This window comes from Mycobacterium sp. 852014-52450_SCH5900713 (assembly GCF_001667075.1).
Lineage (GTDB): Bacteria > Actinomycetota > Actinomycetes > Mycobacteriales > Mycobacteriaceae > Mycobacterium.
This window is the reverse complement of sequence record NZ_LZIL01000053.1, coordinates 1-55,661: the sequence shown is the minus strand read 5'-3', so window position 1 is coordinate 55,661 and position 55,661 is coordinate 1. Positions and strand designations below refer to the sequence as shown.

At 68.5% G+C, this 55,661-nt stretch carries 60 protein-coding genes (1 of these 60 running past the window's edge); 19 read left to right on the top strand and 41 right to left on the bottom strand.

Annotated features, from left to right (window positions below):
- A protein-coding gene (locus A5773_RS16700; RefSeq protein WP_082939211.1) for an SDR family oxidoreductase crosses the window boundary here: on the top strand, positions 1-22 show its 3' portion. Its footprint begins 746 nt before the window's first position; only the last 22 of its 768 coding nucleotides appear in the window; its start codon lies beyond the left edge, outside the window; it ends in the stop codon at positions 20-22.
- A 41-nt stretch (positions 23-63) separates the two neighbouring features.
- Here the strand turns inward: A5773_RS16700 and A5773_RS16695 are convergent, their stop codons facing one another.
- The 3 genes from A5773_RS16695 to A5773_RS16685 are packed head-to-tail and all read right to left on the bottom strand — an operon-like array spanning position 64 to position 3,137.
- Positions 64-1,032 carry an aldo/keto reductase gene (locus A5773_RS16695; RefSeq protein WP_067791643.1) on the bottom strand — a complete coding sequence of 323 codons (969 nt, stop codon included), beginning with the start codon at positions 1,030-1,032 and terminating at the stop codon, positions 64-66.
- A 9-nt stretch (positions 1,033-1,041) separates the two neighbouring features.
- Entirely contained in the window at positions 1,042-2,040 is a 999-nt protein-coding gene (locus A5773_RS16690) for a sensor domain-containing protein (RefSeq protein ID WP_067791641.1), read from the bottom strand.
- Between the two features lie 59 nt (positions 2,041-2,099).
- The gene (locus tag A5773_RS16685) at positions 2,100-3,137 is read right to left on the bottom strand and encodes a hypothetical protein (RefSeq protein WP_067791639.1); all 1,038 of its coding nucleotides are present in this window, start codon (positions 3,135-3,137) and stop codon (positions 2,100-2,102) included.
- 139 nt (positions 3,138-3,276) lie between these two features.
- Between A5773_RS16685 and A5773_RS16680 the strand changes: the two genes are divergently transcribed.
- Together A5773_RS16680 and A5773_RS16675 are read left to right on the top strand one after the other, a co-directional pair.
- Positions 3,277-3,837, top strand: coding sequence for a hemerythrin domain-containing protein (locus tag A5773_RS16680; protein WP_067791638.1), 561 nt, complete (start codon positions 3,277-3,279; stop codon positions 3,835-3,837).
- A gap of 67 nt (positions 3,838-3,904) precedes the next feature.
- Positions 3,905-4,561 carry a UdgX family uracil-DNA binding protein gene (locus tag A5773_RS16675; protein ID WP_067791636.1) on the top strand — a complete coding sequence of 219 codons (657 nt, stop codon included), beginning with the start codon at positions 3,905-3,907 and terminating at the stop codon, positions 4,559-4,561.
- A gap of 12 nt (positions 4,562-4,573) precedes the next feature.
- On the opposite strand, the gene A5773_RS16670 is transcribed toward A5773_RS16675, so the two are convergent.
- The 4 genes from A5773_RS16670 to A5773_RS16655 form a co-directional block, all read right to left on the bottom strand.
- Complete coding sequence (locus tag A5773_RS16670; RefSeq protein ID WP_067791634.1) at positions 4,574-6,367, bottom strand: thiamine pyrophosphate-requiring protein; 1,794 nt, start codon at positions 6,365-6,367, stop codon at positions 4,574-4,576.
- A 300-nt stretch (positions 6,368-6,667) separates the two neighbouring features.
- Positions 6,668-7,723 carry a DNA topoisomerase IB gene (locus A5773_RS16665; RefSeq protein ID WP_067791796.1) on the bottom strand — a complete coding sequence of 352 codons (1,056 nt, stop codon included), beginning with the start codon at positions 7,721-7,723 and terminating at the stop codon, positions 6,668-6,670.
- Positions 7,724-7,844: 121 nt separating this feature from the next.
- Positions 7,845-8,243, bottom strand: coding sequence for a heme-binding protein (locus A5773_RS16660; protein ID WP_066946731.1), 399 nt, complete (start codon positions 8,241-8,243; stop codon positions 7,845-7,847).
- A 270-nt stretch (positions 8,244-8,513) separates the two neighbouring features.
- Positions 8,514-9,353, bottom strand: coding sequence for an SDR family oxidoreductase (locus A5773_RS16655; protein WP_067791632.1), 840 nt, complete (start codon positions 9,351-9,353; stop codon positions 8,514-8,516).
- A gap of 171 nt (positions 9,354-9,524) precedes the next feature.
- On the opposite strand from A5773_RS16655, the gene A5773_RS16650 reads away from it, so the two are divergent.
- Both A5773_RS16650 and A5773_RS16645 read left to right on the top strand, forming a co-directional pair.
- Positions 9,525-9,761 carry a general stress protein CsbD gene (locus tag A5773_RS16650; RefSeq protein WP_066946725.1) on the top strand — a complete coding sequence of 79 codons (237 nt, stop codon included), beginning with the start codon at positions 9,525-9,527 and terminating at the stop codon, positions 9,759-9,761.
- Positions 9,762-9,894: 133 nt separating this feature from the next.
- Positions 9,895-10,191, top strand: a complete 297-nt coding sequence (locus A5773_RS16645; RefSeq protein WP_066946720.1) for a DUF3349 domain-containing protein — start codon at positions 9,895-9,897, stop codon at positions 10,189-10,191.
- Between the two features lie 12 nt (positions 10,192-10,203).
- Here the strand turns inward: A5773_RS16645 and A5773_RS16640 are convergent, their stop codons facing one another.
- The 3 genes from A5773_RS16640 to A5773_RS16630 are packed head-to-tail and all read right to left on the bottom strand — an operon-like array spanning position 10,204 to position 12,743.
- A complete protein-coding gene (locus tag A5773_RS16640) occupies positions 10,204-10,968 on the bottom strand; it encodes an endonuclease/exonuclease/phosphatase family protein (RefSeq protein WP_067791630.1) in 765 nt (254 codons plus the stop codon).
- Between the two features lie 52 nt (positions 10,969-11,020).
- Complete coding sequence (locus A5773_RS16635; RefSeq protein WP_067791628.1) at positions 11,021-11,794, bottom strand: PIG-L deacetylase family protein; 774 nt, start codon at positions 11,792-11,794, stop codon at positions 11,021-11,023.
- A gap of 7 nt (positions 11,795-11,801) precedes the next feature.
- Positions 11,802-12,743: an acyl-CoA dehydrogenase gene (locus tag A5773_RS16630; protein WP_067791626.1), complete on the bottom strand. Its 942-nt coding sequence runs from the start codon at positions 12,741-12,743 to the stop codon at positions 11,802-11,804.
- A gap of 279 nt (positions 12,744-13,022) precedes the next feature.
- Here A5773_RS16630 and A5773_RS16625 point away from each other — a divergent pair, with 279 nt between their 5' ends.
- Entirely contained in the window at positions 13,023-13,601 is a 579-nt protein-coding gene (locus A5773_RS16625) for a nucleotidyltransferase family protein (protein WP_067791623.1), read from the top strand.
- On the opposite strand, the gene A5773_RS16620 is transcribed toward A5773_RS16625, so the two are convergent.
- Positions 13,595-13,852, bottom strand: a complete 258-nt coding sequence (locus A5773_RS16620) for a hypothetical protein (protein WP_007168278.1) — start codon at positions 13,850-13,852, stop codon at positions 13,595-13,597. The two genes, A5773_RS16625 and A5773_RS16620, sit on opposite strands and share 7 nt — an antisense overlap.
- A 223-nt stretch (positions 13,853-14,075) precedes the next feature.
- Here A5773_RS16620 and A5773_RS26660 point away from each other — a divergent pair, with 223 nt between their 5' ends.
- From A5773_RS26660 to A5773_RS16600, 5 genes are all read left to right on the top strand, one after another.
- On the top strand, positions 14,076-14,198 hold the full coding sequence (locus tag A5773_RS26660; RefSeq protein WP_255377654.1) for a hypothetical protein: 123 nt from the start codon (positions 14,076-14,078) through the stop codon (positions 14,196-14,198).
- Positions 14,191-14,955: an STAS domain-containing protein gene (locus tag A5773_RS16615; protein ID WP_067791793.1), complete on the top strand. Its 765-nt coding sequence runs from the start codon at positions 14,191-14,193 to the stop codon at positions 14,953-14,955. The genes A5773_RS26660 and A5773_RS16615 overlap by 8 nt, the downstream gene beginning before the upstream one ends.
- Positions 14,956-15,290: 335 nt before the next feature.
- Positions 15,291-16,457, top strand: a complete 1,167-nt coding sequence (locus A5773_RS16610) for a glycosyltransferase (RefSeq protein WP_067791621.1) — start codon at positions 15,291-15,293, stop codon at positions 16,455-16,457.
- Between the two features lie 38 nt (positions 16,458-16,495).
- Positions 16,496-17,575: a helix-turn-helix transcriptional regulator gene (locus tag A5773_RS16605; RefSeq protein WP_067791619.1), complete on the top strand. Its 1,080-nt coding sequence runs from the start codon at positions 16,496-16,498 to the stop codon at positions 17,573-17,575.
- Between the two features lie 307 nt (positions 17,576-17,882).
- Positions 17,883-18,398: an STAS domain-containing protein gene (locus tag A5773_RS16600; RefSeq protein ID WP_082948288.1), complete on the top strand. Its 516-nt coding sequence runs from the start codon at positions 17,883-17,885 to the stop codon at positions 18,396-18,398.
- Here A5773_RS16600 and A5773_RS16595 read toward each other — a convergent pair.
- Complete coding sequence (locus tag A5773_RS16595) at positions 18,395-19,756, bottom strand: NAD(P)/FAD-dependent oxidoreductase (RefSeq protein ID WP_067791617.1); 1,362 nt, start codon at positions 19,754-19,756, stop codon at positions 18,395-18,397. The two genes, A5773_RS16600 and A5773_RS16595, sit on opposite strands and share 4 nt — an antisense overlap.
- Positions 19,757-19,887: 131 nt before the next feature.
- On the opposite strand from A5773_RS16595, the gene A5773_RS16590 reads away from it, so the two are divergent.
- Complete coding sequence (locus A5773_RS16590) at positions 19,888-20,844, top strand: alpha/beta fold hydrolase (protein WP_067265711.1); 957 nt, start codon at positions 19,888-19,890, stop codon at positions 20,842-20,844.
- Here A5773_RS16590 and A5773_RS16585 read toward each other — a convergent pair.
- The 3 genes from A5773_RS16585 to A5773_RS16575 form a co-directional block, all read right to left on the bottom strand.
- Positions 20,839-22,185 (bottom strand): flavin monoamine oxidase family protein, encoded by a 1,347-nt coding sequence (locus tag A5773_RS16585; protein ID WP_067266192.1) that lies wholly within the window; start codon positions 22,183-22,185, stop codon positions 20,839-20,841. The two genes, A5773_RS16590 and A5773_RS16585, sit on opposite strands and share 6 nt — an antisense overlap.
- A gap of 120 nt (positions 22,186-22,305) precedes the next feature.
- Positions 22,306-23,421 (bottom strand): hypothetical protein, encoded by a 1,116-nt coding sequence (locus A5773_RS16580; protein ID WP_067265712.1) that lies wholly within the window; start codon positions 23,419-23,421, stop codon positions 22,306-22,308.
- Entirely contained in the window at positions 23,421-24,557 is a 1,137-nt protein-coding gene (locus tag A5773_RS16575; protein ID WP_067265715.1) for a phosphotransferase family protein, read from the bottom strand. Before A5773_RS16575 ends, A5773_RS16580 begins: the two co-directional genes overlap by 1 nt.
- 75 nt (positions 24,558-24,632) lie before the next feature.
- Here A5773_RS16575 and A5773_RS16570 point away from each other — a divergent pair, with 75 nt between their 5' ends.
- Positions 24,633-25,235: a TetR/AcrR family transcriptional regulator gene (locus A5773_RS16570; protein ID WP_066946671.1), complete on the top strand. Its 603-nt coding sequence runs from the start codon at positions 24,633-24,635 to the stop codon at positions 25,233-25,235.
- Positions 25,232-26,104: an SDR family NAD(P)-dependent oxidoreductase gene (locus A5773_RS16565; protein ID WP_067265719.1), complete on the top strand. Its 873-nt coding sequence runs from the start codon at positions 25,232-25,234 to the stop codon at positions 26,102-26,104. Before A5773_RS16570 ends, A5773_RS16565 begins: the two co-directional genes overlap by 4 nt.
- Here A5773_RS16565 and A5773_RS16560 read toward each other — a convergent pair.
- The gene (locus A5773_RS16560; RefSeq protein WP_066946664.1) at positions 26,101-26,706 is read right to left on the bottom strand and encodes a class I SAM-dependent methyltransferase; all 606 of its coding nucleotides are present in this window, start codon (positions 26,704-26,706) and stop codon (positions 26,101-26,103) included. The genes A5773_RS16565 and A5773_RS16560 overlap by 4 nt on opposite strands.
- 492 nt (positions 26,707-27,198) lie before the next feature.
- On the opposite strand from A5773_RS16560, the gene A5773_RS16555 reads away from it, so the two are divergent.
- The 5 genes from A5773_RS16555 to A5773_RS16535 all read left to right on the top strand — a co-directional run bounded on the left by A5773_RS16555 (position 27,199) and on the right by A5773_RS16535 (position 31,309).
- The gene (locus A5773_RS16555; RefSeq protein ID WP_067791615.1) at positions 27,199-28,146 is read left to right on the top strand and encodes a DUF4129 domain-containing protein; all 948 of its coding nucleotides are present in this window, start codon (positions 27,199-27,201) and stop codon (positions 28,144-28,146) included.
- On the top strand, positions 28,143-28,625 hold the full coding sequence (locus A5773_RS16550) for a hypothetical protein (RefSeq protein ID WP_066946654.1): 483 nt from the start codon (positions 28,143-28,145) through the stop codon (positions 28,623-28,625). The genes A5773_RS16555 and A5773_RS16550 overlap by 4 nt, the downstream gene beginning before the upstream one ends.
- Positions 28,622-29,590, top strand: coding sequence for a MoxR family ATPase (locus A5773_RS16545; RefSeq protein WP_066946650.1), 969 nt, complete (start codon positions 28,622-28,624; stop codon positions 29,588-29,590). The genes A5773_RS16550 and A5773_RS16545 overlap by 4 nt, the downstream gene beginning before the upstream one ends.
- Before the next feature lie 50 nt (positions 29,591-29,640).
- Complete coding sequence (locus A5773_RS16540; RefSeq protein WP_156664399.1) at positions 29,641-30,852, top strand: DUF58 domain-containing protein; 1,212 nt, start codon at positions 29,641-29,643, stop codon at positions 30,850-30,852.
- A gap of 64 nt (positions 30,853-30,916) precedes the next feature.
- On the top strand, positions 30,917-31,309 hold the full coding sequence (locus tag A5773_RS16535; RefSeq protein ID WP_232001874.1) for a hypothetical protein: 393 nt from the start codon (positions 30,917-30,919) through the stop codon (positions 31,307-31,309).
- Positions 31,310-31,311: 2 nt separating this feature from the next.
- Here the strand turns inward: A5773_RS16535 and nuoN are convergent, their stop codons facing one another.
- The 25 genes from nuoN to A5773_RS16410 form a co-directional block, all read right to left on the bottom strand.
- A complete protein-coding gene (nuoN, locus tag A5773_RS16530) occupies positions 31,312-32,901 on the bottom strand; it encodes an NADH-quinone oxidoreductase subunit NuoN (RefSeq protein ID WP_067791610.1) in 1,590 nt (529 codons plus the stop codon).
- Positions 32,901-34,475 carry an NADH-quinone oxidoreductase subunit M gene (locus tag A5773_RS16525; protein ID WP_197507885.1) on the bottom strand — a complete coding sequence of 525 codons (1,575 nt, stop codon included), beginning with the start codon at positions 34,473-34,475 and terminating at the stop codon, positions 32,901-32,903. Before A5773_RS16525 ends, nuoN begins: the two co-directional genes overlap by 1 nt.
- Positions 34,472-36,358, bottom strand: a complete 1,887-nt coding sequence (gene nuoL / locus A5773_RS16520; RefSeq protein ID WP_066946632.1) for an NADH-quinone oxidoreductase subunit L — start codon at positions 36,356-36,358, stop codon at positions 34,472-34,474. Before nuoL ends, A5773_RS16525 begins: the two co-directional genes overlap by 4 nt.
- Before the next feature lie 10 nt (positions 36,359-36,368).
- Positions 36,369-36,668 (bottom strand): NADH-quinone oxidoreductase subunit NuoK, encoded by a 300-nt coding sequence (gene nuoK, locus A5773_RS16515; protein ID WP_007168303.1) that lies wholly within the window; start codon positions 36,666-36,668, stop codon positions 36,369-36,371.
- Positions 36,665-37,453, bottom strand: coding sequence for an NADH-quinone oxidoreductase subunit J (locus A5773_RS16510; protein WP_066946799.1), 789 nt, complete (start codon positions 37,451-37,453; stop codon positions 36,665-36,667). The genes nuoK and A5773_RS16510 overlap by 4 nt, the downstream gene beginning before the upstream one ends.
- 20 nt (positions 37,454-37,473) lie before the next feature.
- Positions 37,474-38,031: an NADH-quinone oxidoreductase subunit NuoI gene (gene nuoI / locus A5773_RS16505; protein WP_255360737.1), complete on the bottom strand. Its 558-nt coding sequence runs from the start codon at positions 38,029-38,031 to the stop codon at positions 37,474-37,476.
- Positions 38,024-39,286: an NADH-quinone oxidoreductase subunit NuoH gene (gene nuoH / locus A5773_RS16500; RefSeq protein WP_066946791.1), complete on the bottom strand. Its 1,263-nt coding sequence runs from the start codon at positions 39,284-39,286 to the stop codon at positions 38,024-38,026. The genes nuoI and nuoH overlap by 8 nt, the downstream gene beginning before the upstream one ends.
- Before the next feature lie 11 nt (positions 39,287-39,297).
- Positions 39,298-41,712, bottom strand: coding sequence for an NADH-quinone oxidoreductase subunit G (locus A5773_RS16495; protein ID WP_066946629.1), 2,415 nt, complete (start codon positions 41,710-41,712; stop codon positions 39,298-39,300).
- A gap of 3 nt (positions 41,713-41,715) precedes the next feature.
- Positions 41,716-43,038: an NADH-quinone oxidoreductase subunit NuoF gene (nuoF, locus tag A5773_RS16490; RefSeq protein WP_066946626.1), complete on the bottom strand. Its 1,323-nt coding sequence runs from the start codon at positions 43,036-43,038 to the stop codon at positions 41,716-41,718.
- A complete protein-coding gene (gene nuoE / locus A5773_RS16485) occupies positions 43,035-43,793 on the bottom strand; it encodes an NADH-quinone oxidoreductase subunit NuoE (RefSeq protein ID WP_066946622.1) in 759 nt (252 codons plus the stop codon). The genes nuoF and nuoE overlap by 4 nt, the downstream gene beginning before the upstream one ends.
- Positions 43,790-45,118, bottom strand: coding sequence for an NADH dehydrogenase (quinone) subunit D (nuoD, locus tag A5773_RS16480; RefSeq protein WP_066946618.1), 1,329 nt, complete (start codon positions 45,116-45,118; stop codon positions 43,790-43,792). Before nuoD ends, nuoE begins: the two co-directional genes overlap by 4 nt.
- Positions 45,118-45,825, bottom strand: coding sequence for an NADH-quinone oxidoreductase subunit C (locus A5773_RS16475; RefSeq protein ID WP_066946614.1), 708 nt, complete (start codon positions 45,823-45,825; stop codon positions 45,118-45,120). Before A5773_RS16475 ends, nuoD begins: the two co-directional genes overlap by 1 nt.
- Positions 45,822-46,376, bottom strand: a complete 555-nt coding sequence (locus tag A5773_RS16470) for an NADH-quinone oxidoreductase subunit B family protein (protein ID WP_066946610.1) — start codon at positions 46,374-46,376, stop codon at positions 45,822-45,824. The genes A5773_RS16475 and A5773_RS16470 overlap by 4 nt, the downstream gene beginning before the upstream one ends.
- Before the next feature lie 7 nt (positions 46,377-46,383).
- The gene (locus A5773_RS16465; protein ID WP_066946603.1) at positions 46,384-46,761 is read right to left on the bottom strand and encodes an NADH-quinone oxidoreductase subunit A; all 378 of its coding nucleotides are present in this window, start codon (positions 46,759-46,761) and stop codon (positions 46,384-46,386) included.
- 237 nt (positions 46,762-46,998) lie between these two features.
- Positions 46,999-47,412 carry a response regulator transcription factor gene (locus A5773_RS16460; RefSeq protein WP_066946600.1) on the bottom strand — a complete coding sequence of 138 codons (414 nt, stop codon included), beginning with the start codon at positions 47,410-47,412 and terminating at the stop codon, positions 46,999-47,001.
- 30 nt (positions 47,413-47,442) lie between these two features.
- Positions 47,443-47,979 (bottom strand): YceI family protein, encoded by a 537-nt coding sequence (locus A5773_RS16455; protein WP_066946788.1) that lies wholly within the window; start codon positions 47,977-47,979, stop codon positions 47,443-47,445.
- 33 nt (positions 47,980-48,012) lie between these two features.
- Positions 48,013-48,402 carry a nuclear transport factor 2 family protein gene (locus tag A5773_RS16450; protein WP_066946598.1) on the bottom strand — a complete coding sequence of 130 codons (390 nt, stop codon included), beginning with the start codon at positions 48,400-48,402 and terminating at the stop codon, positions 48,013-48,015.
- Positions 48,403-48,412: 10 nt separating this feature from the next.
- Positions 48,413-48,751, bottom strand: a complete 339-nt coding sequence (locus tag A5773_RS26090) for a DUF6285 domain-containing protein (RefSeq protein WP_066946595.1) — start codon at positions 48,749-48,751, stop codon at positions 48,413-48,415.
- Positions 48,751-49,737 (bottom strand): phosphotransferase family protein, encoded by a 987-nt coding sequence (locus A5773_RS16440; protein ID WP_066946591.1) that lies wholly within the window; start codon positions 49,735-49,737, stop codon positions 48,751-48,753. The genes A5773_RS26090 and A5773_RS16440 overlap by 1 nt, the downstream gene beginning before the upstream one ends.
- Complete coding sequence (locus tag A5773_RS16435) at positions 49,734-50,978, bottom strand: acyl-CoA dehydrogenase family protein (protein WP_066946587.1); 1,245 nt, start codon at positions 50,976-50,978, stop codon at positions 49,734-49,736. Before A5773_RS16435 ends, A5773_RS16440 begins: the two co-directional genes overlap by 4 nt.
- A gap of 21 nt (positions 50,979-50,999) precedes the next feature.
- Entirely contained in the window at positions 51,000-51,614 is a 615-nt protein-coding gene (locus tag A5773_RS16430; RefSeq protein WP_082948265.1) for a TetR/AcrR family transcriptional regulator, read from the bottom strand.
- Complete coding sequence (locus tag A5773_RS16425) at positions 51,614-52,510, bottom strand: hydroxymethylglutaryl-CoA lyase (protein ID WP_066946584.1); 897 nt, start codon at positions 52,508-52,510, stop codon at positions 51,614-51,616. Before A5773_RS16425 ends, A5773_RS16430 begins: the two co-directional genes overlap by 1 nt.
- Positions 52,507-53,712 (bottom strand): CaiB/BaiF CoA-transferase family protein, encoded by a 1,206-nt coding sequence (locus tag A5773_RS16420; protein WP_066946581.1) that lies wholly within the window; start codon positions 53,710-53,712, stop codon positions 52,507-52,509. The genes A5773_RS16425 and A5773_RS16420 overlap by 4 nt, the downstream gene beginning before the upstream one ends.
- Entirely contained in the window at positions 53,709-54,890 is a 1,182-nt protein-coding gene (locus A5773_RS16415) for an alpha/beta fold hydrolase (protein WP_066946577.1), read from the bottom strand. Before A5773_RS16415 ends, A5773_RS16420 begins: the two co-directional genes overlap by 4 nt.
- 2 nt (positions 54,891-54,892) lie before the next feature.
- On the bottom strand, positions 54,893-55,661 hold a 769-nt coding region (locus A5773_RS16410), incomplete at its 5' end, for a homogentisate 1,2-dioxygenase (RefSeq protein ID WP_067791791.1).

The window sequence follows — 55,661 nt, the reverse complement described above, 5'->3', positions numbered from 1 at the left end:
CGCGGATTCCGCGCAGTCCTAGCAGCGCGGCGGAGCCGGGCGCGGCGGGTCGGCGCCGTCGCTCTAGCGGCCCAGCTTCTCGCGGACCAGGTCGGTCAGGAAGCGGCCGGCCGAGGTCGGCCGGAAGGCGCGGGCCGCCCCGGTGAGCGCCTCGCGCGCATCCGGGGGCAGCTCGATGTCGGCGGCGGCGACGTTGAACTCGAGCTGCTCGACGCTGGACGCGCCGGGGATGGCGACCACGCCCGGAAAACTGATCAGCCAGGCCAGCGCCACCTGAGCCGGCTTGGCGCCGACCGTGGTCGCGACGTCGCGCAGCGTCTGCAGCAGCGGCTCGACGCGGCGCAGGTTCTCGGTGCCGAACAGCGAGTTCAGCGCCCGAATGCCGCCGGGACGGTTGTCCAGGCCGTATTTTCCGCCCAGCAGGCCCTGTTCGAGCGGGCTGTAGGCAATCACGATGCGGTTCTCCCGCTCCGCGAAGGGCACCAGGTCCTCCAGCGCCCCGGCGTGTGCCAGCGAGAAGTGCACCTGATTGCTCACGACCGGCCGGCCGAGCGCCGCGTCGGCCTTCCGCCACCGCTCGAGCGAGTAGTTGGAGACGCCGACCGCGCCGATCTTGCCGCTGTCGAGCAGGTCTCGCATTCCCGGCATGATCACCGTGTCGGGCACCAACGGGTTGGACTGGTGGATCTGGTAGAGCGGGATGCGATCCAGCCCCAGCCGCCGCGCGCTGGCGCGCTCGCGCTGCTTGATCACGGCGGGGAAGGGCGCGACCGGCATGATCTTGCTGGCCACCGCGACGTCGGCGCGCTCGTCGCCGAGCGCCTCGCCGAGGATCCGCTCGCTCTTGCCCAGCCCGTACACCTCGGCGGTGTCGAACAGCGTCACCCCCAGGGCGCGGGCGCGGCGCACGATGTCACGCGCGGCGCCCGAGGCATAACCCTCGCCGTAGCCCCACTCGCGTGACCCGAACTGCCAGGTGCCCAAACCGATTCGGCTGACCCGGCCCACTCCGTCGACGTCGAGATACTTCATGTGCCCACCCTAGCCAGGGACCTTGCCCAGCACGTAGTTGGCGATGCCCACCCCGGCCAGCCGCGGTTGGCCGCTGTCCGTCGTGCCGCTGCAGGACACCATCAGGTCGACGATGACGTTGGCCTTGGCCGCGATCGCCCGGGCCGAGCGGATCTGCAGGCCCCTGGGCGCGAGGTCCACCGTGGTGATGCCGTTGGGGGCGTCGGCGGGCTCGCCCACAGCAAACGGGAGAGCCTCCCCATTGGCCGGTGTCAGCGTCACGGTCAAGCCGCCGCATCGGCGCCATCCCGACAGCAACGCCTCGAGCTGCGCTTGGGCCGCCGCCGGGTCGTGGAAGGCCACCACGGCCTCGATGACCTGAGTCGACTTGAGAAAGCTGCGCGAGTCCCGGAACTCCGCCGCGCGGTAGCCCGTGACGCCGGCGCCGCTATAGGCGTCCGGCGTGCCGGGGGCGACGCTGCCCCAACATTCCGGCCGGTCGATCGCCCCTTCTGCGCTGGAGCGACCCATGTTGTCCCACGTCTGGCCCGCCTCGATGTTCTCGTCGGTGGTGAGGCTCTTCAGGGCGTCGGCGCCCGGCAGGAGCGCGGCCAGGGCGTCGGGCGCGACCGGTCCCGGCGCCGGCGGGGCCGCCGCGCTGGTGGGGGTGGTAGCCGGCGCCGCGGTCTGGGTGGACGGGGCGCCGCCCAGCGTGGCCCACGCGATCAGCGCGACCACCGTGACGGCGATGAACGCATACGACAGCGCCAGCCCCGCGCGGGCGCGGTCGCGGCCGAGCTCGCCGGTGCGGCGGATCTGCGCCAGCCCGGCGTGTCCCAGGATCGCTCCGACGGGCGCGAACACGAACGCGAACACCAGCGACAACGTCGCCAGCACGTTGACGGGCGGGCGGTACGGCGGTGGGGGTGGCGGCTTGAAGACCGGCGGCTCGACTGGGGCGGGCGGGACCCGGCCAAGCGGGTCGTACGTATAGGGGTTCTGCCAATACGAATCCTGCGGGTCGGTCACGCCAGCGCCTCCTTACCGGCCGCACCTGCCCGCAATGTAGCCGACGATCCGGCGGAGCGTCATAGCCGCGGCTTGGCGACGCTGACCACATAGGGCGCGTCGGCCAAGGTCAGGTACACCCGATGCGGGCCGATCGCGATGCCCGACAGCGGCGCCGTCTGGGCCGCCTGCGGCAGTCCCGACCGGTAGCCGATGACGCGGATGACCGGGATCGTGCGCGACGGGAAGCCGGTGAAGCTGGCCGTCTCGAGCACCACCACCTCGTGGTCCGTGGCGGCGTAGACCCTGGTGTCGTCGGTGCCCAGTTCGCGGATCGGGGACGGCAGCCGGGTGCTGGCCAGCACCGTCAAGCCCTCGCCGCCGCGGCGCGAATCCACGGCGTACAGCGTGCTGTCGTCGCGGCCGGCCACGTAGCTGCGCGTCACCGCGGCGCCGTCACCCGCCGACACGGCGACGTTCATCCGCAGCGAGCCGCGCTCCTCGGCGGGCGACAAAGACCCCTGGTAATGCCGGATTCCCGACGGCGCGTACACGTGGTAATCGATCTCGCGCCCGCGGTTCGCGCCGTCGATGGTGTCCGCGCGATCACCGGCGATCGGGGCGGTGGGCAGCTTCCGGAAGCCGTACTGGTCGACCGGTGTCACCGACGTGCCGTCCGACGACAGCGCCAGCAGCGTCCGCATCCCGGCATCCTCGGACAGATACGCCGGGGCGGGTCCCGCGTCGAAATCGCCGACCTGGCGCAGACTTTCGAGGTCAACCTCGGCGACCCTGCCGCGCTCCGGCTGCGGCACGAACACGATCCGGTCGTCCTTCTGGCTGATTTGCAGATTGCGCCCGACCGCCATGGGCTCCGACAACCGCGTCCTGGCCTCACCCGGGCGATCACCGGCGGCGACTTCGGCGAGCCGATGATCGCCGGTGAGCCCGACGAGGGCGTGCGCCCGATACGACCACACCGGATCGCGCAACGGCGCGGCGACCGACCAGAGCGCGACGTCGGGCTCGCCTTCCAGCGCCGCCCCCGGCGCCGCGCAGCCGGCCGTCACGACCAGTGCGCCGAGGATCGCCGCCCGACCGCGGATACCGGTGGCCACAAGCGTTCTCCCTTATTTCGCGACTGGTGAGGAACTACCCACTGGTGCGCGGGTGTACCCGTTTGGTGCCGGATTTCGTCGGGTAGCCGAAAAGAGGCGCGCAACAGCCCGCGCACCAAGCCGAGATGGGAAGGACACCATGGCTCAGAACGCCATCAAGTCGCCCACCGATGTGGTCGACTTTCTCGTCAGTCAACACCAGCAGATCAAGTCGTTGTTCGCCGAAACACTGGCGGCGTCCGGGAAAGAACGCGAAAAGGCGTTCGTCGAACTCCGGCGATTGTTGGCCGTCCACGAAACGGCCGAAGAGGAGATCGTGCACCCCCGAGCCAAGCGGAAGCTCTCCGACGGTGCCGCGGTGGTCGACGAGCGACTCCACGAAGAGCATGAGGCCAAGACGGTCCTGCAGAAGCTGGAGAAGCTCGACGTGGACAGCGCGGAGTTCACCCAGCTGCTGACGCAACTGCGCGACGCGGTCGTCGAGCACGCCGAGCACGAGGAGCACGACGAGTTCTCCAAGCTGGGCCAGGAATTGAGCGGCGATGAGCTCGAACGGATGGGCCGCGCGGCCAAGCTCGCGGAGGCGATCGCGCCGACCCGACCGCACGCCGGCGTCGAGTCGCAGACGGCCAACCTGGCCGCCGGACCGTTCGCGGCGATGTTGGACCGAGCCCGCGACGCCATCGTCGGCAAGGGCTAGCACCGGCTCACGGGGTGCCCCACTCGAGGGGGAGTGGGGCACCCCGGCCCCGGCCGAAGGGGACACCATGACCGCGACCAAGGCACCGGGCGCCGACCGCTATCTACCCGAGGAGCGGGGACTGGATTCGCTGCGAGCGGCGGCCGAATGTTGTCGCGGCTGCCCGCTTTTCGCCGATGCCACCCAAACGGTGTTCGGCAACGGCAACGCGGGAGCGCCCATCATGTTGGTGGGTGAGCAGCCGGGCGACCAGGAGGACCTCGCGGGCGAGCCGTTCGTCGGCCCGGCCGGGCGACTGCTCGACCGGGCCCTCGAAGATGCCGGCATCGATCCGGGGGTGGCTTATGTGACGAACGCGGTCAAACATTTCAAGTTCACCCGCAAGGGCGGCAAACGACGGATCCACCAAAAGCCCGGCCGCACCGAGGTGGTCGCCTGCCGCCCCTGGCTCATCGCCGAGATCGAGGCCGTGCGACCGCAGGTCATCGTGTGCCTCGGCGCGACCGCCGCGCAATCCCTGCTGGGGGCCGACTTTCGCGTGTCCGCCCAGCGGGGCCGGCAAGTGCGGCTGCCCGCGTCCATCGTCGATGTGGAGCCGGAGCCGACCGTGGTGGCGACGGTGCATCCGTCGGCGGTGTTGCGCGACCGCAGCGATCGACACGACGAGGCCTACGGGCTCTTCGTCGACGACCTGCGCAACGCGCGAGCCGGAGTCGTCCGCTGACCGGGCGTCGGCTCATCCCTTCTTGTGCGGCATGAACTCCTGCGCCTTGGTTTTCAGGCCGACCTTGACGAAGCCAACGCGGTCCTCGTCGCCGGAAAGCACCGCCGTGGTGGCCGCCTTGAACTGATCCCAGGTGGCGTGCGGCGGGATGGGCGGCATGTCGGGGTCGGTGAAGACGTCCAGCACGGTGGGACGGTCGGCCGACAACGCGTTGCCCCACGCGCCCTCGAGCTGGTCCGGGTCCTTGACGGCCATTGCGTTCAGGCCCAGGCCGGCCGCGAACGCGGCGAAGTCGACATCCGGAAGCGCTTGGGATTCATGGAATTTCGGTGAGCCCGCCATGGCGCGCATCTCCCACGTGACCTGGTTCAGGTCGTTGTTGTGCAGGATCGCGACGATCAGCCGGGGATCCTCCCACTCCTGCCAGTACCGCTTGATGGTGATCAGCTCGGCCATGCCGTTCATCTGCATGGCGCCGTCGCCGACGAACGCGATGACGGGCCGGCGCGGGTGGCCGAATTTGGCACCGATCGCGTACGGCACACCCGGTCCCATGGTGGCAAGGGTGCCGGACAGCGAACCCCGCATGTTGCCGCGGAAGCGCAGATTGCGCGCATACCAGTTGGCCGCCGATCCGGAGTCGGCCGTCACGATGGCGTCGTCGGGCAGCTTGGGGGAGAGCTCGGAGTACAGGCGCATCGGGTTGATGGGGTCGGCGCTGACGTGCGCTTCCTTGTCCATCGTCTCCCACCAGCGCGCCACATTCTTCTCGATCTCTTTCCGCCAGGATCGGTCTTCTTTGCGGCGCAGGTGCGGAATCAGGGCCCGCAGCGCGGTCTTGGCGTCGGCGACCAGGTTGACCTCGTACGGGTAGCGCATCCCGATGAGCCGGCCGTCGACGTCGATCTGCACCGCGCGGGCCTGCCCGAAATCGGGCAGGAACTGCGTGTAGGGGAAGCTGGATCCCACCGTGAGCAGCGTGTCGCAGTCGCGCATCAGCTCGTAGCTCGGCCGCGTCCCCAGCAGGCCGATAGAGCCGGTGACCCAAGGCAATTCGTCCGACAGCACGTCCTTGCCCAGCAGCGCTTTGGCGGCTCCGGCCCCGAGGAGGTCGGCGACCTGGGCCAGCTCTTCGTGCGCCCCGCGCGCACCGGTGCCCGCCAGGATGGCCACCTTCTTGCCCGCATTGAGGATCTCGGCCGCGCGCGCGATGGCCCCGTCATCCGGGGCGATCTCGGGGTATTCGATGCCCAGGCTGGAGGGCACCATCTTGAACGCGTGCTCGGGAGGCGAATACGGCAATTCCTGCACGTCGCTGGGGATGATCAACGCCGTGGGCGCGCGCTGAGTCATCGCGATGCGGATCGCGCGGTCCAGTACATTGGGCAATTGCTCTGGGACGGTGACCATTTGGACGTAGTCGCTGGCGACGTCCTTGAACAGATTCAGCAGGTCGACCTCCTGCTGGTAGTTGCCGCCCATGGCGCTGCGATTGGTCTGCCCGACGATGGCCACCACCGGAACGTGGTCCAGTTTGGCGTCGTAGAGGCCGTTGAGCAGATGGATCGCTCCCGGCCCCGAAGTGGCCACGCACACACCGAGCCGGCCGGTGAATTTCGCGTAGCCGACCGCCTCGAAGGCGCTCATCTCCTCGTGGCGCGACTGGATGAACTTCGGCTTGTTGTCTGCGCGACCCCACGCGGCGAGCAGCCCGTTGATGCCGTCACCGGGATAGCCGAACACGTGCTCGACGCCCCATGCCCGCAATCGCTCCAATAGGTAGTCCGAGACCTCTTGCTTGGCCATTGATGTCCCTCCTAGACAGACGGTTCGAATGAGATTCGCTAGGTACGCCGGGCAGCCGCAGGAGTCACGGTGGCGCGTGTTTGCTGCGATGGCCCGCGGCCGTCTGTTTCGACCGCAACCTGGCGTGAATGAGCCGCCAGGGCACTTCCCACAGCCATTGGTGTTACCCGCAATCACCGTGGTTATTCGGTCCGCGGCCGTCGCGCGGAGATTCTCAGCGGATTGCCAGGCAACCGTGTCCGCGGCGATGAATTTCGGTTTCGGCCCGAAGGATACGGCCCGCCACGAGGTGCCGAGAGCTCACGCGCTCTTGGGCAGGACGGACAACTCGGACGCGCTGTGGCCCTTGGCCACCCGCCGGATCAACATCCGGGTGGCCTTGTCGAGGATCTCCTGGGCGGAGTCGGGATCCCGGGCGCGTTCGGCGCGCCGCGTCGCGGCGGCGATCGTGAGCCCCTGCTCGTAGCCGGTCACGACGCGTGGGTCGACGTAGGAACCGCGGGCCACCGCCGGGGTGTTGCCCAGCTCCTCGGCGACCTCCTTCATGACGGCCGATTCCACGCGTTTGGCCACCCGGCGGGAAACGGCCGGGTCGGCGTCGGCGAACGCCGTGGCGGCCAACACCGTCCCGTGCCAGGTCCGCAGGTCCTTCACGGTGTATTCGTTACCGACGAGCTCCTTGAACCGGGCGTTGAGGTCGTCGGATCGCACGTCTATCCAGCCGGATGCGTTGCGGCACACCAGCAGCCGCTCTGTACGGTTGGGCCGGCGCATCAACGCGCGCACCGCCCTGACCACTTCGGGGTCCTCGATCTCCACGGTGCGCCGCACGCCGCTCTTGGCGGGAAAGTCGAACTCGACCGCGTCGCGCCGGACCGCCACGTGATCGCACTGCAGGGTCGCCAGGCCGTACGACTCGTTCTCCTCGGCATACTGCTCCCCGCCGGCGCGGAAGGACCCGCGATCGAGCAGGCGCAACGCCAGCGCCAGCACCCGTTTGCGGGTCAAACCGCTGCGTGTCAGGTCCTTCGCGATGGCGGCGCGCCACTGCGGTAACCGGGTGGACAATTCCAGGACGCGGTCGAACTTCTCCTCGGCGCGCTCCTGCTGCCATGCGGTGTGGTACAGGTACTGCCGGCGGCCGGCGGCGTCGACGCCGACGGCCTGAATGTGCCCGTTGGGATGCGGCGAGATCCACACGTTTTTCCAGGCCGGCGGAATGACCAACTCTTTGATTCGCTGCAGGGTTTCGGGGTCCGACAGGCGTTCGCCGTCGGGCCCGTAATACGCGAAGCCCTTGCCCCGACGCTTGCGCGCGATGCCCGGCTTGCTCAGAACGCTGCGACGCAGCCGCATCATGTCCCTCCAGTTACGTTCGCTGACTGGACAATTACCCGCGGCTGCTGCCGTTCACACGCGTTGCAAAGAACCGACCCGCCACAGCGTCGTGGCGGGTCGGTTCTGTATCGCAGCGGAATCAGCCGGCCATGAACTCCTGGTAGGCCGATTCCAGGGTCGGTGGCAGCGCCTTGACGTTGCACTGCCGTTCGGTGTCGCCGATCGGCGACAGGATGCCACGCAGGTCGTAGTACTCCTGCGGATGGGCCGTGAAGTAGCCCCGCAGGTTCGACTCGGCCTCGGGACGCGGCTGGCCGTAGGCGGCGGTGACCACCTGGTTGGCGCCTGGGTGCGCGGCCAGGTATTGCTCAGCCGAGCCCTGCACGGACGAAACCGTGGCGTTGACACCGCCGGGGCTGCAGTCGGGCGCCGCGGCCGCCGACGGGGCGCCGACGAGACCCAGAGTGATTCCCCCGAGCAGGCAGCCGGCACTGATGCCGGCCAGACGCCGGCGCGCGACAATACTGCTGATTTTCATGATTTTGTGTCCTTCAGAATTGCGAATTGACTTCTTCCACCGAGGCTCCCGATCCTCGAAATCCAAAGTAGCGGAAGTGGAAAGTGGCCGTTTCGCTCGCGACGAACGGAAGGAACATAAATTGACCGATACCGCCACGGAACGCCCCCGTTCACTAAGCGAACGATCAAATCCGCTCGGGAAGGCTGAGAATTCTTACGGAAGACTGGGCGGTTCTTAAGCAACCGCAAGAAAGATCGTGACGCAATCGTGACCTGAATTCGCCGACGCTCAGACCCGGGAGAAGTCCGGCCTGTGTACCGACGCGTGCGCGTCGCCGCCACCGTCCTTCGCGTGACCGTTGGTGCTCGCCGGTGGTAGCGAAGTCAGCCAGGACTCCACGCCGGGGCCGATGACCACCGCACGTTCGCCGGCCAGCAGCGCTCCCGTGGCGAGCGCGGGCACACGAGGCTGCACCGCCCGGACCGTACGGCTGTCGCCTTGCCGGGCAAGAACTTTCGTGGTCAGTTCGGGCAGCCGGATGGTGTCCGGGCCGGTGATGGTGCGCGGCGTGTGCGTCTGGCCGAGGGCGGCCTCGACGAGTACGTCGGCGACGCTGTCGGCGGCGATGGGCTGGACCAACCAGTCCTCGACGATCACCTCGTCCCCATCACAATTCACCGGCCCCGCGGGGCCGGTGGCGGATTCGTACCACGGGGTGGACTTCACGACCGTGGTCGGGACGGGACCGTCGAGCAGGATCCCTTTGGCCGCCCGTTTTGCCTCGAAGTATCCGAGCCCGTCGAACACCGCATCGTCGATGCCGGCCATCGTCGACACCACCAGACGCTGGACGCCCCGGGCTGCGCACACCCCCATGACGTTGCGGGCGGCGGTGGCCAACGTCTGGGCGAAGTTGGGCTGCCCGTCGTCGGCCGCGGGGTTGGACACGTCGATCGCGACGTCGACGCCATCGAGCGCGCGATACAGGCTCTCGCCGTCGAGCAGGTCGACGCCGTGTGCGCGGGAAACCTCGACGACCGCGACGTCGCGGGCCTTGAGCCTGGCGACGACGCGGGATCCGGCCGTGCCCGTCGCTCCGATCACGGCGATGGTGGTCAGACGCCTCACCCCTTTCGTCCGTCGCGCTCATTACTACCCAGCCGATCGCGGTTTAAACCATCCAATTCCGCGGCGCCCCGCTTCCCGTGATCGCGCGCACATGGTCCAGGGCGTTTGACGAGTCGGCCGACGGGAACGCCGTAGGAGCGAGTTGCACAGTAACCAAAGGGAGGTCGACCCATGGGGGATGACAAGAGCGGACCGCAGGAAGCCGTCACCGGTGCCGTCGAGGGCGTGAAGGGCAAGGTCAAAGAGGTCGGCGGGGCCGTCCTCGGCCGTGACGACGTGGTCAAGGAGGGTCAGGCCCAGCAGGACAAGGCCGACGCTCAGCGCGACGCGGGCAAGAAGGAGGCCGAAGCCGAGTCCGCCCGGGCCGGTGCGGAGGCCGCCGAGGAGCGCCAGAAGAAGAACCAGTAAGTCGTTGGTTCAGGGGTCCGGTCCCGGTTCGGGGCCGGACCCCTTTTTGCGCCCGGGACCGGCGGTGTTTCAAACCGCCGCGCCGGGTTATTCCTGGCTAGGGCCGCCGGCCGGTGGGTGAGCGAGGTGCGAGATGGGTTTGAGCGACCGGGTCTGCAGCGTTGTCGCGTTTCTGCGCGCGGGCTACCCGCGCGGCGCGCCCGCGCTCGGTTACGCACCGCTGCTGGCGCTGCTGCCGCGGCGGGTGTCCGACGACGAGGTCACGACCATCGCGAGGAAGCTGCTTGTCGCCGACCGTCGTTCGATCACCAATGTCGATGTCGGAGTGGAAATCACCAGGGTCACCGACGAGCTGCCCTCGATGAGTGAGATCGAGCGTGTCCGGCGCCGGCTGAGCGCCACGGGCCGGGCCGGCCACCACCACGCCTGAGCGCTGCGCCACTCACGCGTGTTCGAGGTCGACCACCAGCGGCCGATGGTCGGAAATCCCCATCGGCTCGGCCTCGACAACGCTGCCGCGCAGGCGGCGATCGTCGGTCAGGATGTGATCCAGCTGACGGTCGGGGGCGTCCGCGGGAAATGTCGCGGCTGCGGCCAGCGCCCGCATGCCCGACCAGCGGCGCACGGCCTTGGGTGTCATGTTGAGGTCCCCGGTCAGCAGCCGCGGGCCCGGGAAGCCGCGCAGGTCGTTTACCAGCCGGCGCAGCTGTCGCCGATTCCAGCCCGGCACGAAGGACAGGTGCGTGTTGGCCACCGTCAGCCCGCCCATCGGGGTGTGTAGCTGCGCGATCACCGCCGCCCTGGGCTCTTCGTCGACCACCATCACCCGGTTGGGGCCGGGCAAATACATCGGAAAGCGCATCGGAATGCGGGGTAGCCGCACCACCTGCCAGCTGGCAACCGGGTAGCGCGACAGCAAGGCGATTCCATAGGCCGCGGTGCCGGGTTGCTCTTGACCCGTGGCAGCCATCCACGTCGCCCCGGGGGTGCCGGAGATGGCCGCCACGAAGCGGTGCTCCACGGCCCCCATCGCCTCGGCCGCCACCGCGGTGAGGTCGGCGCGATCGGAGCGCGGCTGGTCACAGTCGACCTCTTGCAGGCTCAGCACGTCCGGGTCGAGGCGCCGCACACAGTCACGCAGCCGCTGAACTTCCACCCCGTCACCGACAGTGCGGCCGTGCAGGATGTTGAAGGTCGCGACGCGCATAGGGTCCCTCCTACCCACTTTCCGGCCCGCGCAGTCACGCGCCCCCGCGCGCTCACCGGAAGACCACCTCACCCACGGTGAGCAGTCGCTGCAGGACGAAGGGCGGCAGTACGGGCGGAGTTTCACCGCGGCCCGGCCGCAGCTGGCTCCGATAGCATTGCGCCGCTTGCCGTTTGCGGTTGATGGCCCAGCCGGGTGCCGGGACCGAGCGGGCGCGGCCCCACGGCACCGCGGGGTCGGCCGGGCTGGCCCAGTGCCACATCCAGACCGGGTATTCCAGAAGCGCGACGCCGGTGCGCGCGCATGCCACGGCGGCGGCGCGTCCCACGGCTTCGTAGTCGGGATGCCCGTCCCCACGCCAGGTCGCGGCACACCAGGCGCCGGGCCCGGCCGACCGCAAGATGTCCGCGAGGGCGCGGGCGACCCGATCCTCGTGGTTCGCCAGTTCGCCGTCGGGCAATCCCAGGCGCACCGGGGGAGGTGCGCCCAAAACGCCCGTAGCCCTGCGTATTTCGTATCGGCGGGTCGTCGACAGGCGAATCCGGCCGGACCGCGTCGTCCCGGGCTGGGCGGCACCCCCATCGCTGACCGAGACCACCCGGACGTCGACGCCCGATGCGATGAGTTGGGCGATCATCGCGCCCAGGCCCAGGGTCTCGTCGTGCGGGTGGGGTGCCACGACGATCAGGCGCCGGCACTCGGCCAGGTCCAGTGCCGGCAGGGGGCCGCGCTCAAAAGCGGCCAGCCACAACGGCGCCGGGGTGCCGCCATGGGTCAGCGGCTTGGCCACGAACCGGGCACTATTGCTGATCGGCGCGGTTCTCATGGCGCCCTCAGCGTTGGCGGCCGGCGAGCTGCCCGAGCTCGGCGAGATCGCGCTCCGCGTGGCTTTGCCGGATGTAGATGCTCAAGTCAGCGACCCGCTGGGCGTGCCGTCCGTCCTGGCAGAGCGGACCCGGTCCCAGCGCGCGGCCGGTGCGGGTGATGGCTTCGTCGACGGCGTGTTCCACGACCGTGCGGACCCGGCGGGCCAGCAGTTGCGCGGTGCCCGTCCGGTCGAACGGGTCGGTGTCGACATGTGTGGCCGCCACGGCCAGCATCGCGTCGCTGGCGGCCAGTGCGGCGTCGACGGCGCCGAGGTGTGCCAACGAGTATGCGTCGGCGGATTTGCTTCGGGCGCAACGGTATAGGGGATCGGCGACCCTGCGTGCGCCGCCCAGCCAACAGGCCGCCACACCGATGGCGCCGTGCCAGAAGCCGGGCCTGTTCAGATAGTCGCCGGGATCGCCGACGGCGACGGCGTGGGTGTTGGTGAACTGCACCGGTCTGGTGTCGCTACCCGCCATTCCGGCGTTCCACCAGGTGCTGGGCAGCGGCTTGACGCTTGCGTCGGTCACCTGCACGGCGAACAGGCCCGGTGTTCCGTCTTCGAGGCGGGCGGTCACCAGCGCGTGCGTGCAAAACCCCGCACCCGAGCACCACACCTTCGTGCCCGTCAGGGTGAACGCCCCCTTGACGTCGGTGGCCGTCAGCACCGCGTCTGGCGCTTCGGCAGCCCAAACACCCCACAGCTGACCGGATTCCGGGGGTTTACCGCCCAGTTCGTGAAGGATCGCGACGGCGTCGACGTGGGCTTCGGCGACCCGGGCCGCCACGATGTTCTCCTCGGCCAGCGACGCCAGGCGCTGCCAGCGTTCGGCAGTGCGCCCGGAGGCGGGTTGTGGCAGCTCGAGCCGTCCCGACTCGAGCCAGTGCCTGACAAGACCCGCAGTCACACGCAATCACCCGCCGCCGATCTCCCCAGTTGCCTGGGGCGGTGATCGAACCCGTGTGGCGCCTGTTCCTGGGTTCGCGCCGGTGTGCGGAGGCGGAGTTCGGTGTCGCCCCGCTCAGTGTGAGCGGGGACCACGGCGGCGGCATCATAGGCGCGGGGCCAGGCGGTTGACACAACAGACAGGTTTTCCCAAATGACCGCAAGTTAAACGGGCTTACCAACTCTGGCGCCGTGTCCGCGCAGGTTGCACCGGCCCCCGGCGGGGTATGACCTATGCACCATGGCACCTACCGAGGCCCACTTGGACGTCCCCGCGTCCAGCACACAGCTGCGGGATGCGCTGCGTTGTGCAGCATCGGCGCTCAAGGAGAACGGCCCTCGATTCGCGTTGGCCGGCAGCTACGCGTTGTGGGCCTACGGCGCGCCCGAACCCACACACGATGTGGATCTGGTGGTGGCCGAGGCCGACGTCGACGACGCCGTGGCCACCCTCAGCGATGCCGGGTTCGCCGTAGAGCGGCCCCCGGAGGATTGGCTCTTCAAGGCGCGCACCGGCGATACGGTCGTCGACGTGCTGCACCGGGTCAACGGCGTGCGGGTGGAAGCCTCAGTCCTGGACTGCGCTGAGCAGCACGATGTGCTGGCCATCAGGATGCCTGTGCTGCCGCCCACGATGGTGCTGATCCAGCAACTGCGTTCCCTGGGTGAGCATCATTGCGACTTAGCCAGGCTATTGCCGGCCGTGCGCGCGGTCCGCGAACGGCTGGACTGGGAACGAATCAGGGCGCGCACCGCCGACAACGATTACGCGGTCGCCTTCCTGGTGTTGGTCGACCGGCTCGGCCTGACGGATCAGTGATTCCGCAGCTTTGCTACCAGCTTGTCCTTCGTCAGGCTTGAATAGCCGGACATGCCAAGCTCTTTCGCTCGCTTCTTCAGCTGCGGGACGGTCCAGTCCTGATACGACCCAGACTTGCCGCCCTTGCGCCCGACTGAGGACTTGCCCCGTGCGGCAGCCGCATTGGAGATCCGGGCCGCCTTTTCCTTGGAATCGCCCTGCTTACGCAGGTCCTTGTACAACTTCTCGTTCTTGATCGACGAGTTCGGCATTGTCCATCCTCCTGTTCACGATGAGACATCCTGTTCACGATGAGACATCCTTAGCGTCCTGGTCAGGATGCCCGCCCGGGCGGCAGTGAAAACCCGGGTCGTCTGCGCGCCGTCCATCGCTGAGTGGGTTACCTGGCATGGATGCGGGTAGTCGAGGGGCAATGATTTCAGCGACGAGCAACAGGGGCGACCTGCGCGGTGTGGTGGCTATCGGCGCCCGTGGGTGGCGCTGCGCAGCCTGCAGGAAATCGCGCGATCGTCGGCCGAAGAAACCGAACGCGCGCTGAAAGTGCTCAGCGAGAGGTTGTCGGCGAACGCGCAAAACGGCGGTGACGACGGTGATTGAGCCGCGCATCCGCATTGACGCCGAGGCGCGGCAGGAGGTGCCGATCCTGGCAGTAGAGGGCGTGCTGGACAGCTCCACGTATCGAACCGTCCGCGACGCCGTCATCAAGGCCGCCCTGGACCAGCCGCGCGCGGTGATCGTCGATGTCGACCGGCTGTCCGTGCCGACGGCCTCGGCCTGGACGGTTTTCACCAGCGCCCGATGGCACGTCAGCATCTGGCCCGACGTCCCGATTTCGCTCGTCTGCCCACAACCGAAGGCGCGGCGGGCGGTCAACGCGGCGGGCGTGGCCCGCTATGTGCCGGTGCATCCCACCCGGGAGTCGGCGCTGGGTGCCGTGAGCAGTCGGTCGTTGCAGCGTCGGCGCCGGGCGCGCACCGAACTCCCGCGCTCGCCCGGCAGCCTCGGCCTTGCCCGCGCCGTCATCACTGATTGGCTCACCGAATGGGGATGCCGCGGGGCGACTCCGGTCGCGTCCACCGTGGCCACCGTCTTCGTCGAAAACGTCCTCGACCACACCGACAGTGCGCCGGTGCTGATCGTCGAAAGTTTCTCCGACGCCGTGACCGTCGCGGTGGAGGATTGCAGCGACCGCCTGCCCGGCCGGCACGAAGACGCCGAGCGCGGAGCCGAGGTCGTGTCCGGCCTGGCGATCGTCTCCGCCCTGTGCCGGACGTGGGGCAGCGCCCCAACGTCGACGGGCAAGACGGTCTGGGCGCTGGTCGGTGCGAGAATCGCTTCTGACGACCGCGAGTAACGTCCAAGTCCTTCGGCCACGCTCGATGCGACGGGCCTCGGATGGACGACGAATCGGTCGGCAGATCACTCAGCACCGTCGAGAGCGCCGCCAGACCATCCGCTGGCGCCAGCAGAACCACCAGCTCGACTACGGGCGGATGCGCGTCGCTCGCCGGCCCGCCGGTTTTCCAGATCCACCGCCGCGGCACAGCCGGCCAGCGCTCCCCTTTTATCCAGGCCGCGCCGTGGTTATCCGCCATGCGAAATGGGAACGCGCTAGGTGAAGCGACGCCGTTTTGCCGATATTTGGGCCGGGTACGCCACCACGCCAAAGGCGGCGAAAGGGGGCTTGACGTGAGAATTGCGATGGTCAGCGGCGACGACATCGTCGGCGACGACCCACAGCAACTGTCCGCCGCCCTTTCGGCCCGCGGCCACGACGTCACCGGCTTCGCCCGGCGCAAAGCCCGCCGAGCGACGGGAAACCGCACCGTAGTGGTGACCGTCGGCCCCCGCGAACCAACTTCCTCCTCGGAGGTGCTGCCCTACATCGGCGACTGGGCGTCCGCGCTCACCCGCCAGTGGTCGGCCGAGGCCCCCGACGTGGTGCACGCGTACGGGTGGCTCGGCGGCCTGGCCGCCCAGCTGGCCGCGCGGCGGCTAAAGGTGCCGACCGTCCAGAGCTTTCTGGGTCTGGCCGCCACGTCTGGGCGCGGCGGCGCCGCCGGACCGGGGCCGAACAGCGAACGGATTCGAATCGAACGGCTACTGGCGCACAGCGCGACGTGGGTGACGGGGGAGAGCGCCGACGACGTCGATGCCCTGAGCCGGATGCGTCGCAGCCGGGCCCGGGTTTCCGCTCTGACGAGCGGGGTCGACGTGGAGCGATACAACTCCCGCGGCCCGGCACTGGCCCGGACCGACCTGCATCGCGTCCTCTGCCTCGCGCCAAACCCCATGCCGTGCAACGGCTTCGACATCGCCGTCAAGGCGCTGCCCAGGATCCCGGCCACCGAGTTGGTGATTGCTGAGACCGAGCCCACCAACCCCGACCACGACGGGGCGCGGGCCAGGCTGCAACAGCAGGCCGCCAAGTTGGGGGTGGCCGAGCGAGTCCGGTTCGCGCACACCGTCGCCGGTGACGAACTCCCGATGCTGCTGCGGTCCGCGGACGTGGTCGCGTGCACGCCGCGCCAGCCACCGCGCGCGACATCGGTGCTGCAAGCGATGGCCAGTGGCGTGGTGGTGGTGGCCTTCGGAGTCGGGGTGCTCAAGGACGCCGTGGTCGACGATGTCACCGGGCTGGTGCTCCCGTCGGAAACTCCCGGCAGCTTGTCAGCTGCCTTGAGGAGCCTTCTGGCACAGAGCTTCCAGTGCGAGAGCATGGGCGCGGCGGGCCGCAGCCGCGCGTTGTCCCGTTACGCCTGGGACAGGATTGCCCTTGACTCGCAGAACATCTACCAACAGGTGGGGGCCCCGTGTTCGGCACCGCAACGCTTGCAGTCATCCGGTGTCCGGTGATGCAATGATGACACCGTAGCCCTTTGGGGACGCCAACTATGACGACCATGACGAGCGCCACCGACAACGCCGGCACCGGCGTGCTCGCCGGTGAAGTCGGACCACCGTCCGGAGGGGGCCAAGCCGCAGTCGGCGCTGAACTCGCGGGCGATGCGGGCGGGTCGGCGGCAGCGCTTCGGCACGACCAGTTCCGAACCATCGATGCGCAGACCGCGCGCCAATTCTTTGCCAGGGCCTACCATCCCGGCTGGCGCATCACCGGGCTCACGGGACGCTCGGCCGTTTCCCATCGGCGCTGCGAAGCGGGTTCGTTGACGGTCGACGACGTGACGATTCAGGGTCGCGTCGCGGTGGAGATTCCGGCCTCCGACGCGGTCGCCGTTATCCAGCCTCGCGCGGGGTCGATGAACGTTGCGGGCGGTCCCCCCGCCACAGCGGACTTCCCGATACTGGTCGCCCATGACATGTCGTGCGTGTTGCAGTGCAATGGTGCGCGGTTCGACGTGGTGAGCGTCGCTGCGGACCTGCTGCACAAGGTCGCCGCGGGTGGCCGCGCGCCCTTACCGCAACGGCTCCACTTCCTGGACTGGCGCCCGCGCTCGCGCGCGGCCGTGCGGGCGTGGCATCGGACGCTGGACCACGTCGCGTCGACGCTCGCCGGCCCGGACACCGCCCACCAGCCACTCATCGTGGCGGGGCTTGGTCCGCTGTTGGCCGGTGCGCTGCTCGAGTGCTACCCGTCCAACCTCACCGAGCAGGACCTGGCCAACGAGCCCGCAATCCCCGAAACGCTGAAGGACGCAGTGTCTTTCATCCATCGTCACGCCGCTGAGGACGTCAGCATCAACGACGTCGCCGCCGCCGTGCATTTGACCCCCAGGGCTGTGCAGTACCTGTTCCGCCGCCAACTCGCCAGCACCCCAACGGAATACATTCGCCGCGTGCGCCTCAATGGCGCCCATCAAGAGCTGTTGGCCGCGGCGCACTCCGACACCACCGTCACGGAAATCGCCCAGCGCTGGGGGTTCGCGCACACCGGCCGGTTCGCGGTGCTGTACCGGCAGACGTACGGCCATAGCCCGCACACCACGCTCCGGCACCTGACCGCAGGGCCGTGACGCCGATAGGCCGCTAAACCCCAGGTCAGGCCCACTGCGTTCACCCGACTTTGCCTTCGCGTCATGTCACTGTGACCAACACGCCGAAAGGTGTTTTCCGCACCCAGAGTCGAAGCGAAACCGCCTGGTTGAGCGCCGATTCCGGATCGCCTGGTGGGCGCGCGGCGTCGCTTGTGCGTACGGGCGGCCGCTACACCCGGTAGGCTGTAGCCAGGTTGAGTCCCCAGCTGCCGTTACCAACGGGCGCCATTCGGACACCGTCGTCGCTCGCCCTGCTACTCCAATCCCCTTGAAGGGCGCACTCAACATGACTGCTTCAACCGAACTTCGTACACCCGACCGACATACACCCGGGCTGCTCGGAGAACCTCGCAGCCGCTACCAAATCGACTGCGCCGGAGCGCAAATCCAGGTTCACGCCCGTAGTGTGGCCACCATCTTGCGCCTCGAAGGCGAGGTCGACGCATCCAACACCGCCCTCATCGCCGAGGCCATTCGCCGCTTTACGCGGCTCAGGGCCCCGTTGGTCCTCGACCTCGCCGGTCTGGACTTCCTTGCCGCCTCGGGCCTGCGAGCGCTGCTGGTGCTCAGCGAGGAGCATCGGCGGGCCGGGCTGCGGTGCAGCATCGTCAGCGGCGTGGCGCTGCGCCGGCTGACCCGGGTCCTGCCGGAACTGGGCCTGCCCATCGCCGACTCGGTCCCTGCGGCCCTCGCGCATATCGAAGGCGTCGCAACGGCTCGCCGTCGGTTGGTGTCGGGCCCGTCCCGGCAGCAGGAACCGCAGCGGGACGCGTCGACTGGGCTCCGCGGGCTGGCTTCCTAACGGCCCAGCCGGCGCATCAACTGCTCGGCGGCATACCGGCCACTGGCCATGGCGCCGTGCACCGTGGCCGGATTGTTGACGCCGACCGCCTCGCCCGCCAGGTAAAGCCGGTCGCTGATCGGTTCCTGCAGCCGGCGCCGGTCATCCAGGCCGGAGCCGGGGGCGTGAAAAGAGTAGGCGCCGCGCGCATACGGGTCGGCGCTCCAGTCCGATGTCTTGACCTCGACCGGGGAGATGTCATCGCCGAACAGCCGATGAGCGATCGGCAGCGCGGTTGCCATCAGATCCCTGGGCGAGGAGGCCTCCACGGCGCGGCCGCGGCCACCGGCGTTGAATGCCAATATGATTGGGCCCGCGGTCGCCGGGAGGCTGAACCACTGGGCCCACGGGCCGCCGTCGGCGGCGAGGTATTGATAGAAGGCGTTGTCCACCGTCCAGCCGCGCCGGTTGAACCGGAAGAAACTCTTCGACAGCACGCCGAAGCCCAGGGCGTCGACCGCGCGGCGGTACGGGTCGGGCAGGGGCGGATCGAAAGCGATAGCACCGGCTTTCAGCACGCCGAGCGGAACGGTGACGATTGCGGCGGGTCCCTGGTAAGTCCGATCTTTGGTCCGGACCACGACGGAGTCGTCGCGTTGCGCGATCGCCGTCACCGGCGCGTTCAACTCGACCCGCAACCCGTCGGCGAGCAGCTTCGGCAGGGCGTGGTAGCCGTTCGTGATGACAACCTGATCGCCGCCGCTGTAGTCGCCCTCGTCAAAGGTGATGGCGGACAGCTGATCCGCGTCGGCAGCGAACTCGTCCTCGATCTCGGTGGTGAGATAGAAGGCCAACTGGGCGCGGTCCGCGGTGGACAGCGCTTCGCCGCCTGCCGCGGCATTGACGGCGGCCGCCAGGCTGCCGGCGTCGACTTGGTAACGCGCCCGCTCCACGAACACGCGCCATAGTGTCGGGTCGTAGTCGAGCGGTGGAAGTTTGGGATCGATCACGAGCTTGGCCCAGCTGTAATAGTCGGTCGTGACCAACTGAGCCCCCGCGCGGCGCGCCAGTTGCACCAGCGGGTTGTCCGCGGTGCCGTGGATCCACGACGCGCCCATCTCGAGCGGTACGCCCCAGTCGCGGTCGGTGTGCACCCGGCCGCCGATGCGGTCGCGGGCTTCGATCACGCGAACCGGCCACCCCGCATCGGCGAGGCCGCGGGCGGCCGACAGGCCGGCCATCCCGGCGCCGATGACGAGCACCGACCGGGTATCCGGCCGGGGCGGCCGCGCGGATGGCGGATGGTGCGGCGCGCAGGCGGCCATCAGCCCACCGCCGACCACGCCCGCGGTAGCCGCGATGAATTCCCGACGGGACATCGGGTACACGGGTGTTAGCGTCTCACATCGCAACGGTTTGCCGGATTTACCGAATCCGAACGGACCTTAGGGATAAACTTGCGCCAGTCCTTAACTGCGGCGACGAGGCCGCGTTGGAGGGGGAGGCGACGATGAGTGCTCGACGATCGGGTCGCGCAGTCGATCCCTACCCCCACGTGCTGCCCCCGAGCCAGACGGTGGCCGTCCACGCGACCGATGGCACACGGTTGCACGCCGAGGTGTTCGGGCCGCCCGACGGCTATCCGATTGTCCTGACGCACGGCATCACCTGCACCATCCGCGCCTGGGCCTACCAGATCGCGGACCTGGCCAACGACTACCGGGTGATCGCCTACGACCACCGCGGCCATGGGCGCAGCGGTATGCCCCGGCGTAATGGGTACAGCCTGAAACACCTTGCATCCGACCTGAATTCGGTGCTGGATGCGACGCTGGCGCCGCACGAGCGCGCCGTGCTGGCCGGCCACTCCATGGGCGGCATCACCATCGCCGCATGGTCGGCGCGCTACCGCCACATGGTCCGCCGTCGCGCCGACGCCGTCGCGCTGATCAACACCACAACAGGGGATCTGGTCCGCAAGGTGCAGCTGCTGTCGGTGCCGCGCGGGCTGTCACCGGCCCGAGTGGTCGCCGGCCGCGCGCTGATCAACGCGTTCGGCGGGTTCCCGATCCCTACCGCTGCCCGCATCCCGAGCCGCTACCTGGTCGGGATGCTGGCGGTGGGCAGGGAAGCCGACCCCAGCGTCGCCAGGATCGTCCACCAGTTCTTCGAACAGACATCGCCGGCGGGGCGCGCCGGTTGCGCCAGGATGCTGGTCGCCGCGTTGGGGTCGCGATACCTGGAGCTGGACGGTTTGACGGTGCCGACGCTGGTCATCGGCAGCGAACGCGACCGGCTGACCCCGATCAGCCAGGCCCGCAGGATCGCGGGGACCGCGCCCAACGTCGTCGGCCTGGTCGAGCTGCCCGGCGGTCACTGCTCGATGCTGGAGCACCCGCGCGAGGTGAACCGCCACCTGCGGTTACTCGCCGAGTCGGTGAGCCAGGACGTGCGGATCAGTTCATAGCAAGGCGGTGATCTCGGCGGCCGCCCGCTGGCCGGACCTGACGGCGCCATCGAGGAACCCGGTCCATTCGTCCGCGGTCTCGGTCCCGGCCCAGTGAATGGGGCCGACCGGCTCGCGCAGCCACGGCCCGAACCGTGTCCACGAGCCCGGAGGGACCGCGGCGGTGGGACCGCCGGGCGCGAATTGTTCTGCGCCCCAACGGTGATCGACATAGTCGAGCGGCTTCAGGGCGTCGTCACCGAACAGCGTCGCAAAGCAGCGCAACGTGTCATGGCGACGCTGCTCGGGGGAAAGGGAGTCGAAGGTGCGCGCGTCGACGAAGCCCATCAGGACGCCCGGCCCGTCGGCGTGCGGACTGACGTCGAAGGTGATGAAAACCGGCCCCGTGTCGGACAACGCCTGGCCGGAGAAGCCGTTGGTCCGCCAAAACGGTGTGGAATAAGCCGCGTAGGCCTTGCTGAGCTGGCCCTGTGGCCAGTGCCGGGCGAGTTGTTGGTACTCGGCGGGCAGCGGAGGGGCGAATTCGATCGATGCGCGATGGGCGGGCGGGACCGCGACGACGACGAATCCGGCTTCCGCCTGGCCGATGTCGGTGGTGACCGTTACACCTGCGCCGTGCCGGTCGATGCGGCGGACCGGCGCGTTGAGCACGACCCGGGCGCCCAACTCGGCGGCCGCGGCCTCGGCGATCTGCTGGGTGCCGCCCGGAAAACGGTCCTGTTGGGCACCGTTTTCGACGTCGAGCAGCCGATCCAGCCCGCCGGCGGCGTGCGTGTAGCGCGCCGCGTGCAGCATCGACACGTCGTCTGGTTCGCATCCCCAGGTCACCCGGGACACGATCGCCAGCAGGTCGTGCGACGACGCGGTGGCGTGTACCGAGCGCAGCCAGCCGCCGAGCGACACGCCGTCGAGCTCGTGCGCCCGGCGCGCGTCCCACGGGGCCGACAGCGGGATGCTGCGGGCGATCCGGTCGAATTGCCAACGCAACCGGCCGATGTCGAGCAGCCCGGTCAACGAAAGCTTGGGGATGGTGCCGCGATAGGAATGCGTCCAGCCGCGCCAGTGGATCACGTTCTTGCCGTCGTGGTGGGTCGGGATGGTGGGGACGTCGAGTTCGGCCGCCAGGGCCAGGACCGCGTCCTGGGTCGGGCCGACGAACGTGCCCCCCAGGTCGGCGGGCAATCCCGCCACGCTGCCGGTGAACGACCGGCCGCCGACGCGGTCGCGGCCCTCGAAGACGACTACGTCATGGCCCTGGCGGGCTAGCTCGCGCGCCGCGGCGATTCCAGCAAAGCCTGCGCCGACCACGACAACGTCGACAATCCACGGCGGATTTGGCACGCGCACCAGTCAACCCCAATTTCCGCGATTTCGTCGGGCAATTGCCCGACACCCGCGAACGTCGATTTGTTGCGCGAGATGGCCCGAGAATCCCGGAACTCCTCGACGTTCGCGGGCTGACTAGGGGGCGACGGTGAGCCAGTCGGAGAACCCGGAGGGGTCGTGGCGGCCCAGCGCGCCGTGTTCGTAAAGGCCCCAGCCCTCCATCGGCTCGCGATCGCCGTCGCGGCATACCGCCCGGCCGACGTGGTCGATCACGCCGAAACCGGACCGCGCGACGATCGCCGGGTCGGTCATGTCATACGTCAGGCGCTCGACGAACTTCTCGCCCTTCCACATGCCGTGCAGCCAGTCCGAGTCGCCACCGTAGCCGCCGCCGACGTGGATGGGCACCGGCAGCTTGGACTCGACGTCGAAGTGGACTTCGGTGCCGTCGGGGGCGGTGGCGTCGATGGTCGCTCCGGTGGGAATGCGGGTGCCGGAGCGGTAGTGGATCTTGACCCGCGGCCAGCCCAGCTGCTCCACGCGGCCGTCGCGCCAGATCCGGGTGCAGTCGTTGAGCGAGCGGAAGCCGTTGGGCTCCTCCTGGATGATCAGCACGATGGCGAAGTCGTCGAACGCCATCGGCACGTACAGCCACCACATGCCCTCGAACGGCGGGTCGGCCGGCCGGCCCGCCGGCTCGGGCTCGCCGATCGGCCGGATGCCCCACGACCGGTCGCGGCTGCCGAGCCAGGTCGCGGGGTCGACGGCAATCTCCTCACCGTCGACGGCGATGCGGCCGCTCCAGCTGCCGAGCTGGGCGAACCGCTGAGCGTCCAGCGTCACCCGGTTGCCGGACCGCATCAGGTGCGGCTGTTCCTGCACGACGTCGAACAGTCCCTCCCAGGTGAGATCGGCTGCGATGCCCTCGGTTTCGTCGAGGACCAGACGCAGCTTGTGCAGCGGCTCGATGACCTCGATCCGGTAGCCGTTGACCCTCTGATTGAGGCGATCCTGGTCGATGGCGTCAGACAGGTGCACCGCCGTCTGCGTGTCCCCGCGCCGGACGAGGAAGAACGCGTCCTTGACACCCAGGTTGGGGTAGTAGCCGATGCCGCTGATGACAAAGATGTTTCCGGTGCGGTCGTGGGCGTTGAAGTAGGAGCGATCGTAGAAGTTGCGGTCCGAGGAACCCGGCCACGCGATCGGCTGCGGGATCTGATGTACCGGGAACTCGTCCAGCGGTCCGAGCATTACTGATCCTCTCCGATTAAACGCCGCATCAACCCGGCGTGGTAGAACAGCGACTCGACATCGTCGGGTTTCTCGGTTTCGCCGAAATGCACCCGGCGCGCCCCGGTGCGCATGAACACGCAGGCCCACATGACGCCCGAATACACGTAGAACCAGCGCAGGTCACCCACTTCCACGCCGGTCAGTCGCTGATAGGTGGCGCGGACGTCGTCCTCACGCATCACCTCCGGCAGGCCAGGCAGGCCGGCCAGGCCGGTCAGTTCTTGAAACACCATGTGCGCGTAGATCATCCACGCCACGTCGAGCTCGCGCGGCCCGAGCGTGACCATTTCCCAGTCCAGCACCGCGACCGGCTCGAAGTCGCGGTACAGCACGTTGCCCACCCGGGCGTCGCCCCAGAGCAGCACGGGTTCGCGCGCGGCCGATTCGGCCGGCCAGTTGTCCTCCAGCCAGGTGAAGGTTCGTTCCAGCAGCGGCGAGCGGCCGATGTCGGGGACTGAGAAGTCGTACCAGGACCGCACCCAGTTGAAGTGCCGGCGCAGCGCGGTGTCACCGTCTCGGCTATCGGAGAGAAAGCCGAAGGTGTTCTCCGCGTTGGGGATTGAATGCAACTTGGCCAGCACCCCGACGGTCGCGTCCTGTAGCTCGCGCTGACGTTCGGCGGGGGCGTCGGCGAACCAGTTGTTGCCGAACGTGTAGGGCATGACGTCGGGCGGGACCACGCCCTCGACGTAATCCATCACGAAGAAGGGGGTGCCCAGCACTTCGCCGGTCGGCTCGAGCCAGCGCACCGGCGGGACGGGTACGTCGGTGAGTTCACCGACCTTTCGGATGACCTCGAATTGGTGGTCAAGCCGGTAGGTTGGGAAAACCTGCACGTCTTCGGCGGCGGGCGCAACCCTGGTCACGAGTTTCTGCTCGACGGGCTTCCCGCCCTCTTGCCAACGAGTAGAGAGGATGATGGTTTCCGACGACATGCCCGTCGAGTCGACGCCGCTCTCGACCGTCACCTCCGGCATCGCTCCGGCGGGCAGGACGGTCGACAGCCATTTGGACATCACGGCGGGCAGCGTCGTGACGTCTCGGCTGGAGCGCTGCAGCCGGTCGACCTTGTCCAGCACGGGTTCGTTGGCCACGGGTGCCTCCCATTCTTTGAGACTTGATTCTCTTTGAGACTTCGGCGCGGCAATTACGATACGGTAGGTAGCGATATGAAAGCAGACCCGTCCGCCCTTGACAAGGCCCCCGGTGCCGGCCGCCCGCGGGACCCGCGCATCGACTCGGCCATCCTATCGGCCACCGCGGAACTGCTTGTCCAAATGGGCTATTCAAATCTGAGCCTGGCGGCGGTCGCCGAGCGCGCGGGAACGACGAAGTCGGCGTTGTACCGCCGGTGGTCGAGCAAGGCCGAATTGGTGCACGAGGCGGCCTTCCCGGTGGCGCCCACCGCGCTGGAGTCGCCGGCCGGGAACATCGCCGCCGACATCCGCATGATGATCGAGGCCACGCGCGACGTCTTCACCACCCCGGTCGTTCGCGCCGCCCTGCCGGGCCTGGTGGCCGACATGACGGCCGACCCTGCCTTGAACGCCCGGGTGATGTCGCGGTTCGCGGACCTGTTCGCGACGGTGCGGGTGCGGCTGAGTGACGCCGTCGACCGGGGCGAAGCGCATCCGGACGTGGACCCGGACCGGTTGATCGAGTTGATCGGGGGTGCCACGATGCTGCGCATGCTGCTGCGTCCGGAGGACGAACTCGACGATGCGTGGGTGGAGCAGACCACCGCCATCGTCGTGCACGGGGTGAAGCGATGACGGGGCGGCTGGCGGGGCGGGCCGCCATCGTCACCGGCGGCAGCCGCGGACTGGGCCGGGCGATCGCGCTGGCCCTCGCGGCGGAGGGCGCCGCCGTCGCGGTGGCGGGCCGCACCGAACAGGTATGGGACGAGCGGTTGCCCGGCACCATCGGAGAAACGGTCGCCGACATCGACGCGGCCGGCGGACGGGCGGTCGCGATCCGGGCCGACCTGACCGACCGTGAGGACATCGCCCGGCTGGTGGCTGAGGCGCGAGAAGCCCTGGGGCCCATCACGATCCTGGTGAACAACGCGGCCTTTACCGCGCCCGGACGCCCCCCGGCGCCCGGCTCCGAACCACGCGCCAAGGCCGCCCAGCCGGCGGGCGGCGCCGCCAAACCCGGCTGGCCGGGATTCGTCAGCATTCCGCTCGCCGCGTATCGCAGGCATTTCGAGATCGCGGTCTTCGCCGCGTACGAGCTGATGCAGCTGGTGAGCCCGGACATGATCGAAGCGGGCGGTGGGTCGATCATCAACGTCACCTCGGTCGCATCGAGGATCCCCGGCGACGGGCCGTACCCCGACCGCAGCGGCGGCGTGCTGCCCGGCTATGGCGGATCCAAGGCGGCGCTGGAGCATCTGACCCAGTGCGCGGCATACGATCTCGCCGATCACCACATCGCGGTCAATGCCCTGTCGCCGTCGAAACCGATCCTCACGCCGGGGCTGGCCTACTATGCCCGCGAGTTCGACGAAACCGCCGCGGCCGACGAATTCGCCCGAGCGGCAGTCGAATTGACGCTGGTCGATCCCGCCAAGGTCACGGGACGCACGATCGGCCATCTGCAGGTGCTCGACGGCAGCCTCCGGCCCTTCGAGCCGGACTAGGCCCGCGTCTTCGCCGTGACCGCGTTGATGATCACGGCTTGCAGCCGCTGCCATTTGGGGGACTGGAATCCGGCCTGCAGCAGCAGCTTCTCGGCGCGGTGGCGGGTGCGGGCCTTGCCGCGACGGCCGAGGGCCAGGGTCGGCACCAGCCACAGCGAAAACTGGTCGACGAGCACCAGGCTTCCGCCGGGCCGCAGCACCCGGGCGCACTCCAACAGGCCCGCCAGTTGGTTGGACCAGTGATCGAATGACGTGGTGCTGACCACCAGGTCGAAGGCGCGGTCGGCATAGTTGAGCTCCTCAGCCACTCCGCGAGTGAAGCTCAGTCGCGGGTCGCGCGCGAGGGCCCTTGCGGCCGCGACCATTTGCGGGGCGGGATCGATCCCGGCCAGGTGCTTGGCGTTCGGGTAGCGGCGAGCCAGCCGTTGCAACAGGTAACCCGTGCCGCACCCCACGTCGAGCACGTACTCGGGAGCGGTTACCGTCGCCACGGCCAGCTGCGCGGTGCGGTCGGCGATCTCGTGATGCAGCCGCCCGCGCCACCCGCGGTCGTAGCCGGCGGCACGATCGTCGAACGCTGCGACATCGCGGTATGGCGGCACGAACCGTAGTGTCCCACCGGGCTGGGCCGCTTGGCGAGACGCGCGCGGCGCGTCAGCCCTCGTCCGCATCGGGCGGATCCGGATCGCCGCTCGGCGACCGCCGAGGCCGGATCCGGGCCGCGAGCCGGAAGCGGCGGGTGAGGCGGGTGGGCGATCTCCGCGAAAAACCGGTACATCAGCCGCCGGTTGTTGCGTTCCTGAGTTTCCGGCCGCTCGGCGACCTCGACCCGCAAGTCGATGCCGACCCCATCCGATGAGGCCGTCCGCAGCACTTCGTGGGCGGCGTCGATCACGTCGAGAGCGGCGCCTATCCGCCCTCGTGCCTGTTCGGCGCTCATCCGGAACCCCACAACCCAACGCGATCGGACATGTGTTTGGAAACCAGGACCCGAGCGCGGTTTTGTGGATGGATCTCCGACTGTGGATAACCCCTGCCTGACGTGCCAGGATGAGGCAAGGCCAGTGCCGCAACAACGGTCGAGTGGTGTGCCAATGCCCGGTATGGACAAGCCCACGGGGCGGGTCGTCGCCCTGATCGTGCTGCTGCTCGTCGTCTCCGCCGCGCTGCGGGGTTACCTGCCCGCCGCCCACCACGAGGAGCGCGGCGATGCCGCCGGTAGCCGTGCGGCGCTGATATTCGTGGTGGCCGCCCTCGGCGTGACGCTCGCGCTGGTGGCGATCGCGGTGATCGCGCGGTTGCGTGACCCGCGCGCGGCGGCGCCGCAGGCGGCCCAGCTGTCCGAGATGCTCGGCACCGGCAGGGGCCGGCCGAGCTGGCGCGTGGTGCTGATCGCGCTGGCGGTCATCGTGGCCTGGCTGCTGATCGTGCTGCTGGCGTCCCGCCTGTTCGCGCCGCACGGTATCGGTCAGGCGCAGCCGCCACAGACGACCGACGCCGCGCCGGCCGAACATGGCAACGCCCCGGCGCCGCAGCGGCCGCATTCTGCGAACGGGGACATGTTCGGCATCCTGCTCGCCGCCACCGTCCCGATGATGCTGATCATCATCACGGGAAGCGTCGTCCTGTCGCGCCGGCGGTGGCGCGCGGTGACGCCGGGCGCCGTCATCGACGATCACACCGAATCCCCGGCGCCGCCGACACGTTCGGAATCTCTGGTGCGGGCGGCCGAGCGGGGGCTGGCCGAGATGACCGACCTCAGCCGGGAACCCCGCGAGGCGATCATCGCCTGTTATGCGGCGATGGAACGCGAACTCGCCAATGTGCCCGGTGCCGCCCCGCAGGACTTCGACACCCCGACCGAGGTGTTGGCCCGGGCGGTCGAACACCATGCGCTGCAGGCCGATAACGCCGTGCAATTGGTGAATCTGTTCGCCGAGGCGCGATTCAGCCCGCACGTGATGAACGAGGGCCACCGGGACGTGGCGGTGCGCGTGCTCGAGATGGTTCTCGACGAGCTGAGCTCCCGGAGTCCCGTATGAAAAAGACACTGTCCCTGGGCATCTGCCTCATCGTCGGAATCGAGCTGCTGGCGCTGATGCAGCACGACCGCCAATTGGTGCTAGTTGCGGCGGGTGGCGCCCTGGCTCTGGTGCTGCTCACCGTCCGTCGCGTCCTGGGACGCGGAATGCGGCCCGAACCGGAAGCGGATCCCGACGATCTCGGGGATTCGCTGCGCCGTTGGCTTTCCAACACCGAGACGACGATCCGGTGGTCGGAGTCGACCCGGGTGGACTGGGACCGGCACCTGCGCCCGATGCTCGCGCGCAGATACGAGATGACCACCGGCGAGCGACGATCCAAAGATCCCGTCGCGTATCAGACGGGCGGTCAAATGCTGTTCGGGGACGAACTGTGGGAATGGGTTAATCCGAACAACGTCGCGCGGACCGGCGACCGGCGACCCGGTCCCGGCCGTGCAACGCTGGAAGAGATTCTGCGAAAGTTGGAACAGGTATGACGCTGCCGGCGGCAAGAACCACAGCGCACTGCGAGGCGGTGCTCGACGAGATCGAGCGGGTGGTGGTGGGCAAGCGTTCCGCGCTCACCCTCATCCTCATCGCGGTGCTCGCCCGCGGTCACGTTCTGATCGAAGACCTGCCTGGCCTGGGGAAGACGCTGATCGCCAGGTCGTTCGCCGCGGCGCTGGGGCTGCAATTCACCCGCGTGCAATTCACCCCGGACCTGCTGCCCGCGGACCTGCTCGGCTCGACGATCTACGACATGCAGTCAGGCCGTTTCGCGTTCCGGGCGGGGCCGATCTTCACCAACCTGTTGCTCGCCGACGAGATCAACCGTACGCCGCCCAAGACCCAGGCGGCGCTGCTCGAGGCGATGGCCGAAGGCCAGGTCAGCATTGACGGTGAAACACACCAGCTGCCAAAGCCTTTCGTCGTGCTCGCGACCGACAATCCAATCGAGTACGAGGGCACCTATCCGCTGCCGGAAGCGCAGCTGGACCGGTTCGCGATCCGCCTGGAACTGCGCTACCTGTCCGAGCGTGACGAGGCCGCGATGTTGCGCCGGCGCCTCGAACGCGGGTCGGTGGAACCGACCGTCAATCAGGTGGTGGATGCGCACGACCTGCTCGCGATGCGCGAATCGGTCGAGCAGGTGACCGTGCACGAGGACGTGTTGCACTACGTGGTGTCGCTGGCGAATGCCACGCGCCACCATCCGCAGGTGGCGGTCGGCGCCAGCCCGCGCGCCGAGCTCGACCTGGTTCAACTCGCCCGCGCCCGCGCCCTCTTGCTCGGCCGGGACTATGTGATCCCCGAGGACGTCAAGGCGCTCGCCGTCCCGGCGGTCGCGCACCGGATCACCTTGCGCCCGGAGATGTGGGTGCGCAAGATTCAGGGTGCCGACGTGGTCGGGGAGTTGTTGCGCCGCTTACCGGTGCCCCGCACGGGCCACGGCGACACGTGACCCAGTCTCCGGTTGAGTTCCGCTGGCGCGCATCGCACTTGACGCGGGCGATGGCCAGCTGCGCGGGGCTGGCGCTCGCGGTCGCGGTGATCGGCGCGCGGTGGCAGCTGATCGCGTTCGCGGCGCCGCTGCTGGGCGTGCTGTGCTCGATCAGCTGGCAACGACCCGTGCCGACGATCCGCGTGCACGGCGATCCCGATGCGCAGCGGTGCTTTGAAGACGACCGCGCCCAGCTGCGCATCTGGGCGACGGAAGAGGGCGAGGCAACGGGGTTTTCGGCGGTCGAGGTCACGGTTCCGCCCGTGGAGGGGTTGCAGCTCGAAGTTCTCGACTCGGACTCCCGCCGGAGCAAACGGGTTGCGGCAACGGCGCAACGCTGGGGCCGGTACTTCATCCGGGCCCGGGTCGACGCGGTCGCGCGCGGCGGGCTGCTGTACGGGACGGCGACGGTCGACGCCGCCGAAGTCATTGTCTTTCCCCTGACGCCCCCGCAGTCGACGCCCATCCCGCAGACCGAGCTGCTCGACCGCCTGGGCGCCCACCTCACCCGGCATGTCGGCCCCGGCGTCGAATACGCCGACATCCGCGCCTACGTGCCGGGAGACCAACTGCGCGCGGTGAATTGGCCGGTGAGCGCGCGTCGCGGCCAGCTACACGTGACTCAGCGGCTCACCGACCGCGCCGCCGACGTGGTGGTGCTGATCGACACCTACCGCCAGCCGTTGGGCCCCGCGACCCGCGCCACCGAGCGCGTGGTTCGGGGCGCCGCGCAGGTCGTACAGACCGCGCTGCGCCACGGGGACCGCGCCGGAATCGTCGCCCTGGGCGGCAACCGCCCGCGCTGGCTGGGCGCCGACATCGGGCAGCGCCAGTTCTATCGGGTCCTCGACACGGTGCTCGGTGCGGGCGACCGATTCGAGAAGACAACGGGCACGTTGGCGCCGCGCGCGGCTGTTCCCGCCGGCGCGATCGTCATCGCGTTCTCCACGCTGCTCGATACCGAATTCGCGCTCGCGTTGATCGACCTCCGCAAGCGGGGCCATGTCGTCATCGCCGTGGACATCCTCGACAGCTCCCCGTTCGAGGGCGAGCAGGATCCCCTGGTGGACCGGATGTGGACGCTGCAGCGCTCCGCCATGTATCGCGACATGGCCACCGTGGGCGTCGACATCGTGTCTTGGCAAGGGGATAGCGGGCTGGAGCAGTCCATGGGTGTGCTGCCGGACCGCCGCCGCAGGATCCGGGGGCGGCTCGGTGGTTAGCGACGAGAAGGCGGCACTGCCGCGGCTGTGGGCCCCGGTGTTCTCAATCGCGTTCGGCCTGCTGATGGTCGGATTGGCCGCTGACGGCACGCACGGACGTGCCGTGGCCGCTTGGGCCACGGCCCTGGGCGCGGTGGTGGCGGGGACGGCATTTCGTCCAGCCGCAACGCTTGCGGTGCTGCTATCGGTGGTCACCATCGTGCTGTCCGACCCGCCGCTCGTGTTCGTCGCGCTGTCGGGGCTGAGCGCCGCCTCCTACCTGGTATGCCGCCACGCGGTCGGCGGGTCGGCCGGTGTGGTGCTGGGCAGCTGGCCGACAGCCGTTGGCGCCGTTGGGTTCACGTTCGCCGGATTGGTCGCGACGTCGTTCCCGCTGCAACTGCCGTGGTTGCCGCTGGCCGCGCCGCTGGCCGCCCTGGCCGTCTACGTGCTGGCCGTGCGCCCGTTCCTCGGCTGATCTCAGTGCAGCAGCTGGGCGGCCTGGTCGGCGAGGTCGAGCACCGGCTGCGGGAAGATGCCCAGCGCCACGGTGATCGCGGCGCAGACGGCGATCGCGGCCTTGCTCAAAATCCCCGGCGCCACCACGTGGGGGGTGTCGTCGGTTGCCTCGGTGAAGAACATCGACACGATCACCCGCACGTAGAAGTAGGCCGCAATCCCACTGGCCACCACACCGATGATCACCAGCGGCGCCGCGCCGCCCTGCGCCGCGGCCTTGAACACGGCGAGCTTGCTGACGAATCCGCTCGTCAGCGGGATGCCGGCGAAGGCCAGCAGGAACATCGAAAACATCACGCCCACAATCGGTGAGCGCTGCCCGAGTCCCGCCCAGTGCGACAGGGTGGCGTCCTCGACGCCGTCGGCATCGCGGATCAGGCTCACGATCGCGAACGCGCCGACGGTGCTGAAGCTGTAGGCGAGCAGGTAGAACAGCGTGGACGAGAGCCCCGCCTGGTTGTCGGCGATCACGCCGGTGAGGATGAACCCGACGTGGGCGACCGAGGAGTAGGCGAGCATCCGCTTGACGTCGGTTTGGTTAACCGCGGTGATGGTGCCCACCGCCATGGTGAGGATCGAGATGGTCCACAGCACCGGGCGCCATTGATCGTGCAGAGGCGGCAGCGCGACGTAGACGACCCGCAGCAGCGCGCCGAAGGCCGCGACCTTGGTGGCGGCCGCCATGAACCCGGTGATGGGCGTGGGCGCGCCCTGGTAGACGTCCGGAATCCACGAATGGAACGGGACCGCACCCACTTTGAACAGCAGGCCGACCGACAGCAGCGCGACGCCCACCAACGCCATCGAGGTGTCCCTGTGCGCCGCCAGCGCATCCCGGATGCCGGTCAGCAACAGCGTGCCGGTCGCGCCGTACAGCAGCGCCACGCCGTACAGGAAGAACGCCGACGAGAAGGCGCCCAACAGGAAGTACTTCATCGCCGCCTCCTGCGACAGCAGGCGCCGATGACGGGCCAGGCCGCACATCAGGTACAGCGGCAGCGAAAGAACTTCCAGCGCAACGAACATCGTCAACAGGTCGTTGGATGCGGGGAAGACCATCATGCCGCCGACGGACAGCATCGCCAGTGGGAACAGCTCCGTCTGCGCGGCCCCGGCCCGCTCCGCGTCGCGCTCGGCGTCGCTGCCCGGGACCGCGGACGCCTGCGGGGTGAAGGAATCCAGGCCGACCGACCCGGCGGCGCCCACCCCCGCGGCGACCTTGCTGTCCGCCTTGGCTTGCGTGCGTTCGGCGATGAAGATGACCGCCAGCACCGCGACCAGCAGCACCGTGCCCTGTAGGTAGAGGGTCGGCCGGTCGACGGCCATCGCGCCCAGCACCGTCGCGCGGCCGGAGGCCGGGACGGAGCGGCTCACCGCGATCACCGCGACGAAGGCTGCGACCAAACCGGCCAAGGCCAGTGTCACCTGGGCGCCATAGCGAATCCGCCTCGGCAGGAAGGCTTCCGCGAGGACGCCGACCACGGCGACACCGAACACGATGAGCGTCGGGCAGAGCAGGAAGTACTCGATGCTGGGGGTGGGGAGGGTCATTATCGCGGTCCTTCGGCTGTCCGGGGTGCGCGGTTGACCGCCGGCACGCTCGGCGCGGGATCATGCTGACCGATGGTGGTCATCGTGTTCTCGACGGCGGGGTTGATGATGTCCAGCACCGGCTTCGGGTAAACCCCGAGGACGAACAACAACGCGATCAACGGTGCGACGACGAGCAATTCGCGCGCCCGCAGGTCGCCGATCTTCTCGTTGCCGGAGGCCACCGGTCCGGTCATCATGCGCTGGTAGAGCCACAGCATGTAGATGGCGGACAACACCAGCGCGGTGACACCGAAGGCGGCGGCCAGCCAGTACCGGTTGAAAGTGCCCAGCAGGACCAGGAATTCGCTGATGAAGGGCGCCAGACCGGGAAGCGACAGGGTGGCCATCGCCGAGACGAGGAACGTCCCCGCCAGGATGGGCGCCACCTTCTGCACCCCGCCGTAATCGGCGATCTTCCGGCTGCCGTGCCGGGATATCAGGAACCCCGCGATCAGGAACACCGCCGCCGTGGACAGGCCGTGGTTGAGCATGTACAGCGTCGACCCGCTTTGCCCCTGGCTCGTCATCACGAAGATGCCGAGAATGATGAACCCGAAGTGAGAGATGGAGGTGTAGGCGATCAGGCGCATGATGTCGGTCTGCCCGATGGCCACGACCGCGCCGTAGATGACACCGATGACGGCCAGCACGACGATCAGGGGCCGGAAATAGGTTGAGGCGCCGGGGAACAGCTGCAGGCAGTAGCGCAGCATGCCGAAGGTGCCGACCTTGTCCATCACCGCCATCATCAGCACCGCGGTGGCCGGGGTGGCCTCCACCGCGGCGTCGGGCAGCCAGCGGTGGAACGGCCAGAGCGGCGCCTTGATGGCGAACGCGAACATGAAACCCAGGAACAGCGCCTTGAACACCGCGGAGTCGGCCCCGTAGCGGCCGGAGGCCACGCCGGCGACGATCTCGCGGAAGTCGAAGGTGCCCGAACCGTGCTGCGCGGTCACCACGTACAGGCCGATCACGGCGGCCAGCATGATCAGCCCACCGAACAGGTTGTACAGCAAGAACTTCACCGCCGCGCGTGACCTGCCGGCCCCGCCGCCGAAGCCCCCGATCAGGAAGTACATCGGGATGAGCATGGCCTCGAAGAAGACGTAGAAGAGCAACACATCCAGCGCGACCACCGAGATCAGCACCATCGACTCGATGGCCAGCGTCAGGGCGACGTAGGCGTGCACGCCGCGAGGGCTGCGTTCTCCGCCATCGTTCCAGCCGGCCACCTGCAGCACCGGGATCAGCACCGCCGTGAGCAGCACCAGCACCACCGCGATGCCGTCCACTCCGAGCGAGTAGGTGGCGCCGAACGCCGGTATCCAGGAATGGCTTTCGACGAACTGGTAAGTGGTGCCACCCGACTTGAAGCCGAGGGTGACGACGATCGCGACCGCCAGCGTGAGGACGCCGAAGACCAGGCCGGTCCACTTGGCGAGCCGGCGCAGTCCCGGCGGCAGCAGGATGACGAGCACCGAACCGGCCAGCGGCAGCAGCCACAGGATGCTCAGCCAGGGCAGATTTTTCACCACAGTTTCACCGCCAGGATCAGCGCGATCACCAGGACCGCGCCCGTCAGCATCGACAATGCGTAGTTGCGGGCGAAGCCGGTTTGCAGCCCCCGCAGGCGATTCGAAGTTCGGCTTACCAGCGCGGCGAGCGCGTTGACGGAACCGTCCACCCCCGCGTTGTCGACGTCGACGAGCGCTTGGGTCAGTTCCGCGCCGGGGCGCATGAACACCTCCTCGTTGAAGGCGTCGCCATAGAAGTCTCTGCGTGCGGCCGTCGTGAGCGGTGACACCGCAAGCGGCGCCACCCTGGGGATTTCGGCGTTCGCGTACAACCGGTAGGCCACCGCGATCCCGACGATAACCACGCCCAGCGCCAGCGCGGTGTTCGCCCAGGCGGGGAAGGCGTGGGTCACCTCTTCGTGCTTACCGACGACCGGCTCGAGCCAGCGTTGCAGGGTGCCCCGCCACGCCAGCAGCCCCCCGGAGAACACCGAGCCGACGGCGAGCAGGATCATCGGCCACGTCATCAGGCCGGGCGCCTCGTGCGGATGAGTGTTTGGCGCCCAACGCTTTCTGCCGAAGAACGTCATCAGCATGACGCGGGTCATGTAGAACGCGGTGACGCCCGCGCCCAGCAGCGCCGCCCCGCCCAGCACATAACCGCGGACGCCGCCGGCGCCCAGCGCCGCCTCGATGATGGCGTCCTTGGAGAAGAAGCCCGCGAATGGCGGCACGCCGATGATCGCCAGATACCCGAGGCCGAAGGTGGCGAAGGTGATCGGCAGCGCCGCGCGCAGGCCACCGTAGCGGCGCATGTCCTGTTCCTCGTGCATCGCGTGGATCACCGCGCCGGAGCCGAGGAACAAGCCCGCCTTGAAGAAGCCGTGGGTGAGCAGATGCATGATCGCGAACGCGTAACCGGCCGGGCCCAATCCGGCGGCCAGCACCATGTAGCCGATCTGGCTCATCGTGGATGCCGCCAGCGCGCGCTTGATGTCGTCCTTGGCGCAGCCGATGAACGCCCCGAGCAACAGCGTGACGGCGCCGACGACGACGACGGCGGTCTGAGCATCGGGCGCCAGGTTGTAGAGCGGGTTGGAGCGCACGATGAGGTAGACGCCGGCGGTCACCATGGTGGCGGCGTGGATCAGCGCGGACACCGGGGTGGGGCCCTCCATGGCGTCACCCAACCAGGCCTGCAGCGGGACCTGCGCGGACTTGGCGCAGGCACCCAGCAGCAGCAGCAACCCCATTGCCGTCAGCGCGCCGCGGCCTGCGGCGGGCGCACCGCCGAACACCCCGGCGTAGGACAGCGTGCCGAAGGTGCTGAACATCAAGAACATTCCCAAAGCGAGCCCGGCGTCCCCGACGCGGTTCATCACGAACGCCTTCTTGGCGGCGGTAGCCGCCGTGGGCTTGTGGTACCAGAACCCGATGAGCAGGTAGGAGGCCAGGCCCACGCCTTCCCACCCGACGTAGAGGACCACGTAGTTGTCGGCGACCACCAGCAGCAGCATCGAGGCGAGGAACAGGTTGAGGTAGCCGAAAAACCTTCGGCGGTCCGGGTCTTCGGCCATGTAGGCGACCGAATAGATGTGGATCAGCGACCCGACCCCCGAGATCAGCAGCACGAAACACACCGAGAGCTGGTCGATCTGCATGCCGAGGTCCACCTGCAGTTGGCCGACCGGGATCCAGGTGAACACCGTCTGGTGGATAACGCGGTCGTCCGCGCCGCGGCCGAGCAGCTCGTTGAGTAGGCTCAGGCCGACGCCGAACGCCGCGAGGGCGGTGGCGCAGCCCAGCCAGTGGCCCCAGGCGTCGGTGCGTCGCCCGCCGAACAACAGGATCGCGGCACCCGCCAGCGGAAGCGCCACCAGCAGCCAGGTGTAGTGAGTCATGTTGGCGTCGTTAGCCTTTGAGTAGGTTCGCGTCGTCGACCGACGCCGACTTGCGGGCACGGAAAATCGTCATGATGATCGCCAGGCCGACGACGACCTCGCACGCGGCCACCACCATCGTGAAGAACGCGATCATCTGCCCGTCCAGGTGGCCGTGCATCCGCGCGAACGTGACGAACGCCAGGTTCACCGCGTTCAGCATCAGCTCGACGCACATGAACATCACGATGGCGTTGCGTCGCAACAGCACACCCGACGCGCCGATGGTGAACAGCAGGGCCGAAAGATAGAGGTAATTGGCCGGATTCATGAGGTGCCGCCTTGTGATAGGGAGGGGCTCGCCTGACGGGAGGGCGTTTCCTTACCGTCGGCGCCGCGGCTGCGCAGGATCGGCGACACCGACAGCTCCGAGTACGAACCGTCCGGCAGCAGCGCGGCCACGTCGACGGCGTTGTGGCGCGCGTAGACGCCGGGGCTGGGCATCGGGGTGGGGTGCCGACCGGCCTGGAATCTCTCCTGCGAGAGCTCCCGCTGCGTCTTACGCCGCTCGAAACGTTCGCGGTGTGCCAGTACCATCGCCCCTAGGGCCGCGGTGATCAGCAGCGCGCTGGTGAGTTCGAACGCCCAGACGTACCGGGAGAAGATCAGCGCGGCAAGCCCTTCCACATTGCCGTTCGCGTTGGCGGTGGTCAGCCCGGCGAAGCCGCCGGTCGCGCCGGCGCCGATGGCGGCGATCAGCAGAACGCCGAACCCCACGCCGGCCAGGACGGCGGCGATGCGCTGGCCGTGCAGCGTCTCCTTCAGGGATTCCGCGGAGTCCACGCCGATCAGCATCAGCACGAACAAGAACAGCATCATCACCGCGCCGGTGTAGACCACGACTTGGACGACGCCCAGAAACAGCGCGTCCTGGATCATGTAGAACACCGCCAGGATGATCATCGTCATCGCCAGGAACATCGCCGAGTACACGGCGTTGACCGCCAGCACCACCCCGATCGCCCCGATCAGCGCCAGCGCTCCCAGCACCCAGAACGCCACCGCCTCACCGGTGGAGGTGCGGACGATCGTCTCAGAAGCCAAATTGGAAGCCAGGAGCTGGCCCGTTACCCCAGTCACCGGGATTCCCCGGCGTTCTCGGTTTCGCGCAGGCCGTTCGCGGTGACGTTGCCCTGGTAGTAATCCTTGTCGGTGGCGCCGGGGGCCCGGGGGTGCGGCGGCGCGAGCATGTCCTGCAGCAGCGGCGCCAGCAGCCGGTCCTTTTCGTAGATGAGGTCGGCGCGGTTGTCGTCGGCCATCTCGTAGTCGTTGGTCATCGTCAGTGCCCGGGTGGGGCAGGCCTCGATGCACAGCCCGCAGCCGATGCAACGCAGGTAGTTGATCTGATAGACCCGGCCGTAGCGTTCCCCGGGCGAATACCGGAGCTCCTCGGTGTTGTCCGCACCCTCCACGTAGATCGCGTCGGCCGGGCACGCCCAGGCGCACAGCTCGCACCCGATGCATTTCTCCAGACCGTCGGGGTAACGGTTGAGCTGGTGACGGCCGTGATAGCGCGGCGCGACGGGACCCGGCTTCTCCGGATACTCCTCGGTGACGTGCCTTTTGAACATCGAGCCGAACGTCACGCCGAATCCGGCAATGGCGGCTAACGGCCGCCGAAAAACTTTAGCCACGTGCTTTCTCCTTGCTCGCGGCCGCCAGGGACTTCATCGGCAGCGGCGGTGTCGGGAATACCGGCGTGGGGGTCTGGCCGGCCGGGAGTTGCTTGGCCTCGCGGCGGAGCTGTCGCTCCAGTGCGCGAATACCGGGCGTGGCGAACGGTTTTCGCAGCAACAGCACCAGCGCCGTCGCGAAAACGATGCTGCAGGCGACCAGCACCGGGGTCCAGTGCGCGTACCCCTGGTTCTGCAGGGTGCGAATCACCGCCGCAATCAGCACCCAGACCAGCGAGGCCGGGATCAGCAGCTTCCAGCCCAGTCCCATGAACTGGTCGTAGCGCAGCCGGGGCAGGGAGGCCCGCAGCCAGAAGTAGACGAACAGGAACGTCCACATCTTGGCGGTGAACCAGAGCAGCGGCCACCACCCGGTGTTGGCGCCGGCCCACATGTTGATGGGCCATGGTGCGTGCCAGCCACCGAAGAACAGGACGGTGGCCAGCGACGAAACCGTCATCATGTTGACGTATTCGGCCAGCATGAACATCGCGAACTTCAGCGACGAGTACTCGGTGTGGAATCCGGCGACCAGCTCACCCTCGGCCTCGGGCAAATCGAATGGCGCCCGGTTGGTTTCGCCCACCATGGAGATCAGGTAGATGACGAACGACGGCAGCAGCAGGAACACGTACCAGACCCGGTCCTGCGCCGCCACGATCTGTGACGTCGACATGGAGCCGGCGTAAAGGAACACCGCCGCGAACGACAGCCCCATCGCCACCTCGTAGGAGATGACCTGCGCGGTCGAGCGCACCCCGCCCAGCAGCGGGTAGGTGGAGCCGGACGCCCAGCCGCCCAGCACGATCCCGTACACGCCGATCGCCGAAAGCCCCAGGATGAACAGCACCGCCACCGGGAGGTCGGTCAGCTGGAGCGGTGTGCTGTGCCCGAACACCGACACCACCGGCCCGAACGGGATGAACGCGAAGGCGGTGAACGCGGGGATGGTGGAGATGACCGGCGCCGCGAAGTAGACGAACTTGTCGACGCCGCCCGGCGTGATGGTTTCCTTGAGCGCCAACTTGATTCCGTCGGCCAGGCTCTGCAGGACACCCCACGGTCCCGCGCGGTTCGGTCCGGGCCGCAGCTGCATCCAGCCGAGAATCTTGCGCTCGAGCAGGATCGCGACCAGCACGTTGAGCATGAGGAACACGAAGATGGCCAGCGCCTTGCCCAGCACCAGCCACCAGGTGTCGTGTCCGAACGCGGTCAGGGAGGTCGTCGTCATGAGCCCACTCCGATTTTCACTGTGCTGCCCAGGGTTACGCCCAGCTGCCGGTGGACGGCGCAGCCCGGGGAGTTCAGCGGAAGCCACACCACCCGGTCGGGCATGTCGGTGATGATCAGCGGCAGGCTGATCGATCCGCGCGGCGTGCTGACGGTGACCGCGTCACCGTCGGCGGCGCCGATCTCGGCGGCCGTGTCGGCCGACAGCCGCACAGCGGGCTTGCGCGCGGTCCCGGCCAGATGCGGTTCGCCGTCTTGCATTCGGCCGTTGTCTAGCAACATCCGCCAGCCGGTCAGCAACGCCTCGCCGGGCCCGGGCTCGGTCGGCTCCGGGGCCGCGACCGCCGGGCCGGCGGCCCAATTGCCGTCCCAGGTGCCCAGCGCGGCGAGTTCGGCGCGGGCCGCCGCGGCGGTCGACAGCCCCAGGTAGACGCCCATCTCGTCGGCCAGGGCGTCGAGCACTTGGTGGTCGGACTGGCTGGCTTGCTCGCTACTCCAGCGCAGCGCCGGTTCGAACGGGCGGTAGCGGCCCTCCCAGTTGACGAAGGCCCCGGCCTTCTGCGTGGTCGGCGCGACGGGGAATACCACGTCGGCGCGGTCGGTAACGGCGCTGCGCCGCAGCTCCAGGCTGACCACGAATCCGGCGGAGTCCAGCGCGGCGAGCACCGCTTCGGGGTCGGCGAAGTCGTCGGGCTCGACACCGCCGACAAGCAGGGCGCCCAGCGTCCCGTCGGCGGCGGCGGCCAGGATGCCGTCGACGTCACGTCCTGGGGCGGAAGGCAATTCGGAGACGTGCCACGCCGCGGCGATCTGCGCGCGGGCGGTCTCGTCGTCGAGGGGGCGGCCGCCCGGCAGCAGGGCGGGCAGCGCGCCGGCCTCCAGCGCGCCCCGCTCGCCGGCTCGGCGCGGCACCCACGCCAGCCGGGCCCCGGTGGCGTCGGCGAGCCGGGCGGCGGCGGACAATCCGCCGGGCACCGTGGCCAGGCGTTCGCCGACCATGATGACCGCGCCGGCGGTGGACAGCAGTTCGCCCACCTCGCCGCTGGCCAGCCCGTCCAGCGCCGCCGCTTCGGCCCCCGGAACGGTTTTGACGAGCCGCCCGGACATCTTCACCAGCGCCCGGGTGGCGAACGGCGCCACCGCGTACACCGGTAGCCGGTGCTTGCGGGCGGCCTTGCGCAGCCGCAGGAACACGATGGGCGACTCGTCTTCGGGCTCGAACCCGACCAGCACCACCACCGGCGCCGATTCCAGATCGGAATAGCTGACGTCGCGCCGGCCGGCGATGCGCGACGCCAGGAAGTCGGCCTCCTCGGTGGAGTTCAGGCGTGATCGAAAGTCAATATCGTTGCTGTCCAACACGATTCGGGCGAACTTGGAGTACGCGTAGGCGTCTTCCAGGGTGGCCCGGCCGCCAACCAGCACGCCCGTGCGCCCGCGGGCCGCGTCCAGGCCCCGAATCGCTGTCGCCATCGCGTGCGACCACGACGCGGGCACCAGCGTGCCGTCGGCGTCGCGAATCAGGGGAGTGCCGATCACGTCCGGCTGGGTCGCGTAGGAGAACGCCCACCGCCCCTTGTCGCAGTTCCACTCCTCGTTGACTTCCGGGTCGTCGCCGGCCAGCCGGCGCAATACCTTGCCGCGGCGATGGTCGGTGCGCTGGGCGCACCCGGACGCGCAGTGTTCGCAGACGCTGGGACTGGACACCAGGTCGAAGGGGCGGGCCCGGAAACGGTAGGCCGTTCCGGTCAGCGCGCCGACCGGGCAGATCTGCACCGTGTTGCCCGAGAAGTACGAGTCGAACGGCTCATTGGCGTAGATGCCGACCTGCTGCAGGGCGCCGCGCTCCTGCATGTCGATGAAAATGTCCCCGGCGATCTGCTCGGAGAACCGCGTGCAGCGGGCGCACAGGATGCAGCGCTCACGATCCAGCAGCACCTGGGCGGAGATGTTGATCGGTTTGGCGAAGGTGCGCTTGACGTCGGTGAAGCGAGAATCGGCGCGGCCGTTGGACATCGCCTGGTTCTGCAACGGGCACTCGCCGCCCTTGTCGCACATCGGGCAGTCCAGCGGGTGGTTGATGAGCAGCAGCTCCATCACACCGTGCTGGGCTTTGTCCGCGGCCTCCGACGTGAGCTGCGTGCGCACGACCATGTCATCGGTGGCGACGGTGGTGCACGAGGCCATCGGCTTGCGTTGCCCCTCAACCTCAACCAGACACTGCCGGCACGCGCCGACCGGCTCGAGCAGCGGGTGGTCGCAGAACCGCGGGATCTGGATGCCCATCAACTCGGCCGCGCGGATCACCAATGTGCCCTTGGGCACGCTGATTTCGTTGCCGTCGATGGTCAGCGTCACCATGTCCGGCGGGCGCACCTCGTCACCGGTTTCGGTTTTGGCGGCACTAGTCAAGCGTCAAGCCTTTCCGTTCAGCATGGAGTCTCGGGGGTCGAACGGGCAGCCACCGTCTTCGACGTGCGCCACGTATTCGTCGCGGAAGTACTTGATCGACGACATCACCGGGCTGGCGGCGCCATCGCCCAACGCGCAGAAGGACTTTCCCAAGATGGTGTCGGAGATGTCCAACAGCTTGTCGATGTCCTCGGGAGTGCCCTTGCCGGTTTCCAGCCGCTCGTAGATCTGGTCCAGCCAGAAGGTGCCCTCCCGGCAGGGGGTGCACTTCCCGCACGATTCGTGCTTGTAGAAGTACGTCCAGCGGCGCACGGCTCGCACCACGCAGGTGGTCTCGTCGAAGATCTCCAGCGCCTTGGTGCCCAGCATGGAGCCGACCGCGCCCACGCCCTCGTAGTCCAGCGGCACGTCGAGGTGCTCGTCGGTGAGCAGCGGGGTGGACGACCCGCCGGGCGTCCAGAACTTGAGCCGGTGGCCGGCCCGCACCCCGCCGGCGTAGGCGAGCAACTCGCGCAACGTGATACCCAGCGGCGCCTCGTACTGGCCGGGCCGGGCGACATGACCGGACAGCGAATACAGCGTGAAGCCAGGCGATTTCTCGCTGCCCATCGACCGGAACCAGTCGACGCCGTTCAGGACGATGGGCGGCACGCTGGCGATCGTCTCGACGTTGTTGATCACCGTGGGGCAGCCGTAGAGCCCCGCCACCGCGGGGAACGGCGGCCGGAGCCGCGGCTGGCCGCGGCGGCCTTCCAGCGAATCCAGCAGCGCGGTTTCCTCGCCGCAGATGTAGGCGCCGGCGCCGGCGTGCACCACGAGCTCCAGGTCGAAACCCGAGCCGTTGATGTCGCGGCCCAGGTACCCGGCGGCGTACGCCTCGGCCACCGCGTTCTGCAGGCGGCGCAACACCGGCAGCACTTCGCCGCGCACGTAGATGAACGCGTGGCTGGCCCGGATTGCGTAGGCGGCGATGATGACGCCCTCGACGAGCACGTGCGGCGTCGCCAGCATCAACGGAATGTCTTTGCACGTACCGGGTTCCGATTCGTCGGCGTTGACCACCAGGTAGTGCGGCTTGGCGGCCGCGCCGGTGTCGCCCTGCGGGATGAACGACCACTTCGTTCCGGTCGAGAAGCCGGCGCCACCGCGCCCGCGCAACCCGGAGTCCTTGACCATGGCGATCACGTCGTCGGGCGCCATGGCCAGCGCCCTCTTCATCCCCTCATAGCCGTCGTGACGGCGGTAGGTCTCCAGGGTCCACGACTCGGGGTCGTCCCAGAACCGGCTGATGACCGGGGTGAGCGGCGTGGCCTGAGAGCTGGTCATGACTGGCCTCCGGGCGGGTTGGGCGCCTGCATGCCGTTTTCCTTCGCCACCCTCAGACCCGCCAGCGTGGCCTCGCCCGCACCGCCCTGGCCCTGGTCGGGCCGTTCGTCGGGCAGGCCGGCCAGGATGCGTGACGTCTCGCGGAAGGCGCACAGCGGGGCGCCGCGGGTGGGCGGTTTGGGCTCACCCGAGCGCAACGAGTCGACGAGCTCGCGGGCCGACTCCGGTGTCTGGTTGTCGAAGAACTCCCAGTTGACCATCACCACCGGCGCGTAGTCGCAGGCGGCGTTGCATTCGATGTGTTGCAGGGTGACGGAGCCGTCGGGGGTGGTCTCGTCGTTGCCGATGCCCAAATGCTCCTGCAGGGCCTCGAATACGGCGTCGCCGCCCATGATGGCGCACAGCGTGTTGGTGCAGACACCGACCAGATAGTCGCCGGTGGGTCCGCGGCGATACATCGTGTAGAAGCTCGCCACCGCCGACACCTCGGCGCCGGTCAGGCCCAGCTGCTCACCGCAGAACTCCAAACCGGCGGGGGTCAGGTAGGAGTCCTCGGCCTGTACCAGGTGCAGCAACGGCAGCAGCGACGAGCGCTTATCGGGGTAGCGGCCCATGATCTCCTTGGCGTCGACCTCCAGCCGCGCCCGCACCTCCGCCGAATACGATTGCGGCGCACCCTCAACCACGAACGCGTTGGGTTCCTCGGGCGGTGGTCCGAGCCGGATGAACACCGGCTGTCCTTGCGGGCCGGTCACCGATCCACCCCGCCCATGACCGGGTCGATGCTGGCGACCGCGGTGATCAGGTCGGCCACCATGCCGCCCTCGCACATCGCGGCGACCGACTGCAGGTTGGTGAACGACGGGTCGCGGTAGTGCACCCGATAGGGGCGGGTGCCGCCGTCGCTCACCATGTGCACGCCGAGCTCCCCGCGCGGTGATTCCACCGCGGTGTAGACCTGGCCCGCCGGAACACGGATGCCCTCGGTGACCAGCTTGAAGTGGTGGATCAAGGCCTCCATCGAGCCGCCCATGATCTTGGCGATGTGCTCCTGTGAGTTACCCATCCCGTCCGGGCCCACCTTGAGGTCGGCCGGCCAGGCGATCTTGCGGTCGGAGATCATGGTCGGGCCCGGCTTCAACTTGTCCAGACACTGCTCGACGATCTTGATCGACTCCCACATCTCGTTGACGCGAATCATGTAGCGCCCGTAAGCATCACACGTGTCGGCGGTCATCACGTCGAATTCGTAGTTTTCATATCCGCAGTACGGTTCGCTCTTGCGCAGGTCGTGCGGCAACCCGGTGGCGCGCAGGATCGGTCCGGTGATGCCGAGCGCCATGCAGCCGGTCAGATCCAGGTAGCCGACGTCCTGGGTGCGGGCCTTCCAGATGGCGTTCTCGTTGAGCAGACCGCCCATTTCGCGCAGTACCTGGCGCAGCGGCTTGAGGGCTTCGGCGATGTCGGACTCCGCGCCCGGCGGTAGATCCTGCGCCACGCCGCCCGGCCGGATGTAGGCGCTGTTCATCCGCAACCCGGAGATCTTCTCGAACAGGGTCAGCACGATCTCGCGGCCGCGGAAACCGACGAACATCGGGGTCATGGCGCCCAATTCCATGCCGCCGGTGGCGAGTGCGACCAGATGCGAGGAGATCCGGTTGAGCTCCATCATCATCACCCGGATGACGTTGACCCGCTCGGGTATCTGATCGGTGATGCCGAGCAGCTTCTCCACGCCCAGGCAGTACGCGACCTCGTTGAAAAACGGTGACAGGTAATCCATTCGGGTTACGAAGGTGACCCCCTGCGCCCAGTAGCGATATTCGAGGTTCTTCTCGATACCGGTGTGCAGGTAGCCGATTCCGCAGCGAACGTCGGTGACCGTTTCGCCCTCGATCTCCAAGATCAGCCGCAACACCCCGTGGGTGGACGGGTGCTGCGGACCCATGTTGACGACGATCCGTTCGCCGGGGTCTGCCTTGCGGGCGGCTTCGACGATCTGGTCCCAGTCCTGTCCGCCGGCGACCAAGACGGTCTCCGGGGCACCGCCATCGTGCGTCGCGTCGGTGATTGTGCTCATCAGTTGTACGCTCTCCGCTCGTCGGGCGGGGGAATCTGGGCTCCCTTGTATTCCACCGGAATGCCGCCGAGGGGATAGTCCTTGCGCTGCGGGTGGCCATGCCAGTCGTCGGGCATCTCGATGCGGGTCAGCGACGGGTGTCCGTCGAAGATGATGCCGAAGAAGTCGTAGGTTTCGCGCTCGTGCCAGTCGCTGGTCGGATAGACCCCGAACAGCGAGGGGATGTGCGGATCGCTGTCCGGCGCAGCCACTTCCAGGCGGACGCGGCGATTGTGCGTGATCGACTGCAACGGGTACACCGCGTGCAGTTCGCGACCGGTCTCGTGGGGGTAGTGCACCCCGCTGACACCCAGACACATCTCGAAACGCAGCCCCGGCTCATCGCGTAGGTGCTGGGCGACCCGGGGCAGCGCTTCGCGGCGCACGTGCAGGGTCAGCTCGTCGCGGTACACCACGACTTTCTCTATCGCGTCGGAGAATTCGACGTCCGCGCTTTTCAGCGCCTGGGCCAGTGTGTCGACCACGTCGTCGAAGTAGCGGCCGTAGGGTCGGGGGCTGCTGCCGGGAAGCATGACCTCGCGCACCAGGCGCCCGTAGCCGGACGTGTCACCCGAACCCTTGGCGCCGAACATGCCGCGGCGCACGTCGATCACTTCTTCGTCGGCCTGGCTGATCGCCTCTTGGGGACCTTGGTCGGGCGAGCTCATCGCAGCAGTCCGCGCATCTCGATCGTGGGCCGGGCCGCCAGCGCCGCCTGCTCGGCCTCGGCGATGGCTTCTTCGCGGTTGACGCCCAGAGGCATCTCCTGAATCTTCTCGTGCAGCTTCAGGATTGCGTGCAACAGCATCTCCGGCCGCGGCGGGCAGCCGGGCAGGTAGATGTCCACCGGAACCACGTGGTCCACGCCCTGCACGATCGCGTAGTTATTGAACATCCCGCCGGACGACGCGCACACGCCCATGGCCAGCACCCACTTCGGCTCGCCCATCTGGTCATAGATCTGGCGGAGCACCGGCGCCATCTTCTGGCTCACGCGGCCCGCGACGATCATCAGGTCGGCCTGCCGCGGCGTCGCCGAGAATCGCTCCATGCCGAACCGCGCTATGTCGAATCTTGGCCCGGCGGTTGCCATCATCTCGATGGCACAGCACGCCAACCCGAACGTCGCCGGCCACAGGGAATTCTTGCGAACGTAGCCGGCCACCTTCTCGACCGTTGACAGCAGAATCCCGCCGGGCAGCTGTTCTTCGAGACCCACGTCTACCTCAATCCCACGTCAGGCCGCCGCGGCGCCACACATAGGCGTACGCCACTAAGACCGTGAGCATGAACACCACCATCTCGACCAACGCGAACGTTCCCAGCGCGTCGTAACTGACCGCCCATGGATACAAGAACACGATTTCGATGTCGAAGACGATAAAAAGCATTGCGGTCAGGTAATACTTCACCGGGAACCGCTGGCCGCTCGCCGCGTGCGGGCCGCTGACCGGACTGTCGGTGGGTTCGATCCCGCACTCGTAGGGGGCCATCTTCGACTTGTTGTAACGCGTCGGGCCGGCCAGGCTCGCGATCGCCACCGATCCCACGGCGAAGGCCGCCGCTATCGCTCCGAGCACCAAGATGGGTATGTAGACGTTCAACTCGCTCCAAGATCTCCTCGTACGGGCCGCCGGTGCGGCGGCCGGGCGGGGGCCGGGCTGCTGTGACGTACGCGGGCTGCGGCACGTCACAGTGACCTTCACAACATAGCGTCGCGAAGACGGGTGTGTTTTGTCGGGGTGGGGGTATTCGCCTCGTTTTTGTGTCGCCGCAACCGGGCGGCCCGCCGCCGGTCGCGGCCGGGGTCACGCCGGCGCGTATCGACGCAGGTGAAAGGGCTAGCGCGTGGGTGTGCGGAGCAGTCCGAGCACCGTGCGGCCCAGCACGATGGGATCGAGGGGATGCGGCACTGCGGCTTCGGCCCGCGACCAGTTCGCCAGCCAGGCGTCGTCCGGGCGGCCGGTGAGCACCAGGATCGGTGGGCACGTGGAAAGTTCGTCTTTGAGTTGTTTGGCGATTCCCATGCCGCCGGTGGGCGTGGCTTCCCCGTCGAGAATGGCCAAGTCGATGCCGCCCTCGTCCATCTGGCGCACCACCATCGGGGCGGTCGCCACCTCGAGGTAGGTCAGCTCGGGCAGGTCCGGATGCAGATGCTTGCCCAGTGCCCGGATGACTTGTTCGCGGGTTTTGGCGTTATCGCTGTAGACCAGGATCCGCAGGGCAACGCTGGATTCGGGGCTGGAATCGGACACGGTGCAGATGCTACTGGTGTCGCACCGGCTTCACTGGGCAGCCCGCACGAAGACGGCTTCGGCCGCCGCCTTCGCCTTCGAGCCGATCATGCCGAGCCGGTTCCAGCCCAGGTCGAACTGGGTGCGATCCACCTTGGTTTCCCCGGCGATCCGGATCGAGCCGTCGTCGAGCTCGGTGATCGTGGCGGACAGGGGCAGCGGAGCGGTGATGCCCTTGATGGTGAAGGCCGCGCGGAGGTCTGCGGCCTTGCCTTTGGTCGGGTGCACCGCGGTGACGACGACGCTGATCTCACCGAAGCGCTCGACGTCGAAGAAGTCGGGCGAGCGCAGGTGCTTGTCGCGCCGGCCTATCCCCGTGTCCAGGGAGGCGGTGCGGATGTCGAGGCGGCCGAAAACCGCCCCCTTCGCCGTCAGTTGGCCGTCGCCGCTGAACTCGGTGAAGCGGCCCTTGACGTTCAGCAGGCCCCACAGGTTTGCGACCTTGAAGGTGATCTCCGAGCGGTCCGGGACGAGGTTCCACACGCCGGCCAGGTCGGGATCGTTCAGCAGCGATTCCAAAGTCGTCATCGTCACCCCCATCTCTCGTGGCGAATCTAACGCCTAATCCATCAACGGCGCGATCTCGGCGGGGTCGAAGTACTCGTCGATCCGGTCCAGCCGGCCGTCGCTGGCCACCCTGATCACGATGCAGACCCGCATCGAGATCGATTGGCCGGCATGGCCGGTGGCGTGCAGGATGTGCTGCTGAACGAAGCCGCCCTCGAAGAATCGCCGGTCCAGGATTTCGTAATGGCGCTCGGTGGTCGCGGTGATGAACCAGTTGATGACCCGCAGCGCGCGGGCCTTGCCGTCATCGCGGCGCGCGCCGACTCGCCACACCGCGATGTCGTCGCTCCACATCCGGTCAACCGCCGCGAAGTCACCCTTTTCGATCGCCGTGAACAGGCGGTCTGCCGCGTCGGCAACGATTTCCGCGCTCGCACCGGCCATGATCTCGCTCCTATTCGCTGGCATATCCGGGGTGGGCGGCGGCCACCCGGCGCCGCACCAACGTGCGCAGGCAGGCGGTGACTTCCAGGGCCCGCCCGTCCATCTCGCCGGCCCGAATCGCGGCGGCCAGCTCCTCCTCGTCGGCGAACCCGAGGTCGGCCAGCGCTTCGCGGGATTCGGCCTCGCTCTCGTCGAGCAGCTCGCGCTCCACGATGCGCAGCGCGTTGGCGGCCACCCTCGCATGGAAGTTGACCTGCCCGCTGGTCGCCGCCCGCACGTCGTTCTCCAGGAATTCGGCCACCGCGGCCACCAGCTCGGCGGCGAGCGGGCGCCCGTATGCGCCGATCATCAGGCCGCCCCTTCGAGCAGGTCGAGCAGGTCCCACTCGGTCTCGCACACGCGGCGGCCGATCGTGGCCAGCTCCACCGAGCGGAACTGCCCGCTCAAATGCCGCTCCGCCTGGTAGCGGCAGATGACGCCCCAGCGCAGCGTGGCCAGCACCAGCCACCAGTGAAACGCCACCCGGTCGACGCTAGTCCCGCCGGCCTGCTCGTAGGCGTGCAGGAAGCTTTCGATGCTGCCGAGCCCGCCGGCGCCGAGGTTGGCCGGGGCGCCGAAGCGCCAGGCGCGGATGCAGAACCAGGCCAGGTCGTCGTACGGGTCGCCGCGGTGTACCAGCTCCCAGTCGAGGACGGCGGCGAGGCGGGACCCGTCGACGATGAGGTTGCCCATGCGGTAATCCCCGTGCACGAGGACGTCCGCCGACGGCTCGGGCCGGTTGGCGCCCAGCCAGCGAAACGCCCATTCGAAGGTGGCCGTGGTGTCACCCATGGCGTCGAGCCGCTCACGCCACTGCGTGAGCGGGTCCTCGCGGGTTAGGCCGGGAATGTTCGGGTCGGCGCGGTGGATGGCGGCCAGGGCCTGCGCGCATTGCCGCAGCAGCTGCCCGCGGGCCGCCTGCCCGCCCGCGGCGTCGAGCTGACGCTGAATGCGCCGGACGATGGTCTCGCCCGCGATCTCGTCGCAGATCAGAAACGGATTGCCCAGTGCGGCAACCGAATCGTCGGCGATGAGGACGTGGGGGACCGGTGCGCCCGCCGCCGCGGCGGCGGCCTGGGCGCGTGCCTCCAGCTCCATGCCGGCGTGGACGTCGTCGGGCGCGCCGGTGCGCAGGATCAGCGCGTGGCGTCGCTCCCCGGCGACCGCGTTGAACGCCCACGTGGAGCGGCTGGCGCCCCCGGTCAGCACGCGCAGGTTCTCAATCGCGACATCGGCACCGAGGACCGGCGCCAGCGCCGCGGCGATCTGGGGGGCCAACTCCTCGGTCGATGTCACTTGCCAAACTTAAACAGCCGCTGCGCCACCCGGCGAATCTGGATCTCCTCGGCTCCCTCGGTGATCCGGTAGCGACGGTGGTGGCGGTAGATGTGCTCGAACGGCTCGTGCCGGCTGTAGCCGAGGCCACCGAAGATCTGCATGGCCCGGTCGGCGGCGTCGCAGACGAGTCGGTTGGCGCGGTAGTTGGCCATCGACACCTTGTCCGAGACCTCCATGTGGTGGTCCCGGTCCAGATGCCAGGCGGCATAGGCCACCAGCAGCCGCACCATCTGCGCTTCGGTTTGCAATTCGGCCAGCGGCCATTGCACCGCCTGGTTGACCGACAGCGGCTTGCCGAAGACGGTCCGTTTGCCGGCGTATTCGGCGGCGCGGTCGATGCAGTACTGGGCCGCGCCCAGGCTGCTGGCCGCCTGCCGAATCCTGTTCTCGTGCAGGAACGTCTGCGCGACCTCCAGGCCGCGGTCCACCTCACCGAGCACCGCGTCGGCGGGGACGCGGACGTCGGTCAACTGAACTTCGCCGTGGTCGGTCGGCATGTTGAACGTCCACCAGTAGTAGGGGACGGTGAACCCGGGCGCATCCGTCGGCACCAGGAACGCCGTGATGCCCCGCGCCTGCCCGGGCTCTCCGGAGGTGCGCGCGAACACCAGGTCGTGGGTCGCGCGGTGGACCCCGGTGTTGAATCGCTTGGCGCCGTTGATCACCCACCCTCCAGGTTCCGAGCCGTCGGGCTGCGCGCGCGTCTCCAGCCACGTCGCGTCCGAGCCGTGCTGGGGCTCGGTCAGCCCGAACGCCATCGAGCGTTCCCCGGTGATCAGCGCTTCGGACCAGAGCCGTCGCTGCTCGTCGGTGCCGAAGCGCTCCATCATGATCACCTGCGGGAAGTTGCCGACGATCGAGGATTCGTTCTGCAGGTCGTTGTGCAGGCCGAGGCCCTTGTGCGCCAGGTGCTCCCGGATGACCGCCATGTCGACGTTGGTGCCGTCCCGGCCGCCCAGCGACGCCGGCAGCCCGTACCGCAGCCAGCCCGCCTGGTCGGCCCGCCTGCGCATCTCCGCGAGCAGATCCTCCCATTCGCGCGTCGGGATGCCGTCGTTGTCCCAGTCGGTGCGGGCATGTTCGCGGCGCTTGTCGAAGTACTGGATGTGGTCACGCTCCAGCGGTTTGATCTCCGCCTCGATGAATTCGTCCATCTGCGCGAGCAGACCCGGAAGGTGTTCGGGGAGTGTGAAATCCACAGTTTTCTCCTTCGAAAAGGCTCAAGCGCCGTAGAGGGTTTTCTTCCAGATCGTCGACAGGGTGGCGATGGCGTCCTCGTCGCTGATTTTGATGCCCAGGTTGGAGGGACCGACGAAGACGGTGGTGAAGTTCTCGAACAGCAGCGCGATGGCCGCCGCGGTGTGTTGCGGGTCGAGCTCGGTTCCGTAGCCCTGCTCCTGGGCGCGGCGAACGGAGGCGGCGACGATGTCCATGCCGAAGCGGCGGAATTCGTTCTGGACGGCCGCGAAGCGCCGCTGGGTGGCGGCCAGCTGGGCCACGGCGATCATGATGCCGATGTTTTGTTTGAACATGTTCCAGTACCCGGTGACCACGGAGGTGAAGAAGGCGTCGTCCTCCGGAGAGTCCGGTAACTCGAGACTCAAACCCGACGGCGTCACGACATCGTGCAGGAAGGACTCCGCGAGGGCGGCGAGCAGGTCTTCCTTGTCGGCGAAGTACCGGTAGAACACCGCGGGCGACTTGCCGGCAGCCGACGTGATGTCGGCCAGCGTGGTCCCGTGAAAGCCGCGCTCGGCGAACAGCTTTCGGGCGGCCAGCTCGATGGCCTGCCTGGTCTGGCGGCCCTTGGCGGTGCGCGCTTCCGGTGCGGGCATCAGGTCCGCATCCGGTCGCCGGCGCGCAGCAGGGCGCTCGGCAGATCGTGGCCGACAACGGATTTGGCGACGTCCGCCGCGGCGATGGCGGCCTGCAGGTCGACGTCGACGTCGATGCCGCTGTCGCGCAGCAGGTACACCAGATCCTCGGTGGCGATGTTGCCGGTGGCACCCGGGGCGAACGGGCAGCCGCCCAGCCCGCCGACGGAGGAGTCGAGCCGGGTCACCCCGGAGCTGACCGCGGCGTAGGCGCTGGCCAGCCCCGAGCCGCGGGTGTTGTGGAAATGCCCGCCCAGCGGCAGGTCGCCGATCACCGGACGCAGTTGCGCGATAAGCGAACTCACGCGCCCCGGGGTGGTGGTGCCGATCGTGTCGGCGATGGAAAGGCGGTCGGCGCCCCGGTCGCGCGCGGCCGCGGCGATGTCGAGCACGCGCTCGGGCGGGGTAGGTCCCTCGAATGGCGAGTCCCACGCGGTGGCGATGACAACCTCGACGGTGACGTCAGCGCCGTGCGCGATGGCGACGATCTCGTCGATCGTCTTGGTGGCCTCGGCGCTGGTCCGCCCGACGTTGGCCTGACTGAACGTGTCGTCGGCGGCGACCACGTACTCGATCGAGCGCAGCCCCGCCGCGACGGCGCGCTTGGCGCCGTTCGGGCTGGCCACCAGGGCGGAGAACTCGATGTCGGGGTAGTCGTGCAGGTGGGCGGCGAGCTCGGCGGCGTCGGCCATCGACGGCACTTTCGACGGCGAGACGAACGCCGTGGCCTCCACCTCGCGGACCCCGGTCGCGGCGACCGCGGCCAGCAGTTCGAGCTTGGCCGACAACGGAATCGGCGTTTCGATCTGCAGGCCGTCGCGCAGCGCGACCTCGCGGATGACCACGTGTGCGTTCACAGCACCTCCTCGGCCCGTAACTCTTCGAGTTCCGCCGCGGTCTTGCCCAGCAGCCCGATGTAGACGTCGTCGTTGTGCTGGCCCGGACGGGCGGGCCCGGCGTTGCGCACGCGGCCCGGCGATTCCGACAGCACCGGCACGATGCCCGGCCCCAGAACGTCCCGCCCGAGCCTTTCATCGAAGTGTTCGACCAGCATGCCGCGGGCCCGCAGTTGCGGGTCGTCGACCACCTCCGCGACCGTGTTGATCGGCCCGGCTATCACCCCTGCGGCGCTGAGGGTTTCGATGATGTCGCCCGGCTGGCGGTCCGTGGCCCACGCGCCGATGATCTCGTCGAGTTCATCCTGATTGCGGCCGCGCGCGCGGTGCGTAGCGAACCGGTCGTCGATGGCCAGCTCCGGGCGCCCCATCGCCTTGCACAGCCGGGCGAAGACGGTGTCCTGGTTGGCGGCGATCACCACCCACGAGCCGTCGGCGCTGCGGTAGATGTTGGACGGCGCGATGCCCTCGAGCCGGGTGCCCGACGGCCCGCGCACCACGCCGCCGACGTCGTAGTCGGGGATGGTGGATTCCTGTACGGCCAAACAGGATTCGGTCAGTGCGACGTCCACCACCTGGCCGCGCCCGGTAATGCTGCGACGGTACAGCGCCGCCATCGCTCCCTGGGCGCCGAACATGCCGGCCAGGGTGTCGCCCAGCGATAGCGCCAGCCTGGGCGGCGGCCCGCCGGGGAAGCCGTTGAGATGGCGCAGCCCGCTGGCCGCCTCGGCCACCGAGGCATACCCGGCCTTGTGGGCGTCGGGGCCGGTCTGGCCGTAGCCCGACACCCGAACCAGGATGATTCCCGGGTTGCGGGCGCTCAGCACGTCGTAACCCAGCTCCCATTTTTCGAGCGTCCCCGGGCGGAAGTTCTCCACGATGATGTCGGACTTCTCGACGAGGTCGCAGAACAGTTCACGGCCACGTGGCCGGCGCAGGTCGAGGGTGATCGCTCTCTTGTTGCGCGCGTGCACCGTCCAGAAGACGTGCTGCCCGTCGAGCTCGGCCTGGCCCCAGGTGCGCAACGGGTCCGGGGCGCCGGGGGGTTCCACCTTGATGACGTCGGCGCCCATGTCGCCCAGCAGCCGTCCGGCGAAGGGGCCCGCGATCAGCGTGCCCAGCTCGAGCACCCGGACCCCCTCCAGCGGTCCGGTGGGTGTCACTGCGCCCCCGCGAAGTCGTGGCGGACCAGCCAGTCGGTCGCGATGTCGACGGCCGCGCGCAGCTTGTCGCGCTGATCGAGGCCCGCGTAATAGTGGGTGGCGCCGGGGATTTCGTGCATCTCTTTGTCATGATGCCCGATCGCGTTGAAGAGCCGCCGCGTGTGGCTGGGCGTGCAGGCGTCGTCGGCCAGGTTGCCGATCACCAACGCAGGGACGGCGATGTCGGCGCCGCAGGCCACCCCGTCGCCGCGGGCGTCGTCGTAACTCCATTGCGAGAGCCAGCCGCGCAACGTCGAGAAGCGGGCCAGCCCGACCGGGCTCATGTTCACCACCTGAGGATCCCCCAGGTAACAGGTTCCCGGGGTGCGTTCGTTGGGATCGACGGTCGGGTCCAGCCAGCGCGGGTCGGCCATGGTGCCGTGCACTACGAAACAGAACTCCTCGTCGGGACGTCCGGCGGCCTTCAGTTCGGCGAGCTTGCCCTTGACCCACGCGGTGATGCGGCGGTTGCGTTCGATCTGTGCATTGCGGTAGCGGGCCAGGAATTCTTGGCTGTATGGCGGCTGGTTCGGGTTATCCGGGTTGTACAGGTCGAGCTCGGGATCGCGTTTGGTGGGGTCGGATTCGTCGAGGATCGAGGCGTCGAGCCATTCGGTCAGCGTGCCGTGCCGGCTGATGTGCGCCGCCAGCAGCATGATGCCGTCGGCGGGGATCAGGTCCAGGGCGGTCAGGTCGGGGCCGTCGCCCGACGGGCTCGAGGTGATGGTCGGGTGCTGGGCCTGCTGCTGGTAGAACATCGACAGCGAGCCGCCGCCGCTCCAGCCGGCCAGCACCACCTTCTCGTAACCCAGCCGCTTCTTGGCGTCCTTGATGCACTCGCCGAGATCCTCGACCACCTTCTCCATCAGCAGCGCGGAATCGGTGCCGCGGAACCGGCTGTTGCAGTAGATGACGTGATGGCCTGCCCGGGCCAGTGCGTTGATCATCGGCAGGTAGGCCCCGCCGCCGATCGGGTGCATGAACACCAGCACGGTGTCCGACGGCTTGTCCACCGGCCTGAGCAGGTAGCTCTCCAGCACCGTGATCTCGGCCAGGCCGCCGTAGACGTCGCGGACAGCGGAATTGTTCTGGAAAGCAACGAGATAGGGGATTCGCTCGTATTCGTGGCGGGTCGTCATGGTCAGTGTTGTCCTAGGTCGTGGGCCAGCACCTCGGGCGAGGGGGTCAGGCGTCGGCGGGTATCGACGGCGATCACTTGCCAATCGACGCGGGAGTAATCATCGAACTTGCGGCGCGCCCGTTCCCGCGCCTTCTCCGGTGCGCCGTGGTGGACGCCTTGCGGCGCATGGGAAATCAGGCCGGGGGGCATCGGGATGCCGTAGAGCGAGCCGCCGTGGAAGAAGGCGATCTCGTCATAGTCGACATTGCGGTGATACCACGGGGTGCGCTCGGTGCCGGCGACGCCTTCGGCGGGTTTCGGCAGGAAATTCATCACGTAGACGCCGGTGGCCTGCATGAACAGATGGACCGTCGGCGGCAGGTGGACGCTGTCGGAGGTGACCACGTTGTAGTCGGCGATGTTGAACGTGAACGGGAAGTTGTCGCCGCGCCAGCCTTCGATGTCGAGCGGATTGTGTTGGTAGAACAGCGTTGTGGGGCCACCTTCATGGATGAGCCGGACCTCGTACTCGTCCCTGCCGTCGTCCTCGATGGGTGCAGGGTCGGGGATGGTCATCTGCGACGGGTCGAACGGGAAGTGGCGGCCCAGCGGCCCGGCCGGCGGCACCCGGAACTCGTCGGTGGCCTCGACCATCAGCAGGGTGGTTTCGCTGTCGGGGGCCGGGCGCCCCGCGGGGCACGCCCTCGGGATGTAGACCCAATCGCCGTCGGAGTAGCGCAGTGGCCCGACACCAGGGAGACGGCTTCCCGGCCCCGCCGCGGAGGAGCAC

What these genes read in the sequence shown, in the direction of transcription:
- A5773_RS16415 (WP_066946577.1), bottom strand. Translation starts at nt 54,890, where the DNA reads ATGACGACCCGCCACGAATACGAGCGAATCCCCTATCTCGTTGCTTTC.
- A5773_RS16605 (WP_067791619.1), top strand. Translation starts at nt 16,496, where the DNA reads ATGACGACCATGACGAGCGCCACCGACAACGCCGGCACCGGCGTGCTC.
- A5773_RS16635 (WP_067791628.1), bottom strand. Translation starts at nt 11,794, where the DNA reads ATGAGAACCGCGCCGATCAGCAATAGTGCCCGGTTCGTGGCCAAGCCG.
- nuoF (WP_066946626.1), bottom strand. Translation starts at nt 43,038, where the DNA reads ATGACCAGCTCTCAGGCCACGCCGCTCACCCCGGTCATCAGCCGGTTC.
- A5773_RS16670 (WP_067791634.1), bottom strand. Translation starts at nt 6,367, where the DNA reads ATGGCCAAGCAAGAGGTCTCGGACTACCTATTGGAGCGATTGCGGGCA.
- A5773_RS16675 (WP_067791636.1), top strand. Translation starts at nt 3,905, where the DNA reads ATGACCGCGACCAAGGCACCGGGCGCCGACCGCTATCTACCCGAGGAG.
- nuoL (WP_066946632.1), bottom strand. Translation starts at nt 36,358, where the DNA reads ATGACTCACTACACCTGGCTGCTGGTGGCGCTTCCGCTGGCGGGTGCC.
- A5773_RS16625 (WP_067791623.1), top strand. Translation starts at nt 13,023, where the DNA reads ATGGCACCTACCGAGGCCCACTTGGACGTCCCCGCGTCCAGCACACAG.
- A5773_RS26090 (WP_066946595.1), bottom strand. Translation starts at nt 48,751, where the DNA reads ATGATCGGCGCATACGGGCGCCCGCTCGCCGCCGAGCTGGTGGCCGCG.
- A5773_RS16695 (WP_067791643.1), bottom strand. Translation starts at nt 1,032, where the DNA reads ATGAAGTATCTCGACGTCGACGGAGTGGGCCGGGTCAGCCGAATCGGT.
- A5773_RS16475 (WP_066946614.1), bottom strand. Translation starts at nt 45,825, where the DNA reads ATGAGCTCGCCCGACCAAGGTCCCCAAGAGGCGATCAGCCAGGCCGAC.
- A5773_RS16555 (WP_067791615.1), top strand. Translation starts at nt 27,199, where the DNA reads ATGCCCGGTATGGACAAGCCCACGGGGCGGGTCGTCGCCCTGATCGTG.
- A5773_RS16680 (WP_067791638.1), top strand. Translation starts at nt 3,277, where the DNA reads ATGGCTCAGAACGCCATCAAGTCGCCCACCGATGTGGTCGACTTTCTC.
- A5773_RS16645 (WP_066946720.1), top strand. Translation starts at nt 9,895, where the DNA reads ATGGGTTTGAGCGACCGGGTCTGCAGCGTTGTCGCGTTTCTGCGCGCG.
- A5773_RS16450 (WP_066946598.1), bottom strand. Translation starts at nt 48,402, where the DNA reads ATGGCCGGTGCGAGCGCGGAAATCGTTGCCGACGCGGCAGACCGCCTG.
- A5773_RS16580 (WP_067265712.1), bottom strand. Translation starts at nt 23,421, where the DNA reads ATGCTCGGACCGCTGGACGAGTTCCCGGTACATCAGATCCCGCAGCCG.
- A5773_RS16565 (WP_067265719.1), top strand. Translation starts at nt 25,232, where the DNA reads ATGACGGGGCGGCTGGCGGGGCGGGCCGCCATCGTCACCGGCGGCAGC.
- A5773_RS16540 (WP_156664399.1), top strand. Translation starts at nt 29,641, where the DNA reads ATGGCCAGCTGCGCGGGGCTGGCGCTCGCGGTCGCGGTGATCGGCGCG.
- A5773_RS16550 (WP_066946654.1), top strand. Translation starts at nt 28,143, where the DNA reads ATGAAAAAGACACTGTCCCTGGGCATCTGCCTCATCGTCGGAATCGAG.
- A5773_RS16620 (WP_007168278.1), bottom strand. Translation starts at nt 13,852, where the DNA reads ATGCCGAACTCGTCGATCAAGAACGAGAAGTTGTACAAGGACCTGCGT.
- A5773_RS16590 (WP_067265711.1), top strand. Translation starts at nt 19,888, where the DNA reads ATGAGTGCTCGACGATCGGGTCGCGCAGTCGATCCCTACCCCCACGTG.
- A5773_RS16650 (WP_066946725.1), top strand. Translation starts at nt 9,525, where the DNA reads ATGGGGGATGACAAGAGCGGACCGCAGGAAGCCGTCACCGGTGCCGTC.
- nuoN (WP_067791610.1), bottom strand. Translation starts at nt 32,901, where the DNA reads ATGACCCTCCCCACCCCCAGCATCGAGTACTTCCTGCTCTGCCCGACG.
- nuoD (WP_066946618.1), bottom strand. Translation starts at nt 45,118, where the DNA reads ATGAGCACAATCACCGACGCGACGCACGATGGCGGTGCCCCGGAGACC.
- A5773_RS16665 (WP_067791796.1), bottom strand. Translation starts at nt 7,723, where the DNA reads ATGCGGCTGCGTCGCAGCGTTCTGAGCAAGCCGGGCATCGCGCGCAAG.
- A5773_RS16535 (WP_232001874.1), top strand. Translation starts at nt 30,917, where the DNA reads ATGGTCGGATTGGCCGCTGACGGCACGCACGGACGTGCCGTGGCCGCT.
- A5773_RS16640 (WP_067791630.1), bottom strand. Translation starts at nt 10,968, where the DNA reads ATGCGCGTCGCGACCTTCAACATCCTGCACGGCCGCACTGTCGGTGAC.
- nuoK (WP_007168303.1), bottom strand. Translation starts at nt 36,668, where the DNA reads ATGAATCCGGCCAATTACCTCTATCTTTCGGCCCTGCTGTTCACCATC.
- A5773_RS16455 (WP_066946788.1), bottom strand. Translation starts at nt 47,979, where the DNA reads ATGACGACTTTGGAATCGCTGCTGAACGATCCCGACCTGGCCGGCGTG.
- A5773_RS16660 (WP_066946731.1), bottom strand. Translation starts at nt 8,243, where the DNA reads ATGAAAATCAGCAGTATTGTCGCGCGCCGGCGTCTGGCCGGCATCAGT.
- A5773_RS16600 (WP_082948288.1), top strand. Translation starts at nt 17,883, where the DNA reads ATGACTGCTTCAACCGAACTTCGTACACCCGACCGACATACACCCGGG.
- A5773_RS16545 (WP_066946650.1), top strand. Translation starts at nt 28,622, where the DNA reads ATGACGCTGCCGGCGGCAAGAACCACAGCGCACTGCGAGGCGGTGCTC.
- A5773_RS16595 (WP_067791617.1), bottom strand. Translation starts at nt 19,756, where the DNA reads ATGTCCCGTCGGGAATTCATCGCGGCTACCGCGGGCGTGGTCGGCGGT.
- A5773_RS16570 (WP_066946671.1), top strand. Translation starts at nt 24,633, where the DNA reads ATGAAAGCAGACCCGTCCGCCCTTGACAAGGCCCCCGGTGCCGGCCGC.
- A5773_RS16430 (WP_082948265.1), bottom strand. Translation starts at nt 51,614, where the DNA reads ATGCCCGCACCGGAAGCGCGCACCGCCAAGGGCCGCCAGACCAGGCAG.